The sequence below is a fragment of the Streptomyces sp. NPDC001407 genome (assembly GCF_042895325.1).
Classification (GTDB): Bacteria; Actinomycetota; Actinomycetes; order Streptomycetales; family Streptomycetaceae; genus Streptomyces.
In genome coordinates this window covers 112,753-168,246 of sequence record NZ_JBIAWF010000014.1, presented here as the reverse complement: position 1 = coordinate 168,246, position 55,494 = coordinate 112,753, and the positions used below count along the sequence as shown (strand labels likewise).

The window sequence follows — 55,494 nt, the reverse complement described above, 5'->3', positions numbered from 1 at the left end:
CCTTGGGGACGGCCTGTTACCTTGATCTGCTCATGATCGATGTGGTGGAGGTATGACGTGCGGAAGTCAGCGCGGATCACGGGTATGGCCTTTGCAGCCACGATGCTGACAGCGGGATGCACCAGCGGCTCGCACGACGGCGGAGCCAAGGCGGGCGGCACGAGCACCGATGCGAGCGCCAAGCCCTCGGCGAGCAGCACCTCCGCTAGCAGTGCCAGCCGCGCACCGTACGGTATGTGGTACCACCAGGAGGGCAGCGAGATCTTCCGGGTGAGCTTCTTCTACGACCATGTCATAGCCGACTCACCGAAGGGTGTATGCAGTGGCCAGGGGAAGGCTTCCGGCCCCACCACCACTTTCGCCCTCAAGTGCCCTACCAGTGACAACCCTCGCGCCAAGGGCGCCGCGACACTCGAAGACGACGGCAAGACCCTGACCGTGCGTTGGGACGGCGGCATCACCGAGACGTACGGCAAGAACCTCAAGGTCGAAACACCGAAGATCGATATACCCGAGATCAAGGTCTCGCTGCCGCCGACAGGCTGATGCGCCCGGCGCCGTAGCGCGGCCGAGAGCTCGCCCGAGGTGATGCTCAGGCCGCAGGGCCCGGGTGAGCCCGGTGACGCCGCGGACACCGGGCTCGTTGATCAGCACGGTGCGGAGCCGCCCGTGGGTACGCGGCCACGCACCCCTTGCCGACGCCCGCCTGTTGCGCAGACCCCGCTACCGTCGCGAGCGGCCGCGCTGTGGCGTGTCCTGTCCCAGGGCGGGCAACTGACCTCGCCGACAGGAAGGCCCGTGGGATACCGCATCACCGCGGACACCGTCCGGCTCCACGCAGGCCCGACCGGCGACATACTCGACCGCCAAGCCGCGGGGAGACGGGCGCGGGGCTGAGCGGCCCGACCTCAGAAGCGGGGCCGTATCCCCGCAGAGCGCGAGTACGGACGGCGGGGCTCCATGAGCAACTTGGTGAGTTCGGCCTCCTGGAGAGCACGCGCCTCCTTGAGGACCATCTTGTGGACCATCTGCATTTCGTCCTCAATCACTGGGCTGACCCTGTGGCTCGGGGGCCCCAGCCATTTCGGTGTCCTGCGACGGGGTGCGGTCTGCCTGAGGCATACGACGGTCCTCCTCCAGGGATATGACACGGCCTCGCAAGGGTATCCGGCGACCGGGCCGCCAAAGGGGCGGCTGTGGCGCGCTGCTTCGCTGCGCCGGCTGGGTCGGCGCCGCCGGATGCCGTGCCGCGGGATCAGCGGCCTTCGGTGACGAGGTAGGTGGGCGCTGGGGCGGTCCGGGTGAGTGGTCACCTGCTGCGGGCGGCCAGCAGGTGGGCACGGGTGTACGTGGAGGGCTCGTCCTGGGGGGCGGTCTTGATGAGGTGGAGGAGTCCGGCTGGGGGGTCGGGGTGGTGGTGGTCGACGGCGGGGGCGGTGATGTCGTCGAGGAGGTCGTCGAGGAGCTGGGCGAGGGTGTGGGGGCCGCCGCCGCTGTAGCCGTAGCCGAGTCCTGCGCCGGGGCGGTGGGGGGCGAGCCACAGGCCGGCGGCAAGACCGGACTGCGGGTCGGCGGCGGTGCGGATCCAGACGTTGCCGTCGCTGCAGTGGACGTGCTCGAGGCGGCCGGTGGTGGGCAGGCGTTGCGGGACGAGGGTGTGCAGGGCGTCGGGGTCGGTCTGGTCGCCGTCGGTGCTGGTGTTCAGTACGGCGGGCAGCTGGGTGTCGGGGTCGTGGAAGAGGGTGCGGGTGTTGGTGCTGCGGAGCAGTTCGTGTTCGAGGACGGTGGGGGGCTGGCCGGTGGGTGCGGGCTGAAGGCGGGCGGCCCACTCGGCGGCGACCGGACACAGGGCGGGGCGGACGTGCGCGGTGGCGCCGGCGTGCCAGTCGTCACCGCCGTCCCAGCGCCACACCGTCTGGGCGGCGCGGTAGGCGAGGGTGTCGCGGCGGGCGGTGATGGCCAGCCATCCGGCCCGGCGCACGGCCTCGGACGGTGGGGGTTCGTGCTGTTCGTCGCGCAGGTAGGGGGCGGGGACCGCGCCGAGAACGAGGTGGGCGCTGTCGCCTCCCTCGGCGGCGGCGTGCTGGATGTGGGCGACGGCGCGCAGGGCGGCGGTGTGCTCGCGGCGGCGGATCTCCCGGGCGAGCCACCAGCACACCGCCGCCGCGGGTGAGCCGTCCGGCTCGGCGGCGGCCAGCTCGGTCAACGCCGAGGTGGGGGTGACGGCGTGGCAGGCGGGCACCTGTGCCGGGGCGGCGCCGGGCTGCCAGGCGGTGATGGCGTCGATGTCGCGCAGGGCGCCCGGCCAGTACGGTGCCTTGGTGCCGAGGAGGCGCTCGAGGTCCTGCCAGGTCGGGTGGTAGATCGCGCCGATGTGTCCGTCGGGGGTGATGTCGCATGCGGCGAGCTCCGGGCCGGTCAGCTGCCACGTGTCCCGGCCGGCCACCACCGCGCGGTAGATCTCGCCCAGGTGGTTGCCGTGGCGGGCAGCCAGGGCGCGGGCCGCTGACCGCGGCTGCCCGTTGGCGTCCCGCAGCCAGTACGCCAGCCCGATGCCACCGAGCGAGGTGTCCCATCGCAGGACCGCCCAGTCCCCCTCCCCCACGACCTCCGTCTTCGCGAACTGCCCCCGCTCCCCCGGCGGCAGCGCCGGGCCGATGACGGGCGCCTGCCCGCCGGCGTCGGGCTGCCCGCTGTTCCTGCCGAAGATCCCCACAAGTTCCTCCCCAGACAGCACAGTTGACCTGTCTCCTCCAGTCCACCACACCCCACCGACAACCGCCCCGCCCCCGCCCGCCCCGTATGCCCGGCCCCCGCGCCCCCGGAACACGGGCGCCGGCCGCGAAGCCCGGGGCCGGGAGCACGTACTCGGCCGACTCGGGACGGCCTAGGCTGCCCGAGGGGCCGTAGGGGATATGGGGAGGGGCGGGCGTGCGCAGGGTGCTGCTGGACAAGGCCGTGGTGGTGGGGGACTACCTCGAGGTGGCCGCGGAACGGATGACACCGGACCGGCGCCGCCGCGGGGAGGAGTACGCGCGGGTCGAGCGGGTCGAGCACATCGCACGCCCGGCGTTCCTCGATCCCTCCTCCCGGCACGTGGGCACCCGGCAGGCTGCGCACCGGGGGGTCGTGGCGGTGCTGTGCCAGGGCATGCCGGGCGCGGTCCTGCTGGACGGCGGAGACCACCACGTGGAGACAGCGGTGGAGTCGGCGCGCCGGGCATGGGATCTTCAGAACCCGACCTGGCCCGCCCGGCAGGAGGCCTTGTTCACCGGCGGCCGGATACCCCAGGGGCAGCATGCGGACCGGACACGCCTGGAGACGGACAACGAAGACGACGACCACGACGACGGGCCCGATCGGCGCCCGGGCGTGGTACCGACGGGGCGGCGGCGGGCGGCCGCGTTCAGCAAACCGGCGACCGCGGTGATGGCCGGCGACTATGTACAGATCCATACCGTGCGCTTCCCGGCCCAGGACATGGGGGTGGACGAGGGCTTCCACCGCGTCGAGTGGGCCCGGCACCTGCCGCCGGAGCACGCTGCCGGCCTGCTGACCGACCCCGCCTGGACCGCGGGGACGGTGACCTTGCTGTGCGTGCACGGGCTGCCGGGCACGCTGGTCCTGCCACCCATCGACGTCCGCGTCCTGGTCCAGCCCAACGCCGAGCGGGTCGCCGAGGACCGCAGCGACTGGTGGCACGAGGGGCCGTTCCACGAGCTCACCGGCATGCACGCCCCCGACACCGACAGCCTGCGGCACCAGGACGCCGCGCTGCGCCCCACGCCGCCGGACGACGAGGCCGCCCTCTATCCGAGCAGGTTCACCGACCCCCTCCAGCGCGCGCTGCACCTGGAGGGCGTCACCGCGGTACGGCCGGTGGCGGCATCCGGCCTTCCCTGGCCGCACTTCCTCTTCAAATGCCCCCACGGCGGACGGGCCAAGGACCTTCAGCGCACCTACCCGGAGACGTCCGGTTCACGCCAGGCCGCCCACGCCGAGCTCTTTGCCGCGCTGCGCCCGGAGGAGTTCGCGGCCTGCCCGTACCACCAGGCCGACGACTGGAAGGCGATCGCCCAGGCGGTGCTCGCGCATGCCGAGGCCGAGCAGGCCGGTGATGAAGACGGCGCCGAGGAGCTGTACGCGATGGAGCACCTGAGCGAACGCGACCGGGCATGGGCGCAGGCGATGGTCGCCGACCTGATCTGGTGGGACGAAGGCCAGCGCCAGCTGACCAACGGCCAGCACCGGCTCTGCGCCTTGCGCGCCGCGGGCGTGAACACCGTCCCGGTCTACGGCCGTCACCTCCCCGGCCAACCGCCCACGGACACAACCGAGCCGAAGAGCCACGCGCGCCAGGCGATCGCCGCGTTCTGGACCTCCCACCTCACCGCCCTGTGGGGGCCCGGGTTCCGGGCACGGCGGCTGGGGCCGGTGTTCGCGCGCTACCGCGTCCTGCGCCGCCTGTTGCCAGCGTCCGACCGGCCGTAAGGCGCACCGCGCGGCCGCGTGCGGGACGTCGTCGCGAACGCGCAGCGGAGCACCACGGCCCGTCACGCACACTCCTCCCCCACGACAGCGCTTTCGCCGGGTGGGGCCAGGGCGAGGTCGCCGGTCCACACCGGACGGAAGGGGTCGGAGACGTCCCAGCCGGCCCACCGCGGGTCGACCTCCCCGGTGCGCGGGTCGACGACGTCCTCCGGGACGAGTCGAAGCCGCGGCCGGTCGGGCTGATACCGGCGGGCCGCGCGCTCGGCGCACCATTCCAAGTACCGCTGGTAGGAGGCGCGTTGCTGGACGTGGCGTTGGCGTCTTCGTTCGCCCAGTCCGTCGGTGCCGTGCTCCTGGGCCACCCGCTCGAGCTCCTCCTGGTCCACGCGCAGCCCGGCGTCGTCGGCGAGGTGCCTCGGGAGGTAGTAGAGGTCGTCGGCGACCTCGGCCAGGTGGTCGTCGACGAGCCGGTTCATGCGCCGTTTGACGGTGGTGCGGTGCAGGCCGGTCGCCTCCGCCAGGTCATGCACGCTCATCCCGTCGACGGGGTCAAGGCAGGACAGCAGCCGCGCGCCGTTACCGGAGTGGGCCCAGTGGTGGAACGCGTCGTGGGCCATCACCGCGGCCAGGGCCCGGCTGTCCCGCCGCGCCCGCGGGCCGTGCATCTCCGGGACACCTCCCGCCCCCCACTCCCCCGCAGCTGGCTTGTGTCCCGGCGCTGCACACGCGACAGCACCCTCGCCGGGGTCGGCGGGATGCGGCGGGATACGCAAGCGCCATACCGAGGTGGAGCCCTTGCCGCGTGCGACGCGAACCCACTCCAACCAGCCGGCCGCCTTCAGCCGGAGGTTGCTGTCCTCCACCGTCGACTTCGCGCAGCCCATGTCCTCGGCGAGCTGACGCACCGAAACGTCGTGCTCCAGACCGCCGGCCCGCTCGCACCGGGCCAGACGCGCGGCGAGGTTCTTCTCGTCCACCCCACCTTGCGATCCCGTCCACCGGTGCCCCTCGACCGCCTCCCGCACGGCCGCGACCCCGGCCAGCGCATCGGCCCGGCACCACACCGGCTCCCCCGACGACCCGACGAACCTCCGGGCCCTCTCCAACATGCTGGAGAGCTTGGCCAGCACGTACTCGTCCGACTTCCGGACCCGCAAAGACCTCGCCCACGCCCCGCCCACGGTCGGCCGCAGCACCAGCGCCTCGTAAAACAGATCCGCCGTCCAGGCCCGGCCCGGCTGCGAAGCGGCTGCCGCCAGCGCCATCGTCAGCGCATACCCCGCATCCCCCGCCGACCGCCGCGCATACCGGCCCTCGACATCCCCCTCCAGCAACAACCGCCGCGCCCGCACCGACAGCCCCGGCAACGCCTCCACCCACGCCCTCAGCCGGCTCCGGCCACGCCGCGCCGACGGACCACCGCCTTCCCCACCGTCCTCACCGCACGCGGCCGAAGCCCGGCCCCCATCACCCCTGTTCCGCCGCGCCGCTGACGGACCAGAGCAGTCCGGGTCAGATCGCGAGGGTCCCAGTGCCGTGCGGTTCATGCCAGCACCCCCGCCCGGGGACGGTTGCTGATCGCGGCCCGCACCCGGGCCGCACCCACCCGGTACGGATCCAACTCCCCCGGCGTCGACGCCGGGGCACTACGACGGGCCCGCAGCGCCACGAGCGCCTTCTCGAGCAGGTACTCGGCCGCCCGCTGCCGCGCCCGCTCCCCCGCCACACGGGCCTGCTCCCGCGCGTCCGCCCGGCAGTCGTGACCGTCGTGACAGCGGTGCAGGTGCCACCGGCGCAGCAGCGCCGCGCTCGCCGACTCCGCCTCCGCACCCGCCTGTTCACCCCTCCGGAAGTACTCCAGCACCTCACGCCGGGCCGCGCCGAGTTCCTCCTCGGCGGCCAGCTTGCGCAGCAGCGAGCCGGTCAGCGCCGTCGCCCCCTGCGCCACCACCGCGGCCACCCGCTCCTCGACCCGCGCCTCCAGCCCCGCCCGAACCTCAGCCTCGAACCCGACCGGCTGCCGGTCACCGAAGACGGCCACCGCCAGCTCGACCGCCGCCTCTACCCCGGCCCGGGCCGCACGCTCGTTGCCGCAGACCTCACACAGCCCACCCGAGAAGGCCCGCCCGCACACCCCGCACGGCCGCGCCCGCCGCGCCTCGTCGAGCACCTCCTGCTCCGCCCGCCGCTCAGCCCACGCCGCCGCCTGCCGCGCCTGCTCGAGCGCGGCCTGCTCCCGGCGCTCGGCCCGCCGCTGCTCGTCCCGGCGGGTCACCTCCCGCAGCCGGGTCTCGTACCGCCGCAAGTACTCACCCGCTGGCGCCTTCTCCGCCAGCCCGGAGGCCAGCTGCAAACCCACCTCGCGGCGCCGTGCGACAAGGTCGCCGAGATGCTCGGCGCACCGTTCGCACGGGGCGCCGGTGTCCATCCGCCGCCCGTCGTCACAGCGCACATCCGGGCACACCGCCCGGCGCGGGATCGCCCAGCCGACCAGCCAGCCCACCGGATCCTTCACCGGCCGACGACCCAGCTCCGCAGCGCGCCGACGCAGCCGCGCCCCCAGGATCACCATCCCCCGGCCGGGACCGAACAGGCCATCGAGGAGGCCGAGTTCGCGGCGTACGGCCGCCTGGACCGTCAGCCGCGCGGCCAGCCGGTCCAGGCGGCCCCAGACCATCGCCACCGGCGCCAGCAACGCCTCCCAGCCCTTGGGCACCGAAGCGAACACCCGCGGCGGCCCCCCGGTCGCCTCGGTCCACGCCGCCAGGCCCTCGCGACAGGCATCCCGTGCCCCGCCAGCGGCTGGCCGAAAGGTGTCGGGGAGGGAGGAATCATGGTTTTCCCCGCGCAGCGGGCAACCGTCACCACCCTCAAGCCCGGCGTCGTCCGGCACCTGGGCTGGTGACTGCGGGGGCTCTACGCGCGTACGTGCACGACCCGGCAGACCAGAGCAACCCCCAACGGCTTCGCCGGAAAACCCACCACTTCCCGCACTCTCAAGATCCACCGTAGGAACCCCCGGGTGGTCTGCGTGAAGGGGGCGGGCACCGGGGCGCTCTGCAACCACCGCCTCCCCGGCCTGGCCAAGACCCGACTCCCCAGCAGCCACAAGGGCACCGGACGCCGCGGCCGCACCGCTCTCTCCCCCCACCCCATCGGGGCGCTCGGGAAGCAGGGCCTTCCCCGCCTCCACCGACCCCTCGCAGCCACCTTCCGCGCCGTCAGAAGCAGGGGCAGATACCGGTTCGGCCCCGCGGCAAGCAGCCCCAGCGGTCACCCCACCGCGCCGTCCACCCATCCCAGCGTCAACCGGGCCAGCGGGTTCCACGACAGCACAGGCCGTGGCCTCGGCCGCCGCACGGGCCGCCACGACGGGCGGCAGCACCAGGACCGCCTTGCCCATCAACCCCGAACCCGTACCGCGCCGCTCCGTCGCGGCCACACCATAGGAACGCAGCCGCCGCAGCACCTTCGTCCCGCCGGATACCGAACACCCCAGCAACCGGGCAACCGTCGCCCCCGCACGGCCCCGCCCCTTCGGCAACCGACCGCCGACCAACGGCACGCTGCCGTCCTCACGGGCCTCAAGCACCAGGAGCAATGCCGCCAGCCGGTCCGTCGCCGAACCCTTTCCGTCCCGCCCGGCCAGCAGACCCGCACCCCGCGCCCCCGGACCCCAGCCCGGCGCGAACAACTCCTCCAGCACCCGCAGCAGCACCGCCAGCTCCCTCTGACTCAACGCCAGCGGATGCAACGGATCGCCGGAACGCCGGGCTCGCCACACCGGCATGACCACACAGTCCAGCCCCGTGGGCTGCCCCCACTCCCCCTCCGTCACCCGGTACCGCACCACGTCGGCCTCGACCAGCGGCGGCAGCACGTCCTGACGAACCGTGGACTCCGCCAACCCGAGCCACCGGCCCAGCTCACGCGTCGTGATCGCCGTACGCGACGACCGGAAGCCCGACTTCGCGAACAACACCAACGCACCCAACCGCACCGCATCGGCCACCGACGGACCACCCAGAAACGCCTGCACCGCAGCACGAAGCCGAGCACGCATCGACCGCCCGAGCATCAGCGGGCGGCTCAGCGAAGCAGTCGATCGAGCTGTGGTCGAGTGCTGGGCGGCTACTTGGTGGGGTCGTCCATGAAGGAGACACAGAGGAGACGGGCCTGTGCGACATTGAGCCGCTTCGGGTGATTCTGGCTGATATTTCGTGCCTGATTCAGGCATGACTGAACCAGCCCTCGTGGGGGTAGCTATGATGAGCTCCAGTCAGAGAGGGAGAAGGGTGTTCTCCATCGCCACTCGGCCCGCTTGGGGAAGCTGGGAAGCCGAGCATGCGACGTGATTCAGTTAGGGATCTTGGTAGCTGTCACCTTCTTGGGCTGGTTTGCGTGTGCGGGCCGAGGATTCATTCTTGTCCCGCACACACGCATGTTCGGACGGAGCCCGACACTGTCCAGAGCACTGTGGTCGAACGGGCGCTTGAGCCGATGACGAGCTGCACGGGCCAATCTCTCGTTGCACCGAGGCCCGCAAGCCGCGGCTTCACTGCTTCCACGACCGCACGGCGGCGGGGAGCAGCCTCGCCCTTTGGCATGTACATTGCCTTGCTTGCGCAGGGCGAAGAAGGCTGGCGATTGGCGCGCACGATCCGACGTCTTCAACAGCTGCTGGTGAAACGGACCTACGCATGGCTAGGGTGACTCTGGAAGGTTGTTGAGGGCGCACTCCACTAACCGCATGGCCCAGAATGGGTTTTTGGCCTGCGGCTGACGGTCCAGGGTGCCGTGCTCTACGTTCTCCTTCCTGGGGCTTCGTGCCCCTTTGGTTGAGAGGGCGGGCCTCGGGAGGGCCCGCCCCAACCTGACAACCAACGGCCGGCGACTGCCGACCCGCACGTTCGCCTCGGGAGTAGGCGCGTGACTACGAGGCCCCAGCTGTCAGCGGTCTGTATTAGTGCGCGGCTATCAGTTCCTGTTGGAAGGCGCCAGGTTCTTGGGCTCTGAACTCCGACAACCACGCTCCGACTCCAAGCACCCGGTAGTCGCGCAGATGAGCGGTTGCGTCAAGGAGCTCGCCGAGCGTGTGGGTGAGCCGGGCGAAGTTCGGCGCGATGACCAAGCCCGTGGACTCGCTGACCGCATCCCGGTTGAGCGCTTCGCGAAGGGCATTGACAGCGAGTCGGTCCCTCTTCGCATCAGGCTTTGAGGCCCGTGTGCCGAGGTTCGCGAGCACCTGTGCGATGACTGCTTCTGTCCCCCTATATCGAAGGGTCCGCTCATCGCGTTCCAGGAAGCCCTCCTGGACAAGTTTTCCCAGGGTTGTGCCATGGAGCCCGGTGAGCTCAGTGACGCGCGTTCCCGGTAGTAGACGAACTGCCGATCCGCTCATCTGATTCCTCAACAAGTCCGGTGGTCATCGGTCGAGGCGCAGTCAGCTCACGGGCCCATGCGTCCCCTTTAACTCTGTGACGACCATACACGATGTGTGTGGAACTTGATCTATGTTCTACGCCTCCGGTGTGTCTCCCGAGCCGGTCAGGCGAGACGGATGGTGACAGCCGGTCAGGCTACGCACCGGGTTCACTCAATGACAGTGAGAAACATGCGTGCGATTCATCCGCGGAGCGCTTGGGGTGGGCCCGGCAAGACGCAATAGCGGTCTGATCAGGGTTTTCATGCCAGCGATTGAGATGAAAGTGCCGTGCACATGACAACCTCGTCGCCTTGTTGCGAGAGGAGGTGCGAGGGGATCCGCCCCTATCGGGGATGCCGTCTTGCGTGAGTGCAGTTCCTGGCGTGCTGTCAAGACGATGGGTGTGTCGAGTGCGGCCACCCTTACACGGCGTGTATAAAGCGTGGGTGCCTTCCTCTCCCCAGAGAACCCCTGCCCCCGACAGCCTCTTGGTGGTCGGCGACACCAAGAAGGGGGAGCCGTTCATATGGATGCGGCTTGCACCGGCGAGCCCGGCCCTGGGAACCAACCGTTCGGCATGTGATGCAGAAGGAGACTGCGCGGTGGGGGTGGTTCGGTCGCCTTGCTGGGCTGAGCCCCCTCCGACGCTCTGTCACCCCAGGAGGATGAAGCGGACAAGGGGGACAATGCGCGGCTGTTCGGGTGCTACGGCGAGCACTGCTTCCCGCCTCGCTGATCGGCGGACCGATACGGTGGGCGCAGCCCGCGAGGTGGCAGTTTCAGCGCCGCTCGTTGCTTTAAAGTCACGTACGGCGCGGAACGGCTGCCCGGTGACCGCATTTCTTCGGGCAAGATGGACCCGCTCAGAGTCGACATCGCGTCAAGTGGTGCCGACAAAAAAGCGCCCACCGGGGAGGGGGTCCCCGGCGGGCGCAATCAGCCCCGACCCTCAACCACTGCGAGGAGTAAAAGAGTCGTGAACACCTACGATAGCCATCTTCCCGGGGGTGGCCGCGCATGACGAGCGAAGCGCTTGTCGCACTGGCTGCCAACGTGGCCGCAGCGACGTCTCAGCCCTATGTCCCCCCAGTGCAGGACCCGGACGTCGTTGCCGTGGCCGGCTTCAAGGGCGGAGTGGGTAAGAGCCGCACAGCCAGGGAGCTCGCGGCCCTCCTCAAGGCCGTGCTCACGGACCTCGAGTGGGACTGGGGCGGAGTCACCCGCGGCTGGGGGTACCTGGAAGAGGAGAGGGTCAAGGCTCCTCTGCTCGAAGCATTCCGGACCGGGAAGACCCCGAAGCCGCTTTCAGGTCAGGGGCGGAAGCCAGACCTCATCCCAGGGCACACCGACTTTGAGCGGAACCAGCCGAAGGCTGACATCGTCGCCGAGTCGCTGACGCAATGGGCCCGCGACCTCAAGCGCCGGCTGGTCGTCGACACCCACCCCGGTGGCAGCGAGTCCACCTACGGCGCAATGGCCGCAGCGCGTGTCACGGTAGTCCCGGCTGTGCTGGGAGATGACGAGCTGCGAGCCCTCGAGGGTCTGCTCCGGACACTCCCCGACTACCCGCTTCTGCTGATTCCGTACAAGGTGGGCCGTAGCCCAGCGGCGTGGGCAGTGCGGGAGCTCGAGAGGCTGGCGACGAAGTACAAGGCAGACGTTGGACCGCCGGTGAGTAACTATCAGTGGATCCCCAACCGGCGTGTGAGGGTTCCGATCTGCGCCAGCGCGCCGTCGGCCCGGACCACCCCCTTCATCGAGGAGATGATGGTTGTCGCCGAGGCGGTGGAGAGCTATGGCCGATGAAGCCACGTCGGAGCCCCGCGCAGAGAGCGCTGGTCGGACTGCTCCGGCGTCAGGAATCGCTGCGCTCAAGGCGAAGCGGCAGGCCAACAAGAAGCCTGCCGCCGAGAAGGCAGGGCAGCCGGCGGATGACACCGCGGGCGACGGTGGACCAGGACGAGTTCACCGGCAAGCACCGAAACCGCTTCACCCAAAGTCTGCAGCTGCATCGAAGCCAGCAGAGGCGGGAGCCACGGAACGTGATCCGGGGCCGGAAGACCGTGGCACCGAGATCCCGGCTCAGACAGGTACAAGCCCGGGGGCTGCTGAGCAAGCTGTTCATTCCGTGACGCCCGATGGCAGTGAGATCGCCTCGGTGGTCAGCATCGCTGAAGGATCGGAAGCGGCAGATCGCGGTGCGGTGCAGAGCGCCTCGGCGGCCAGGACGAGCGGCGAGATTGATGATGCGTCGGCCTCGACCTCGCCCGGCACGGGGGTGGACAGGGCCGAGAATGCTGCTCTGGGGACGGCACAGCGCACAGAGGCACGTGCTGAGGCCAGCGCAGGGGAGGGTGAAGCTGCTCAAGGATCGGGAGGTTCCTCGGAAGAAGGAGTTGGGACGCGTGCCTCCTTGGGCACGCTGATGACCACCTCGGCAGCCACGACGGCAGGGAGTTCATCGCCAGCCGTGTCGACCTGGGACCAGTACATGTCGCCCCCCGCGCAAAACCTTGTGCGAGCTGAGGATGTACTCGACCAGCGATACATCACACGCGAGCCTCTGAACGCCTCGATTCCCGTGGTCCTCGACATCCCGCATCGGATGGAGCTGCTGAAGGTCGTTTCGGGGATAAACCAACTCCCTCCGGCGGACCTGGTGGCAGTGGCGATGGACTGGTTTCTCCGTGGTGGCGCAGCATCTCCGGATGCTATGCAGGAGCCGTGGAATACCTACGTCGGGCCCGGGACGCCGGAAGACACCCCCCGTGCGGAGGACGTGCTACAGCGCCGCTTCATCAAGCGTGAAGGCCTGAAGTGGCAGACGCCGGAGGAGCTGAAGCTGAATCAGCGGCTGGCGGTGTACCGGGTAATGAACCGGCTCAAGGTTCCCGCCGCTGACATCGTGGCCGTTGGTATCGACCGATGGCTGCGAGTCATGGGCTTCTGAGTAGAGGAAGTGCCCGCCACTCCATGGGAGTGGCGGGCACTTCTTTCGTTCCTTCGCTAGGATGATGACTAGTCCACTAGTCATCGCACTAGTCATCGCACTGTGCGTTCCAATGTACGTCGTCACATAGATAGAGAGACCGATGCCAAGCAGGGTTGACGCGCTGAAGAGGGCGAAGGATCTCGTCGCCGCCCTTGAGGCGATGGAGGAGTACCAGGACCCTCAGGAATGGTTCACGTTCCACGAGGAGACCACGGACCTGATCTCCAGGCGAGGGAAGGGACGCGAGCAGCTCGCCTACTCCGTACCAGAGGAACTCGCACTGAGGGAGCGAGTCGCCCTTTACTGTGTGGAGAACGAGAACCCGGGAGCTGGCAACCTCGTCGCAGCTGTGCTCGACTCGTTCCTCCGGTCCCACGGCTACCCGCCCCCGGGCAAGGCGAAGAAGAGCTAGGCTCCGACACCTTCTGGACGGGCGAGGCTCAACAGCCTCACCGTGACGATTTCTGCCGAGCTGGTGCTGAGTATCCCCGTGCGGAGGGCACGGCGGGTGGATCGTCTTAGGCCCCACGCCCTCCGCCAGTGTTCTGCCGTCCCGTCATATGCGTCAGACTGCGGGCGAAGGAGGTGGGGCCAACGCGGCTGAACTGGTCGGTGGAGATGATTCGGATCCGGGTCTCAACGGCGTCGGGCCGTGGCAGTATGGACCGCCTATCCGATCACACTGGCGCTCGTTCCGCCGCGGCATGTGCAGGACACACCGTTCCGGCGCCGTACGCAGAGGGTGCTCACCTCGTGGCCGGTGGAGGGCCTGGGCTTCTGGCAAGCCGATCAGCGGGGTGAGCAGGGCGGTCCGCGAGAGAATCAGTTAGCGCCGGGCACAGGACTGCGCCGGAGCACCTCCGTGCCCTCGGGTTCATTGGTCTGTGCTGACGCCGTGTTCGTTATCGCCTCTCCTAACTCCGACAAGACAGCAGAAACTTCGTTGACCGCGCAGATGGTGTGGTGGGGGCAGGGACCCCTCGCCCGAAGGCGTCGTAGTCGGAGCGGTGAGGTGGGCGTCGAGGGCGGCGCACAGGACGTGCACGGCGACCAGTTGGCACTCCTGGACGGTGGCGACCTGCTCGGCGTCGACGCTCACCGCCTTGTCGGATAAGTCGGTGAGCGGGTTCGAGGCCGGTCCGTTCAAGGACCGGACGATCAGGCCGAGTTCGCGGCCCGCGCGGGCGGCGGCGAGCACGTTGGGGCTGGTGCCGGAGGTGGACAGGAGCAGCAGGACGTCGCCGGGCCGGCCGTGCGCGCGGACCTGCCAGGCGAAGAGCTCGTCGGCGCCGTAGTCGTTGGCGACGGCGGTTACCGAGGAGGAGCCGGCGTGCAGCGCGATGGCCGAGAGCAGCTCCCGCTCGGTGCGGTAGCGGCCTACGAGCTCGGAGGTCAGGTGCTGAGTCTCGGCTGCGCTGCCGCCGTTGCCCGCGGCCAGGAGCCGTCCGCCCGCGGGCAGCCGTTCGGCGAGGTGGTGGCCCCATGCCTGGAGACGGTCGGTGGTGAGCAGGGGTAACGCGGTGGCGAGCGCTTGGATGTACGCGCGGCCCGACAGGGGCACGGTCAACACCCTCGGAGAACAGGGCGGGACGGATTGGGCGCCTCTGGTGCTGGCGGCCAGCCGCCAGCACCAGAGGGGTCAGACGGGTGCGGGCCGGTGGCGGGCGAACAGCGGGCCGTACACAGCGAGGGCTTGATCGCGCTCGAGGAGCGGGTAGTCCAGGAGCGCCTCGATGATCCGGTGTTCGGTGAGGAGGTGTTCGGTCTGCTGCAGGAGGATGGTGTCGCCGAGTTCGGTGAGGTGCACGTCGTCGCTCCACACCCCGCCAGTGGCGTCGTCGGCGGGCAGGTGGCGCGCGGCCGCGGTGAACGGGGCCCACACGTCCAGGAACAGCGCGCCATGCGCGGCGGCCGCTGTGCGGGCGGCCTCGTTGTAGCGGGCGAGCTCGGTGTTCATCGCCGCGACGGTCTCCGGGTCCTCGACGGGCCCGAATGGCGTTTCGCCGATGACGATGACCTGGCGGGTGTAGCCGGTCAGCTGTTCCAGCATGGTGTTCATGTGCCGGGTGTACTCGCCGAGGTCGATGGCCTCGGACAGGCGGTTCTGGAAGCGACGCCAGACATCGTTGATGCCGCAGCCGAGGAAGACCAGGTCGTAGTCGACTCCGGTGGTGGCCCGATCGGCCTCGACGATCCCGGCGACGTCCCGGCTGGTGGCGCCGCCCTCGCCGTGGTTGCGCATTTCGAAGGCGACGTGCGCTCGGGCGGCGCGCAGCGACAGCGTGAGCCGGTGCACCCATCCGCGTCGGTGCCAGCCTTCGACGGTGACCTTGGAGCCGACCTCGGGCAGGTCGGCCTGGGTGGTCATCTGTGCGTTGAAAGCCTCGAGGTGCTCCATGATCGACGTGCCGAAGAAGCCGATCGTCAGAGTGCGCCGGTCTTCGTGCGCTGTTGTGGGGACGCCGTCGAAGTGGCGGCGCACGCTCGCCGGGACGCCGGCGGCGACGGTGTCGGGGGCGATGCTGTGGGAGACGACCGCGTTCGCCCCGACCCGCGTGTTGGCTCCGATGCGGACTCCGGCGGTGACGGTGACCTTGTTGGAGAGGATCGCGCCGGGCTCGACGATGATCGGCGCGGCCTCGAAGCCGGACGCCCACAGCACGAGCTTGCTGGTGGGCACGTTCGCAGGGGTGCGGGGGCGGTGGTTGTGGTCGTGGAGGTCGACCATGTTGGACAGGGCGCAGCCGTCGCCGAGGCGGATGCCTGCCATGGCGGAGATGAAGGTGTGCTCTCCTATGGCAACGTCGTTGCCGATGGCGACGGTGGCGCCGCGGTGGACCTGGATGGTGGAGCCGCGGCGGATGGAGACCCGGTCGCCGATCGTCAGGTGCGCGCCGGGGTCGATCTCGATCATGAGGTCGTCGGGCAGCTTGCAGCCGGCGCCGAGGGTGAGCGCCGTCCCGTGATTGGCGCGCAGCCGGTCGGCGACGGCTTGGGTGGGTGTGCTGGTCATCGCGTCGGTTCCTGTTCGAGGGATACGGATGGTGGCCAGGGCCGGACCATGCACGGTGGGATAGGACCCCGCGTTCAGGTGCTCAGGACTACTCGGAGGCGAGGGTGCCCGGGTAGGGGCGCCCCTCCAGGTAGGTCTGTATGTTCGCCGCGATGCCGGCGATGCGGCGCGGTCCCCATGAGGCGACGTCGGCATTGACCGGTGCTGCGCTGGTGACGAAGTTGAGGACGAAGACGTCGCGTAGCAGCAGGTAGGGCTCCAGGAGCCTGCCGGAGTCGGTCGGCAGGGGCCGCACCTGGGCGTAGCCGGCTAGGAAGGCTCGGGCGAACTCCTCGTAGGCGCCCTCTTCCTTCTGTGCGATCCGGTGGACGGACGAGAGCACAGTGGCGATGTCGAGAAGGGGGTGGCCGACGCCGCAGTCATCGAAGTCGATGATGCCGACACGGCCGCCGACCATGGCGATCATGTTCTCTCGGTGCAGGTCGCCGTGGATCCGCCCGCGGTCGTTCGGGTCGCCCTCTTGAAGGGCCGGGGTGATCAGCTCGGCGACCTTGCGGAGCGCGGCGGTGCCTTCGGCGCCCAGCTGTTCCTGGGCGCCCGGATCGGTGAGGGCGTGCCCCTTGAGGAGGATCGTCTCCGCGTCCCAGACCGGCCGGTTGAACTCGGTCAGCGGCACCGTCGCGGCGTGCTCGTGCAGGTGGGCGGTCGCGCGGCCCATCTCCTGCGCCACGCCGGGCTGTTGGTAGGGGGGATCTGCTGTGCCGGGCAGCCAGTGCAGCAGGGCGAGGGTGGACGGCTCGTCGTGGCCGGGGACGTCGACGGGGACCACGTAGTGGCCGCCGGTGGTAGTGACGGGCTCGGGGACAGCGACCGTGCGGGACGCGGCCAGGCTCTCCAGCCACCGCATCTCGCTGCGCTGCTGGTGGGCAGGGCGACCATCGTGGACGGACAGGCGGGCCACGAAGGAACCACGGCCTGGGGGAGTGATGCGCCAGACGGCGTTGTCCTCGTACTGCTGGACCTCCATCCGTACAGCCGCGCCGTCAAGTCCGTAGCGCTCGGTCAGCGCGGCCCGGGTCAGTCGCTCGAGCAGGTCGAGCTGCGCGGCGTGGGGGAGTTGGGAGAACGACGGCACGGGGCACGGGCTCCTTGGCGGTCGGGGTGGGCACGAGCGTAGCGCGGGCCGGCCATGCGGGTCGTGAACTCAGCGAAGAGCGTCACGCAGGGCCTCCTCCATGACAGGTAGCCGGTCCAGCAGCATCAGAGCTGCCTTGTGCCGCACCCGCCCGTAGGCCTCAAGTGGCGCGTCGACGATGTGCGGTCGTTCCACTGGTACCGACAACGGAAAGGCCGAGCAGAGCATGGCTGCACTGCCGACACGAAGCGAGGACAAGAGGTCGTCCGCGGACGCCTTCGGGTTGGCGTCCCGGTAGGCCAGGGTGAGATCGGTGTACCCGGTGAGCCAGCTCTCCGCACTGTTGTCCAGCACGCTCTTGGGGTCACAGCCAAGACGCGCGATCTCCCAGGCGAGGTAGCCGGGTGCGGGCGGTCGGAAGTCCACGATCGCGGCTACCTCGTCGTTCTTGAACAGAACGTTGGGGCCGGCCATGTCGCCGTGCAGGACCTGGACGGTCAGCTGTGGAAGCGAAGCGAGGGCGCGCTCGACGTCCCCCAGGATGGCTCGTCGCTCACGCGCCGCCTGCAGCGCCCACGTCTCGAACTCCCCGAGCCTGGGCATGTGCCGGTACGCATGAATCAGGCGCTCGAAGCGGTCCCGTGAGGCGGCCACGTCGCACACCGCGGCACCAGGTTCCAGGGTGGGTGCGGCGGCGGGGTGAGCGGCGAGCCGGCTGTGGAGGCGGCCCATCGCTGTGCCGACGGCTGCCCACCGTGCACCCCTCAGGCCGCCTTCGGCGGTCGCGGTGTGCGGAATGTACGACCACAGGGACATCGGCAGGCGGCCGTGGGTCTGGAGGAGTTCGTGTTCGCGCGTGCGGGTTGCTCGCGCGGTCGCGACTCCTCCGTCGGCGGCGTACTCGGACAGTTCGACCGACGCTCGCTCCAGATCCAAGTGTTCTCGAGTGCGGTAGACCTTGGCGAAGTGCCGCTGGCCCGCCTGGTCCACGATGGCGTAGTTGTCCGTCGCGGTGCCCTGGGGGATTCGCGTTATTTCTGCCGGGTGCAGTCCGTACGCGAGCACCAGCGTGTCGGCGACCGTCATGATCTGCTCCTGCGCGTCGGCGGAGGTCACGGTGCTGCCACCGGAGGCTGTGAGGAGTCGGACGCGAGCCGGATGGTCATCCACGGAACCGCTTCGTCGCGGAAGCTGAATCCGACGGGGTCGGTGCCAGTGCGGTCGTCGAGGCTGAAGGCGGTCACCATGATCATGTCGGAGCCTTCGGCGACGGAGACGAGCTGGCTTCCGCAGCGTGGGCAGAATCCGCGGCACAAGGTGGGCCAACTCGCGTACCAAGTGGGCTCTCCGCCCGGCCCGACCCACCGCAAGCTCTCCTTGGGGAACCCGACCCACAGGACTGCAGGTCCTCCCGAGATCCGCGTCTCGTGGCGGCATGCGCACAGGTGCGGATCGTCCGGATCACCGGTCACCTCGTACTTGGTGTGGCCGCACACGCAGCTGCCGGTCCGCTTCTTGGGCTCCAGGGCAGCCGTGACGGGGGCAGGCCCCTCCGCGGTGCGGCCGGGTGTGGAAGGCGCGGCGACAGGCTTGGTGGGGCTGCCGGAGCCGGGCTGGTGAGATGCGGTGGACATGGTCTCCTCGTCGAAGCGCACAGCGATAGTGGACAGATGATGAGCGGGCGGCAGGTGGTCGGGTCGATCAGGACGCGGGCACGGGGGTGCCACCCCCACACCTCCGGCGATGAAACGGCGGTCTGGAAGTTCAGCGCAGCGTGCTCGTGCGCGCTGCGCATCCGCTGTCTGTCGTTCTGCTCGGCTGCCACGGCGAACACCGGCTCGCGAACCGCTGGTTCCACGCGTCACACCCCTTCCGGCACAGCGTCGGTCTCACGCTGTGCAACGGCGCCTTCCCGCTGGGCGTCACGTCCGGGCCACCGGATCACCAGGCGGCAGTGCTCCTTGTCCAGGATGTCGCCTGGGGGCACCTGATCGTCGGGCGTGCCGGCCGGATGGACCGTCAGAATCAGATCGATGTGCTGGCGGTTGTCCTCGGCGTGCACGTGACGGTCCCAGGCCCGGACCGTGGCCGCCAGGTGCTCAGCGAGCTGCGGCGGGCCGCGCCGGGTGCATCGGGGCCGCAAGATCGCCGACGGACAACGCTCCGTCAACTCGGCTAATTGATTGCGCCTCCCTCGTTCGGGTTGTGGCAGTACCCGCGCCCGACCCGGCACCGCCACCACCTGCCAGCAGGGGACCGGCCGACCAAGCCGACACCGCGGCGCCCTGCCGCGTGAATCGGCGGACCGAGGCGGTGAACGCGGTAGCCGACACCGGCTTTTCGTGGCGAGGGTGACCAGTTCGGCATCGCACAGGCGGGGGCGTAGGGCCGACCGGCGGGCGACGCGGCACCGGGTAGGGATGCTCGTCGCATAGAGTGCGGGCGCGCGGGTGTTCACGTGGTTCGCCGTAAGGCGATCTTGGACGCCTTCGTTCTCGTCTCCGCAGGCATCCCTCGGGCAGCACCACCAGGAGGAACAGTGTCATCCCCGCAAGTGATCACCCCCGCGGACAAGCTCGCCGAGGCGAAGAAACAGCCGAACTTCCCGCGTATCGTCGCGATCTGCGGCTCCACCCGTTTCATGGCCGAGATGGCCGAGGCCGATCTGCGGGAGACCAAGGCCGGGAGGATCGTCGTCAAGCCGGGCTGCGACCTGAAGTCGCCGCACGAGCTCTGGTCCGATCCTGTCGAGGCCGAAGCGCTGAAGATTCGGCTCGACGAGCTGCACCGGTCGAAGATCCTTCTCGCTGATGAGGTGCTCGTGGTCGGTGACTACATCGGAGACAGCACCCGGTCCGAGATCGCCTACGCCCGGTCGCTGGGCAGGCCCGTGCGGTTCACGCACCCCGAAGTCGACCCCGACGCCTGAGGGCTCGCCCCCGCACCCTCCGCCGGCATCGCGTTGGAGTTGATCGTCTGGCGGGTGACGTGGTGGTGAGAGCGGGCTCAAGGAGCTGCGGAGCGCATCGCGGCCGTGATGGCGGCGGCGAGCGGCTGCTGGTGGTTCATCAGGTAGAAGTGCCCGCCCTCGTACCTCTCGAGTCCGCAGAAGTGCGTCGTGAACGCTCGCCAGGCGTGCAGACGGTCCTCGCCGATCAGCTTGTCGCGGCGGCCTGCGAATACCGAGAGCGGCACGGGCAGCGGCTCGGGGTTGCGGGGAGGAGCCCAGGTGTCCAGGAGTTTGAAGTCGCTGCGGAATATCGGGGCGAACTTGTGCCAGACGTCGTCGTTGTCGAGGAGCTGCGGTGGGCTGCCGCCGCCGCTCCGCAGCCACGCGCGCAGTTCGTCGTCGGCCATCAGGTGAGGACGGCTGTCGGCGTCGCCTCGCGGGGCGCCGTAGGCGGACACCCCCAGCCAGGTGGGGAGCGGTTCCCCTTGGCGAAGGAGTCGGCGAGTGAGCTGGTAGGCGATCAGTGCGCCCATGCTGTGGCCGAAGAACCCGAAGGGCCTATCGAGCAGTAGTGCGATAGCCGTGTGGAAGTAGTCGACCAGCCGGTCGCAGTCGTCGATCAGTGGCAGGGCCTGCAGGTGGCCTCGGCCGGGGGCCTCCAGGAGGCACAGTTCCCAGTCCTCGGGGAGGTGCTCTGTCCAGCCGCGGAAGAGCAGGTGTGAGCCGCCGGCGTGGTGGAGCAGGAACAGACGCGCCGCTGGGTCGCTCAGCGGCCTGGGCCGGATGAGCGGGGAAGCCGGCGTCTCGTTGGTGAGCTTCGAGGTGAGGAAGGCGTGCAGCTCCGTGAGCGTGGTGGCGCCGCTGGCGGCCACGGTGTTCTCCGGGACGCCGTACGCATTCTCCACGCGGGTTGAGATCTCGAGCATCAGCAGCGAGTCGATGTCGAGCTCGTGGGAGAAGTGCGCCTCGTCGGTGACCTCCTCGGGCTCGGTCTCCAGTACGCCGGCTATCAGGGCGCGGAGATCCTCGATGTTCACGGTCGCCGTGGTCATGGGTGTTTTCCTCGTTCCTGGGTGGATGGGCGAGTGGCCGGCGACGGGGTCAGCAGCAGGGCGGCCGTTGCGTCGTGGCGAGGGCCTCCGGCCGTGGCGAGGACGTTCCCGCTGGCGCCGCCCTCCAGATGGGCAGCGGCGGCAGCGCACTGCAGGACGCCGAGCGCCCCGGACAGCGGGCCCAGCTGGGATTCCAGGTCGATCCGGCGAGTGGCTGCGAGCAGATGGCCCGCCCCGGCGCCCGCCTCGTCCACGAGCCACAGTCCGACGGATTCCTCCTCCGCCACACCGGCGGAGGCCAGCGCCGCGGCGAGGTTCCGGGCCCGTGCGTACCCGGTGATCGTGGCGCGGGGCCGTGCGCCACGGGACGCGGCTGCGTCCGCGGGTTCGAGTACGACCGCGACCGCCGCGTCGGTGGACTGCTCGCCGAGGACCTTCGTCACCACGTCGTTGGCTGGTTCGACGCCGACGACGACGGCTGCTTCGGCGCGCCCGGCCAGGATGAGGTTGCGGGCCCAGGCAAGGGCGTCCAGACCGCTGGTGACGCCGTTGCAGACGGTGAGGTTGGGGCCGCGCAGCCGGTAGCGGATGGCCACCCAGCCGGCGATGACATTGCTTGAGGTCTGGGGCAGGCCCAGGGGGCTGAGGCCCATGACGCCTGCTGTGGCGATGGTGTCGGTGGCGTCGCAGACGCTGTCCGCGTTGCCCAGGTTGGTGCTGACCACGACGGCGGTCGAGTCAGCGGCGCCCATGAACGTGGCGTCGGCGTCGGTCAGACCCGCGTCGTGGAGGCCGAACTCGGCGGCGCGCAGGGCGAGCCGGGACGCGCGGTCCTTGTGGCGCAGCTCGCGTCCGCTGAGTCCGGTGGCCGGGTCGAAGCCGCCCTCGCCGGGCAGGGGTCCGAGGAGGTCGCCATACTTCGCGACACCTGGGAGCGCCAGTCCGATGCCCGTGACGACGACCTCCCGGGCGCTCGGGTTACTCATCCGTGCGGTGCTCGTCGCGTTCATCGGGCTGCCTCCACGATCGCGACGGCGTTGATGCCCCCGAAGCCGAACGCGTTGATCTGAGCGATGGTCAGGTCGCTGGCGGCGGGGGCGCCCTGCACCAGGCCCAGTCCTGCGGCCTCGGGGATCGGGTCGGTGAGTCCCAGGACGGGGGGTACGGTCCCTGCCTTCATGGCGAGCACCGCCATCAGGAGGCTGAGGAGTCCCGAGCCGCCCAGGGTGTGGCCGGTCATCGCCTTGATGGCGGTCATCCGCGGACCGGGTCCGGCGTCCTGGAAGATGTGGCGCAGGACGCTCGACTCTGTCTGGTCGTTGCGGGGGGTGCCGCTGCCGTGCAGCATCACCAGGTCGATGTCGCGGGCCCGTACCCCTGCTCTGTTGTAGGCGTCCTGGACCGCGCGGGTGATGCCGTCGGGGTCGGGCGCGGTGGCGTGGTGGGCGTCGCAGTTCATGGACACACCGCGCACCCGGGCGTGCACGGGTCCGTTCCCGGTGCCGGCGCGCTGGACGACGATGGCTGCCGCGCCCTCTCCCATCAGCATGCCCTTGTGGGTGGTGTCGAAGGGGCGCAGCGCGTCGGGGATGTCGTTCTGTACCCGGTCGAGCGTGCCGAAGCCGCTTTCGGTTGCGGCGTCGGTGCCGGCGACGACGACGGTGTGGGCCATGCCGAGGTCGATCAAGTCGGTGGCCAGGCCGAGCGCGTACAGCGTGGCTGAGCAGGCGTTGGCGAAGGTGTACGTGGTGGACGCCCCGAAGGCCGCCTTCAGGGCGGTGCCGAAGTACAGGTCTTCGAGGGCGACTTCCGCGTCGTCGCGCCACCACAGTTCGAGGCTGCGCTGCTCGCGCATGGTGGTCCCGACGAGTACGGGTGTCTGTGACAGGTCCTCGCTCAGGCCCGCGTCGGCGAGGGCCTGGCGGACGACGGTGGTGAGCCAGCGGGTGGCGCGCTGCGGGATGTCGCCGCCGCCCTTGGGCCGGTCGTCGATCTCGTAGGCGTAGGCGGCCCTGTACTTGTCGGGGTCGAACGCCTGCAGGGGCTTGCGGCTCTCCTGGCCCGCGCACAGTGCGGCGAATATCTCCCGGGGGCTGGCGCCGATGTTGGCGACGGCGGCCATGCCCGTGATGTCCCAGGTCACGGTCGGGTGGCCGCCTTCCTCAGCTCGAAGGCGGCCAGCTTGCCGGTCGACGTGGTCGGGAGCTCGGCGAGGAACTCCAGACGGGCGGGCCGCTTGTAGGCGGCGAGGCCGCCACGGATCGCGGCGGTCACCGCGCGCCGCACCACGGCCTGGTTGGATCCCGGCCGGGCCACCAGGTACGCCACGGCCTGCTCCAGGCCGTCGGCGTCGCGGCCGCCGACCACCACGCAGTCCTGGACCCCTTCCACGCCGCGGATGACGCTCTCGATCTCACTGGGCACGACCTTGTAGCCGCCCAGGTTGAGCAGGTCATCGGCGCGGCAGAGATGGGTGAACGTGCCGTCCGGCGCGCGGCGCACCACGTCGCCGGTGTAGGCGCCGCCGTCGGCGAAGGTGACCGCTGCGGCTTCCGGCCGGCCGATGTAGCCGAGGGCGACGGTTGGGCCGGCGATGTGCAGCCGGCCCTCTTCTCCGTCGGCGACGGGCGTGCCGTCCATAGTGCGGACGGTCGCGGTGATCCCGGGCACCGGGACACCGAAGGTCCCCGGACGGTCTTTCCCCGGCGGCGTGCCGACGACGATGTAGAGGACCTCGGTGGCGCCGAGGCCGTTGAGGAGCTCGGCTTGGAAGGCGGTGCGGATCCGCTCGCTGAGCGGACCGGGCAGGTTCTCGCCCGCCGCCACGCACAGCCGCACGGAGTCGGGGGCGAGCGCCAGCCCAGCGTTCAGCAGCGCTGCGTACAGCCGTGGGACGGAGAACAGCACGGTGGGCCGGTGGTGCTGCATCGCGGCGGCGAGGGAATGGACGTCGACCGTGCCGCGGATGAGCGCGACGCGGGAGCCGGCCGCCAGGGGGCACAGGACGGAGCTGCCGAATCCGTAGCCGAAGGACATCCGGGCGCTGGACAGCACGGTGTCCTCGGGAGTCAGCGCCAGGACCGTGCCGATGCCGTCGGCCATGGCCGCGATCGCACCCGCCGAGTGCCGCACCCCCTTGGGCATGCCGGTGCTTCCGGAGGTGTACTGCACGAGCGCCTCACGCCCCGCACTCCACGCGGCCGCGGGACCGGCCTCCTCCGGGCGCCGTGCGGGGTCGGCCTCGGCCGTCGCCAGGCCGGCGCGGACGTCCGCGCCGGCGAACCGGGGTGTCGTCGCGAACAGCTCCTCCAGGGCGCGCTGCCGCGCGGGAGCTGCTGCGTCCAGATGCGCCACCGCGGCGGCGCAGTCTGCGGCGACGTAGCGGACTTCGTCGTCCGTGAGCACCGGGCTGATCACCACGGGGACACAGCCGTGCCACCACAGGCCCAGGACGGCGACCACGGTCGCCACGGAATCGTCGGCGACCAGGAGGCCGCGGGCGCCATCAGGCACGCCCGCTGCCCGCAGGGCACCCGCGTACCCGCGTGCTGCCTCCAGGAGGCCCGCGTAGGTGATCTCCCCGGCCTCGGGGTCGAGGTAGCTGGCCCTTTCGCCCCGGCCGGCTAAGACATGACGGGCCACCAGGAGGTCGATCAGGTCGACACCCTGGGGGCTTGTCGCCCGCCCGCCGAGCACGGCCACCGCGGCGTCCAGGCTGGTGAGGGCTGCCGCCTCCTGGGCGGACAGGGCTCCAAACTCGCGCTCGATCGCGACCACGATCTCGGCCTTCTCCAAGGAGCTCATGCCGAGTTCCTCGTAGAACAGGGCACCGGACTCGATGGCTGCCTCTTCCACCTCAAGGACAGACGCCACGATCTCTCGCAGCCTGTCGGGCACTATGTCCATGGGTTCCACCGGCGAGAGTCCTTTCCGAATCTTCGAAGCCGAGAAGCGGGATCTGGGTGGACAGAGAGGATGGGAGGCCTGCACCCGCGGCTGCTCCGTTCGCCGAACCCCCGATTCGATCCGGCCGGGGAAGCGGGAACGGGGTGCGATCCTGCAGCCCTCAACGGGTGTGCTCAGGAACCCAGGCCCACCTCACAGGGGAACAGGACAGAAACGCCCTGGGGCTCCTCCGTGAAGATGACCCTCTTGGAAAGCGCGGACATGAAGCCGAGCTCGAAGATGGTGCCTTTCCCGACGCGACCGCCGGGGTTGCATACGACAACAGCGTCGGCCTGCCGGAACGCGTCCATGTGCACGTACTTGTGCCGCCACGTGTCGCGTTCGTTCTTCAGCAGGTCCTGGTAGTCGAAGAGGATGAAGTCGGTGCCCTCGGTTTCCGGCTTGATCCTGGTGCTGCGAGGGCTGAGCACCACGGTGCCGCTCTCGCGCAGTCGGGCGATGGTGTCCTCGATGTACCCCAGGGAATTCTGGAAGCTGCCGCAGACAACTGCCGTCCGAAACTCCCGCCGGGTCAGACCTTCCATCATGTCGTTCGAACCGCACGCGGCCATGCCCGTGTCCAGGTAGAACCGCTCCAGCTCGGCCCCTACGATGTTGAAGTAGAGGCCGGTGTCGACGTAGACGCTGTTGACCAGCGCGGCCGCCTCGGGCTGCGGGAGCTGCTGGAAGACCCCCGTGGCGTGCACTCGCGTGCTCTTGTTGTCAACTACCTCGTTGAACTCCTTGAGCCCCGCGCAGAACTCGCCGACGCTGTCCGCCAGCGCCTCGCCGGCGAGGCCGGCTCCGAACGGGAGCCGCTCCCTTTTGAGTAGGCCCAGCTCGCCGCCCTGGAAGCGGTACACGCTGACGTGTTCCGAGTCGAAGTGGACCATGACCCTGCCTTCTGTCACCACTGTGCTGTTCTCCTTCTGCACGATCCGGCACGTTGGGAGCCCTCGGCCTTGGGGGTATCACCGCGAGGTGCGCTGCGAAGGGCGTCACGGCTAATCACCTTCTCCACGCAGAGCGCTGAGGTATTTTTCGGCGAATTCCTCCTTTCTCGCCCCGTTGTATTGCGTGATGAAGCGCGGATGCTCCAAGGGCACGATCTTTTGGAAAAAGCGCTGGCCCTCGTTCACCTTCGAGAGGAACGAGAAGTTCTCGCCGCTGCCGATGCAGTAGCACACCGAGGCGTCGATTCCGAATGCCAGCTGGCGCTCCAGGGCTATCACGAGGAAAGAGTGCAGGAGTTCCAGCAGCTTCTTGTTTTCATAGTAGTTGCAATTTACCTCTCTTCCCTGAGGGTTTGTTCTCACCAGGCCGAGAGGGCAGACAAAGCTCATGACGAAGTCGGCATAGAATCTTGTCCGGCCCCCGTAGCGCCTGATGACGTCGTGCAGGAATCCGGCGGAGGGCCGGCTCACCGCATAGCCGTCGACATCGACTCCCGTTTCGCTTTCGAGGAGCTTGGCATCCTCGAACGGGACCCCGGTCACAGCCGTGCCGCGTCGGGCGGGCGAGCTCCCCAGCACCAGACGGCGCGGCCTGTCGTCGTCGTAGTACTTGTGGTAGAACGCAGTCGTCACCTCGTGGACGCGCTCCTTCTGGGGGCCGCTGAACGGGTTGATGACCGCGAATCCGGGCGGTAGTTCAAGTGTCGTCTGCGCGAGTTCCTCGTTGAACTGCAGGATCCGATCGGCAACGCTCGTTCGCCCGTTCATTGCAGAGTCCTTCCTTCACGCTGGTCACTCCAGACCGACCGGTCGCCAGCCTTCCCGCGGAACTGGTGGGACGTCGCGACCGTGGCCCGGCCGGAGGGCGGTCGCAATGTTAGGCAGCGACCGCCGATAGGTAAATCTCGGTACTTGTTGGGAACATTCGGACATCTTTGAATCCGGCGCCGCCGAGCTCCGCACCAATCAGATTGGCGGTGTCCATCCCCCGATAGAGGTCGACGAATTCAGTGCCAGGGATGATCAGTCCCGGCACGACGCAGCCCTGCTGAGCATACAGAAATCCGTTGGCCACGGAGACGATAATCGCGGCACCGGGCCTCAGTACTCTGTGCGCCTCTGAAGCTGCTGCGGACGTGTCGAAGAATGACGAGTTGTACGTCCTCAATGAGACATACAGATCAAAACTGTTCTCCGGTAGAGCGGACAGGTCTTCGGCGCTGGAGACGACAGTTCTCGATGAGGGAATGCGTCCGCTTATGCTTGCAAGCCCGCTTTCGGCGATGTCGGCAAAGGTGATCTGCGGGCAGTCTGAAAACAAGGCTGCTGCTTCGTGGCCGGAGCCCACGCCGACGTTGAGGATGTTGACGGCGGACAGAGACCGTGTGGACGACTCCCTGTAGACCGACATGAAGTCGTCGGCCCACCTCACGTTGGCGGCACGAGCGTCGTACGCGTAGTCATAGGTGCCATACTTCGCGTCGAACGCTTCGGCCAGTGCGTCGCCTACGGCGCGATCAGCCTCTTGGTACCCGATCCCGTACCTCGTGCAGATGAGAGAGGCGAGCGCAACCCTCCCCCTGTTCGCGTTGACATCACTCCTGGACAGCGCGAACCCCATCGACCTCAGCCCAGTGGACACGGCTTCGCTGATGCGATGCGTGGAGTAGTGGGGGTTGCACTCGATGCTTTGCTCGCTCGCCGCGTAGAGGTCTCGGTTCTGCTCCAGGATTTCGCGCTGCAAATCGTCGGGGAAGCGATGTACATGGCCTCGTGCGGTGACGGGATCGTCGTCGAGGTAACTCGTCAGCGCGGGATCTGGCAGACCGACATAGACCCTGTCGATGCGCACGTCCTTCAAGAGCTCGGCGAGCTCAAATGAGCAGTCCGCTGACAGGGTGTTGATCGTCAGATATGCGCTGTGTGCGCTGGGTGTTCCGAGTTCTTGAATCTTGCTCCGCAGGGTGCGATACCAGGATGCGCCGCGCGCTTCGCCCTCGAAGGCGGAGCAAATCAACTCGTTGTGTCCGGAAACGAGCGCAACGCCGACTCGCCGATCTGGGTATGGCGCCCTTTGTGCGACGCGAATGGCGTAGTTCATCCAGTAGGTACTGTTCGGACTCATATGGGCCTCTGTTGTCCCCCGGCGGCACTGTTCCACCCGTCGTGCGGTCTCCTGCGCAGGCGGGATTGGCCTGGCAGGGTCGTGCCGGGGCCGGGGTGCCGTTGGTCAGTGGCTGGTCTCGGACAGATGCGGCGCCGCGCCATGTGTGAAGACGGTCTCGAGGCGGTCGCGCAGGCCTGTGTTGCGTACGAGGTTCAGTGCCTGGGGGAAGTCCTGGGTGACCGCGGCGAGATGGGCCTGGTGCTGGTGCAGGTGATCGGCCAGCACGGTGTGGGCGGTCCCGGTGGCCGTGGGCAGGGCGCGGGCGGCGTAGATCATGGTCAGGGGGAAGGCGAAGCAGGCGTGGAGGAAGCCGAAGGCGGGCCGGTGGGTGCCTCGCCAGGGTGAGAAGAAGGACTGGTCGCTGGGGATCGTCAGGTCGAGCGCGGCGAGGGCGTCGTTGAGCCAGTTGTGCGCGGCCTCGTGGACCAGTTCGCGTCCCAGGACGGCGGGGTCGCCGAGGTGGTCGGTGAAGAGCGTGGCGGGCAGGTTCGTGATGCTGAAGTTGCGCATGAGCTGCTCGGGGCGCCGCTGCCCGGTCAGGCAGACTACTGCGGCGTGGGCGGCGACCAGCGGTCCCAGCCCGGTCTCGTCGACGTGGGCGAAGGCCCTGGCGACCAGAACGCCCAGGGCTTCGGGGGCGGGGCGGGAGCGGGGCCCGAGAACGTAGTACGGCGTCTCCGAGCGCGGCGAGCGGACCATGTCGTCAGCCGGCGGAGCGATGACGATGCGTGGCCCGACGACGGTGGACCTGGTCAGGTGGGTGCAGCCGTGGGAGAAGCCGGAGCGGTGCCAGGCAAGTGCGTCGGCGTCGCGGCGTTGCGCCGCGTCGTGACCGCCTTCCAGGAAGTGGTGCGCGACGGCGTAGTCCACCGCGATCGGGTGCCCCGACGGCGGTGGGTCGTACGGCCTGTTGGGGTCGAGGGCATGGCGGATGGTGGCGGTCCGGCGGGTTTGGTGGTCGGTGATGGCGCTCAGGTCGAGTGCGGTGGTGACGTCGGGCACGGTGTGCATGCTGTGGCCTCTATCTCTTGGGGCCCGGTGCCGGGTGATGGGGCGTCCCGGCACCGGGCTGATCACCGAGGTGCGGGTGGCGTGGGTCAGTGAGCGGTGCTGGCCGCCTCGTCCTTGGCTGCCGGGTCGTTCCAGGCGTCGGAGGAGACGCTCGAGGTGTGGGCGCTCGCGCGGAGGCTGGCGTCGTCGTCCCGCAGCTTCGCCACGGTGGTGAGGAATTCGGTGAACGGGTCGCTGGTGCTCATGGTTCGCTCTCCTGTTCCTGTGGTTGGGTGCGTTCGTCGGTCGGGTCGGGGGATTTCGGGCGGTCCGCGGGTATGGGGTCGCATGCGGTGTCCCTACGTGCGGTCGCTGATGAGCCAGCTGATGAACTTGCGTTCCCGGCCGGTCCGGACGGGTTCGGTGCCGTGGGCGATCTGGGATCCGTAGAACAGGGCGGTCCCGGGGCACGGGGCGACGTCCCAGCGGGTGCGGGGCATGTCGCAGAACCAGGGGGCGGAGCCGTCGGCGCCGTCGCAGGCGAAGGCCATGGGCTGGTGGTAGCCCGCGGCCGCCTCCGTATCGCTCCACAGGGAGGGTGCGGCGGTGGTCTCGACGAAGAACTGTCCGCCGTCGTCGGCGTGCTGGAGGACGACGCTGATGCCGGCGATCTGCCGCGGCCAGGCGGCGGGGTCAGGGGCGATGCCGTCGAGGTGGGGGGTGATGTGCTGGCCGGGGCCGTATTCGACGTACATCCAGGGCCGGCAGGCCGTCACCGACGGCAGTGCCCGTGTGAGGGCGGGCAGGGCCCTGTCGAAGGCGTCGCGCAGCGTTTTCGCCGCGGCCTCGGGCACGTCGTGGATCTCCAGGCGGCCGGCGGGTTCGTAGACGGCCATGGCCTGGGCGCTGGTGTGGCCGGGGATGGTGTGCAGGGTGCTGGTGCGGTCGGTGTCGAAACGGCGGCGGTCGTCGGAGCTCACGAGCGGGTCCATCACGGCGATGAGGTCCTGGAGTTCACCGGGGGTGAGGAAGGCTTCGATGCTGCCGGTGCTCAGGGTTTCGGCGATGTGGATCACGGTGTCTCCCTTCGGCGGGGCGGGCGCTCGGCGCATCCGCAGGGCCCGGTGGGGTTGGTGTGGCGGGCGACGTGGGTGAGGGTGCGGGCGGCCTGGGCCAGGCCGTTGAAGTAGTCGGCCCAGGTTGCGCCGGGGGCGGGGGTGAGGCTGAGTTCGAGGGCGGGGTGGCGGGTGCCGGTGGTGGTGCTGGTCAGGTCGGTGCGGGCGAGGCGGGCGGTGACGGCGGGGGGCAGGTAGCCGTCGGCGTCGGTGAGGGTGCGGCACAGCCGGGCGGCGAGGCGCGCGTATTCGTCGCGGGTGCGAGGCAGCAGGCCCACGCGGTAGACGGCGGAGGCCAGGCCGGTGCCGGTGTGGGGGTGGCCTTGGCAGCTGTCGTAGGTGACCGCGCCCCAGCTGGTGATCACGTTCAGCAGCGGCCAGACGCCCGGTTCGATGCCCTCGCGCCACTGGGGGTGCCGCGGGTCGAGGTCGTCGGCCTCGTGGACGCCCGGCAGGCCGGTGGAGTTGATGTTGCCGTGGGTGCTGGTGCGCAGCCGGGCCGGTTCGCGCGGGGCGTCGGGGTCGTCCCAGCGGGCAAGGAACGCGGGAACGTCGCGCATCTCGTTGGGGATGCGGGGGCGCCAGCGGGCGCGCAGGCATCGGGCGCCGTCCGGGTCGTCGGGGGCGGCGAGGAGGGCGGCGATGCCGTCGATGATGCGTGCGCGGTGGCGGCAGTAGGCATCGTCGCCTCCGGTGCTTTGCCGCATCCGCCACCGGGTCGCCGTGCAGCCCCCGCCGCACGTGGTGTGGTACGGGCAGGTGCGGCAGGTGTCCATCAGCGCTCGCCCTGATGTCAGCAGGGGGTTGCGGTGCTGGGCACCGACGATGTCCTTCTCGGTCGTGGCGGTGGCCAGGGGGAGGAGGTGGGCCTGGGGCCAGTCGAGCTCGTCGCAGGATCCGAGGCGTCCGCCGGGGTAGGTGGTGAAGACGTGGGAGCACTTGCGGTTCGTGAAGTGGCAGTGGGTGGTGTCCAGCCCCCGCAGGCGGCGGATCGCGGCGACGACCGGGTCGAGTTTGATGCGGCGGAAGTGGCCGGTGCTGATCCAGTGGGCGGCGGCGTCGAGGACGAACTGCGCGTACTGGTCCGGGGTGATGGCCCAGGCCGGAGTGCCGGTGGTGAGGGCCTGCTGCTGCAGGCGGCGGCTTGGGCTCGGCCGGGTGCCGACGGGCGCGGTCGGCTCGGTGACCGAGGTGTCGAAGGCGGGCACGAGGTTGATGGCGCGCACCGCGGTGAAGGCAGCAAGGTGGTCGAGGACTGCGGGGGCCCGGCCGAGGACAGCGGAGGTGACGACGGTGATGACGCCACAGGTGCGGCCGCGCTTGCCCAGCAGGTTCAAGGCGGCGGCGACGCGCGGGTAGAGGGGCGTGCCGTCGTAGCCGACGCGCCAGGAGTTGCCGTCCTCGTCGCCGTCGAGGGATATGCCGATGTGCAGGCGCGGATAGTGGGCGTCGAACAGGTCGAGCCACGTGTCGTCCAGGCGGACGGCGTTGGTCTGGAGGTGGACGCGGCGGACGGTGGGCTGGGCGGCGAGCTCATCGAGCAGGGCGGCCATGGCGGGCTTGCCGATGGTCAGCGGTTCGCCGCCGTGCAGCTCGACCGTCAGGGGACGGCTTCCGAAGAGGCGTCCCAGGTGGGTGATCTGCTCCGGCGTGATCGCGGCACCGCCGGGGGCTTCCTTGCGCTTCTCGAAGCAGTACAGGCAGTCGACGTCGCAGGTCTCACCGCGGAGCTTGCAGATCACGGATACCGCCGTGTGCTCGTCGGTGTCCTCCAGCGGCAGCCACACGCTGCCGTCGGCGACGTCGTCGTCGGGGCCGGGTACAGGGCGAGCTGTCGGCACAATTGCCTCCCTCGCGCAGAGCAGGGTCAGGGGGTCAGGGGCGGGTGTGCTGGGCGACGGCCGTCCGCCAGGCGGGCACCTGCGCGTCGGGCACACAGGTGTGCTGGTCGCCGTTGCGCAGGAACCAGCCGTCGGCGTAGTGCTGCGGGAGCCAGCCGAAGCCGGTCAGCTGCGGATCGACCGGCTCGGCGGGGGCGGTGACGGGCCAGCACGTCAGCAGCGCGTCGGCGAGGCGGACCTGGGCGTGGGCGAAGCACCGGGACGCGCGCTCCGGGTTCGTCCAGTCCACGGCGGGCGGCGCGGTGGCGGCGCCGCCCGCGGGGTGGAGGCTGGGCAGCCACTTCTCGCTGAGCAGCGGGGCCCCAGCGGCGACCGTCTCGGCCTGGGCGAGGGTGATGGCGAGCCGGGCCCAGACCAGATCCGCGTGCGGGCGCAGCCCGGCTTCGACGAGACCGACGAGGTCTTCGGCGAGGCTGGATGCGACCTCGGCGCGGTCGGCCAGCGCCCACCGGCGGTAGCCGTCACGGCCGGCGCTGTCCAGCACCGGTACGAACACCCCGTCGCGCACGGTCCGCGCGGTGCGCAGCAGCGTGAGATCAGCGAGCCGGGCCCGGACGGTGCGGAATTCCTCGAGCGCGCTGCGTGTGACCGAGAACTGGCGAAGGTGAGTGTGCCACTGGTCGGTTTCGCACTGGGCGACGGCGCGGACGTCCACGCGGACGCTGTCGACGATGCGGGAGGCCATCGTGGGGGCGAGGTCGGGGGTGATCAGGAGCAGGTCGATGTCGCTGCGGGCGTGGGCGTGGTGCTCGGCGAGCGCGCTGACCAGCCAGACCTGCGCGGTGGGGTGTTCGGTGAGCAGACAGACGGCCGAGAGGCGGGCGATGGCCAGCCGCTGGGTGGCCCATGGCGTGGCGTTCACGGGTCGGTGTCCTTTGCTGGGGTGAGCAGGTCACGGACGGTGTCGGCGACCCAGGAGTCGAGGACGGTGCGGACGTCGGTGCGCTGTGCGCCGATGTGGGGAGTGAGGAGCAGGTTCATGGGTCTGCCGCCGGTGGGCAGGGGCGGGTCGTGGGCGTCGATGGGGTCGATGGCGAGCCCGGCGAGCTCATCGGCGGCCAGGGCCCGCAGGCAGGCCGGCACGTCGAGCGTGTCCATGCGGCCCACGCAGATCAGGTGGGGCCGCCGGGGCCGGACCGCGTCCAGGAAGGCGGGGCCGAACATGCCATGGGTCTGGCCGTTCAGCGGCAGGGCAACGAGGTGGACGTCGGCCCAACCGGTGAGTTCCCCGGGCGGCAGCTGCCGGTAGTGCGCGGGAAGGCTCGCCCGGGCCGCGTAGGTGATGTCGGCGACGTACGGGGCAAGTGCGCCCGCGCAGGCGTGTCCGATGGGGCCGCCGCCCCAGATCGCCAGCCGCAACGTGCTGGGCGGGGGCGCGAGACAGGCGGTTTTGGTGTGCTCGCCGTGGGCGAGGGCGGCGTGGCCGTAGGGGATGCGGCGGGCGAGCGCGAGGAAGGCGGCCAGGGCCCACTCGGCGACGGCCCCCGCGGACGAGTGGGGGTTGCGGTGGACGCTGACGCCTTGCTCCTGGAGGGCTGTGGTGTCGATGCCGTCGAGGCCGGAGCCGGCCCGGATGACGTGGCGCAGCGCGGGCCAGCGGGCGAGCCGTGCCGCGTCGAGCCTCTGGCCGGAGCGGAGCACCAGCACGTCCGCGGTGCCGGCCAGGTGTGGGTCCGTGGCGTCGAGCGTGGGACTCTCGTGTACCTCGGCCCCGGGCAGCCGCCCGGCTATCAGGGGGATGTCGGCGGCGCCGCGGATGACCACGATGGTGGACATGCGCCTCACCGCCCGGCCGGGCGGTAGTAGCGGCCGAAAGCGAGATCCCCCGTGCCGAAGAGGACCGTCATCGGTGAGGGGGCGCCAAAGTGGTCGTCGCAGGCAGCTTTCACGCCGGGAAGTCCGTTCCACGCCTTTGGGTTGGCTTCGACGTCGGCGTAGTCGTCCACGATGAGGGCCCCGCCCGGTGCCAGGCGCGGCACGGTCGCCGCCAGGCTCAGGCGGATCGAGTCGTAGTAGTCGCCGTCGAGGTAGGCGAAGGCGATCCGGTCGGGGAGCCGGCTGGGCAGGGTGTCGGCGAACCAGCCGCAGTGCACCGCCGGCCGGGCGAGCCCCCACTGGTCGTGCAGGGCGAGGACCTCCTCCTCTGTGGCGCGCAGGAATCCGGTCGGGAACAACTGTGGGTCGTGGGGCCCGCGTTCGGGCAGGCCCTCGAAGGAGTCGTAGACGTGTACCGGCCGGTACTGCTGGCCGGTGGTGTCGAGCACCGTACGCATCCACAGCGCCATGGCGCCCTGGTAGCAGCCGAGTTCGACGACCGCGCCGGGGACCTGGTCGGCGGCGAGGCGTTCGAGCTCGGCGGCGATGGCGGGCAGCCGGTCGGCGTCCAGGGTGTCGCCATGGTGCTCCAGCAGCCAGCCGTGGATCCGGCGTACCGATGGGAGGGCGAGCAGGGACATGCTCACCACCGGTCCACGAGCACGTCGCGGTCGGCGGGCTCGGCCAGCGCGGTGAGCAGCTGCCCGGCCACGCGCGGCAGGAGCTTCTTGCCGGGCAGGTCGTCCAGGGGTACCCATGCGAAGCCGACCTGGTCCGGGTCGGGAGGGTCGGACTTGCGCGGGGCGACGTTCTCGTCGAGGAGCTCGGCCAGGAAGTTGTGCTGGGTCTTGTGGGTGTGGCCGAACTCGTGCGCGTACAGGGCGGGCGCGTACTCGACGACGAACAGCAGCCGCTCGGCACGCACGCGCAGCCCGGTCTCGTCCCAGACCTTGCGGGCGACTGCATCGCGCAGGGGCTCGTTCGTGCGGGCTTTGCCGCCGGGCAGGTTGTAGTGGAAGCCGGAGTGGTCGTCGTAGGAAAGCAGCAGGATGCGGCCGTCGTGGACAATCGCGGCCTTGACCGAGACGCTGATGCGGGGCAGATCGGACATGCGCGGTGCTTCCTTCCCTCGTCGGACCGCCACCCGCGCTCTGGGCGGCGGTGATGGTGTGGGGCGGAGCGGGGGGGCGCAGGGTGGGGCTAGAGGCAGGAGCGGGCGGCCGGGTCGGCGACCTGGAGCAGCTCGCCGACCGCGGCCAGCTCCACGCCGTCGAAGGTGCCGGTGGCGCGGAAGGTCTGGGCAGCGGTACGCATCGCGGCAAGCGCCGCGCGGGAGAGCTGGTTGGCGTAGATGGCCAGGGCGAACCCGGCCTCGGCAAGCCGGTCCGGGCCCAGCTGCGGGAACGCAGTAGGCACGGTCACCAGCGGCACCGGCAGCGTCCACGCGGCGGCGGACCGCAACGCCTGGGTGCCGGTGGTGTCTTTGGAGTGGACGAGGACCGCATCCGCGCCGGCCTGCGCGTAGGTGCGGGCGCGGTCCAGGGCTGCGGACAGGGGCTGGTCGCAGATCAGGGCCTCGGTGCGCGCGATGAGCAGCGTGCCCTCACCAGCGGCGTCGCGCAGGGCGGCGAGCTGGTCGAGCATCAGGTGGGGGTCGGCGAGCTGCTGGCGGCGGTGCACGGCGAAGCTGTTGCACTTGGGGTAGGCGCTGTCCTCCAGGCACAAGGCGGCGGCCCCGGTCCGGGCGAGGTCCTGGCCGAAGCGCCGGGCGGTGGCCGCCGAGCCGCCGGCGTTGTCAATGTCCACGATCACTGGCAGAGGCGTGGTGCGGCCCAGGGCCAGGACGACGTCGGCAAGGTCCCGGGAGGTCAGGACGTTCTCGTCCGGCAGCCCGAGAGCGCAGGAGACTTCGAGCCCGGACACCCACAGGGCGTCGAAGCCCGCCTCGGCGGCGATCCGCGCGGCCGGGGCGTGGGCGGCGCCGACCGCCCGCACCAGGCTGCGGGCGGAGGCGGCGTGTGCCAGCAGCTTTCCTAACGGCGAGGTGCTGGTGTCCGTTGTGTGGGTGGTCATCGTGAGCCCTCCTGGGGAAGGTCGGCGAGCAGGCCGTGCTCGTCCAGGGCGCGCCAGGCATCCCGCAGAACCGTGGCTCGGTCCTGGGCGGCGTCGATCCGCGCGAGGGGGCCGAGCGCGGGGAAGGCCGCCGGGCTGTCGGTGACCGTCCGGTAGACCTCCCGCACCCGGTTTTGCACCTCCAGCACGTCCCAGTCCGGGCGGGTGGCATCTCCCGGCCGTGAGGCGGCGCGCTCCATGGAGGCCTTGGCGCTGATGTCCAGCACCAGGGTCAGGTCCGGCACCACGCCGATGCTGCGGGCCAGGGTGCTGTAGGTGTCCTTGGGTGGCTGGTCGTGTTTGACGGCGAAGAAGCCGAGCTCCGACAGCAGCCATCGGTCCGCGATGACCGGACGCACCGGCAGCGACGGGATGATCAGCCGCGCGGCGGTGGCCTGCTTGTCCGCGGCCAGCGCTGCCAGGTACCGCTCCCGGTTGGCGGCCGCCGGCCGGTATTTGCCGTCCACCAGGTCCTCCGCGACGGCGGCGTTGAGGTAGTTGGTGGTCAGCACGGCGAGCGGTGTCACGCCGTACAGGCCTTCGAAGAGCCGGAACAGGCCCTTGCGCAAGGTGGTCTTGCCGGTGCCGTCCTGGCCCTCGACCGCGATCATGGGGTAGTGCTTCGCCATGGCTACTCCACCTGCCCGGCGCCGGTGCCCCCGGCGTACTTCGTGTACTGCCCACGCCACGGGAGGGAGGTGCTGACCAGGTCGACCAGGCGCAGCTCGCCCAGGTCTTCCAGCAGGGCCGGGATACTGCTCTCCCACACGATGCCCTCGGTGATCACCCGGCAGTAGGCCAGCCGCACGTCCTCCGTGACCGGTTCCGTGTGGAGCTGATGGCGCAGCACGCGCTCCGCGGTGCCCAGCGCCACGGCCCGTGTGGCCCGTTGCAGGGTCGCGACGCTGATCGCGCTGGTGACGGGGTCAAGGGTGAGGTGGTGCACGCCGCGGTGATGGAGGGCCGCGAAGAAGCCGGTCCACCAGGCCGCGGCCGCGGTGACCGCTCGCACCGCATCGCGCACACCGGCGTCGGTGAGCTGGCCGATGATCAGCGCGGCGGTGTCCTCGGCGGCGGGGGCCAGCAGCGTGGACGCGTACTCACTCGTGCCGTACCGCCTGGGCAGGTCGGTCCACGCGGTCAGCCCGGCGGCCTCGACCAGGGCCCGGGACCGCGAGCCGTCGAACTGCGCGGGGCGGGCTCCCAGCGCTGCCGGGGCGGCTTCGGTGAACAGCGCCACGGCCGGAGGGTGGTGAACGACCTCGCGCCACTCCTGAAGGTGCAGGGCCAGGCGCTGGACATGGAGACCGGTGGCGAGCTCTTCCCACGCCTCGCGCAACGGCAAGAAACCGACGGGGGGACCGGCAGGCATGCATCCTCCTTCAAAAGGTGACCGCAAAACAGGAATCAAGCAGCGTATCGATCACGGGCGGACAGGGTCACCGAACGGCGGGAACGCCAGCCGATCGAAGTCCCGGAGGGCGCCCGGCGGTCCGTGACACCGGCTCCCCCAGAGTCCGTCTCCCGGGCACAGGCGGTAAGACGGGAACGGCCATGTCTCAACTGCCTTGAGCAGTCCGCAAGTTCTTTGCGTGCGCCCTGCCGCAGAAGACTCGGCGCGACTACCGTGGACGCGCCCTGTCCGCGAGGAGGCACCGTGAGCGTCAACACCACGACCGCGCCGCCCGCCAGCGACCTCGGCACGCTCATCCGGGGCCGCCGCAACGCCCGCCGTCCGAAGATGACGCAGGCACAGCTCGCGGCGATCGTGGGTTACTCGACGTCGTGGGTCTGCCGGGTGGAGGCCGGTGAGATCGTCCCGCCCTGGGAGGTCCTCGCACGCATCGCGGCCGCGCTCGACATCCCACCCGATGACCTGATCACCGCCGCTCACCCGCCAGGGCGGGACCCGGCACCAGATCCCCGAAGCCCCGGATCCGGGGGCACTATGGCGGCTACGGTGGCCACGGGGGACCACGAGATCCAGGAGGAGGACGCGGTGCGGCGTAGGGGATTCCTCACCGGGGCGGCCGGACTCGGGGCCGCTGTAGTCACCGGCGCCCCCGCCACCGCGACAGGCCGGCCATCGGCCGACGTCGGCACCTGGCTGGAGACCGGGCTCTTCCACCCGCCCGCCACCGGCCCCGTGCCTCTCGGCCAGCTCGACCGGGCGCTGCGCCGGGCCCGCGCGGACTTCCGTCACGCCCGCTACCACACCCTCGGCGCCGAACTCCCGCTGCTGCTCGCCGCCGCCGACGCGACCCGCGACCACCTCACCGGCCACGCCAGGGAACACGCCAGCGCGCTCGCGGCCTACGCCTACAGCCTCACAGGCGAACTGGCCAGCAAAATGCACTCCGAGACCGTGTGGGTCGCAGCCGACCGCGCGATCGCGGCCGCTCGCGCCTCCGGCCGACCCGCACCGCTCGGAGAGGCCACCCGCATGCTGTCCGTCGCCATGCGCCGCGCCGGCCGCCACCACCAAGCCGCCGACCTCCTCGTGCGCACCAGCCACCAGCTCGCCGACGACCCCACCGAGCAGGCCCGAGCCGCCCGAGCCGCCATCGACCTGACGGCCGGGTACACGATGGCGCACTACGGCGACCGCGGAGGCGCGCTCGACATGGTCGACGAAGCCGAAGCCCTCGGACACCGCATCAACTACCGGCAAGGCATGGGCCAGGTCATCATCCGGGCCACCCGTGAGCAGTGCGAGGGCTTCCGCCTGAGCATCTACAACAGGCTGGGCGCCCCGGACGACGCGGTGCCCGTCATCCGCCGCATCAATCCGAACACCTTCCCGACCGCCGAGCGCCGCGCCCGCTACCACACCGACGCAGCCCGTATCTGGCACCAGCTCGGTGACGGCCCCCGTACCTTCGCCGCCCTCCGCGCCATCGAGCACGAAGCGCCCGAAGAAGCCCGACGCCCGTCGGTGAAGGCCCTCACCACGGATCTGCTGTACTCCTCCACCACCCTGCCAGGCCTTCGGGAGTTCGCGACACGTACGGGAGTCCACGGCTGACCTCAACCCCCTTCGGCGATCGGCTGGTCGGGAACCATGACCGATGCCAGCCGGACGGGCGCGGACTGCGGGTCGTGTCCAGCAAGGAGGATTGCGGCAGGAGGGACGAGAGCCCCGATGAGCAGAGCCACCGTGGCGCGGAAGGGGTGCGTCACGTCGATCTTGCTGCCCCGGTATTCGCGGGCATGTAACCCGCTCACTTTGCCCTCATCCCCGGGTGGTTGCGCTCCGCCTTCTCGTAGGTGGTCGCGGGTCCGGGGAACCGGTCGGCGGAGCTCGCGGGCTCCTCGCGCCGCCGGCAGGCGTAGTGCGGATACCAGTGCGTTTCCGGCAGGTCGCAGGGCATGCGCCTGCCGACGAAGCCGACGAGTTCGTGGTGCGTTTCGGTGACGATCGGCATCAGCTGTCCGAGGTGGGCATGCGGGCCGCGGCTGACCGTGGCCCGCCCGTCGGTCATCAGCGGGCGCCCGAGGGGCTTCGTGACGGTCGCCCGGATCGTCTTCACGTCCAGCGGGGCGAGCGCGTTGGACAGACCGAGGGACGACTCGTCCGTGTCGCGGTCCCACGCGGGCAGGTCGCCGTGCGTCCGTGTGGACCGGACGAGCGGGGGCTTCTCCCTCAGCTGCTGCTCAAGGGCCAGCCGCGACGGATGCAGCTTCTCGTGGTCGACCAGGGAGAGCGGGGCAATGGCGGTTCCGGGGAAAGCGGGCATGTGCCAGCTCCGTCACAGGAGGGGTTGGGGTTGACGGCGGGCTGCCGCTGCTCAACGTCGGGGGACGACAGCCCGCCGTGCACTGATCACCGGATGAGCACACAAAGGTGATGCGCATCACCGTGGCTCATGCAGGATGCCGCTCGGTCTTATAGGTGCGCAAGTGCGTCACCTCAATTGGCATGTGCCGAACCGCAGTCCTATCGACCTGCGACACCGGGTGGGGGCACAATGCAACCTGTAAGGCCCAACACGTCACCTTTTCAGAGAAGTTCGTCACCCCGAGAGGGAGAGCGCGAGGCCCATGCCGAACCAACGAGCCCGGCCCACACTCCGCAGGAGACGCCTCGGAGACCTGCTGCGCGAGACCCGGGAAAGCGCCCGACTGTCATCCGATGAAGCCGCACGCCTCATGGGCTGGGACCCGACCAGGCTATCGAAGATCGAAAACGCCAGGGCCCGCATCTCCGCCACGGAGATCTCCGAACTGATGAAGGCCTACGGGGTCGAGGACGAGTCGCTGATAGGGGCACTCGCCGGCCTGGCCAAGGACGCCGGGAAACGCGGCTGGTGGCAGACCTACGGCGATGTCGTGGCCGCCGAGTACAGCGACTACATCAGCCTCGAATCCGACGCCGAAAGCATGAACATCTACGCGCCGAGCCTCATCCCCGGCCTGCTCCAGACCGGCGCCTACGCCCGCGAGGTCATCGCAGCCACCTCGATGATCCGCACACCGGAAGAAGTCACGGCCCTGGCCGAGGTCCGCAAGACCCGGCAGGTTGTCCTCACGCGCACCGAACGTCCCCTGAAGCTGTGGGCCGTGATCGACGAGCGCGCGCTACTCCACCGGTTCGCAGGCCACCCGTCCCTGATGCGCGAACAGCTCCGGCACCTGCTCGACATGGCTGACCTCCCCAACATCACGATTCAGGTCATGGCCATCGGCGCCACCCCGCACCCGGGGATGCTCGGCCTGTTCCACGTCGTGCACTTCCGGCGTCCATGGCCGACCGTCGTCCACCTGGAGAACATCATGGGCAGCACCTTCGTCGAGGGGTCATCCGTCACGAAGGTCTACGAGGACGCCTTTGACCTCGTCGTCGCAGCAGCACTTCCCGTGGACTACTCCCGGGAAAGAATCAAATCGATCATGGAAGGAAACGGTAAGTGACCCATAGCGACAGCACCATCGACCTCTCCACGGCCCGCTGGCGCAAGTCAACACACAGCGACGGCGGCAACGGCTGCGTAGAGGTCGCCGACGGATACGAGGGCATCATGCCCGTCCGCGACAGCAAGAACCCCAACGGCCCGAAGCTGACCTTCAACAACGGAACCTGGTCGTCATTCGTCGGCAGCAGCCTGGCCCGCAAACTCCCCAACTAGCATGACCACATACGAACGCGGATCGCCCCAATGATGGTGGGACGATCCGCGTCCTTGTGCCCAGGCCCCGGCAGTCTAGACATTCGTCCCTCTGCAACGGCAGTACGCCGATACGATCCCGCGCATGCCGATCGTCCGCCGTGCGATACCCGACGATGCCCCCGAGCTCGTCCGCCTACGCCGCATCATGCTGGACGCCACTTCGGACCAGCCCACCCCGGACGGCCCGTGGACAGCCGACTGCGAAAAGACCGTCGCCGCGATGCTGATGACCGACACACGGTTCGCCATGTTCGTCATCGACGCCGCTGAGGGTCGGCTAGCCGCGTGCTCCGCCGCCTCGTATACCCCACGATTCCCCACGCACTATTCGAATGCCCCCTGGCATGGAGAGGTCCACCAGGTCGTCACCGACCCGGCGTACCGGCGCCTGGGGTACGCACGAATCACCACGCAGGCAGCCCGGGACTGGCTCGCCGCCCAGGGCTGCGCGTCTGTCTGGCTCATCGCCACCGCAGATGGGCAGGGTTTGTACGAGGAGCTGGGGTTCCGAACCATCCCGTGGCCCCGCATGGTGTGGCGGCCGTGAACAAGGGATGGACACTTCCTGCGCGGGCATCAGGCGGGTCATCAGTTCGCTGAACGGCCCGCGCTGCCCAATGGCGCGCATGTCGCGATGCGTCGCGGATCCCCGCGGATCACCCCAAGCCGTCGCCCTGCCGCAGGCACCCCCGCTACGTTGAAACAGGACGCCGGAATCACCTGGGAGGCGATCTTGTGACCGAGCCCGGTGCACGCCGCAAGGTGCCCAACGAGGAACTCGCCTACTGGCTCGGGCTCTCCGGCAGGTCCTATCGGCAGCTTTCCCAGGCCATCGGCGTCACGGTGAAGGAACTCGCTGTGTGCGGGACACCGTTGGCCCGCACCTGGATTGGCCACTGGATCCGTGAAGGCGAACGCCCGAATGCCTGTGCACCCACCTCACCGCGCCGCACGCCGCGGCGCCCGGCGTAGAAGGTGATCTTACGAAGCGACGCACCGCCCTGATGCTGCTCACCGGAGCCGCCATCGCCCCCGTCCTTCCGCCCGGCGCGGCCCACGCCTCGACCTTCAAGACGTACGCGGCCAACGCGACTGTCTCCGATCTGGAATCCGAGGACATCGAGAGCCTCGAAGGAGGCATCGCCGAACTGGCCTCCACCTACTCCGCCCGGCCGCCCGCCGAACTGTGGCCGGCGGCCTATCGGCATCGGCGCAGCGCTGACACACTGCTCCACCGCCACCACACCCTCAAGGAAGGCGTGGAACTCGCTCGCCACGCCGCTATGCTCTCGGTGATTTTGGCCTGGGCCGCGCACGACGTCGGCCGCCGCGACCTCGTCAAGGAGCTCTGCGACGACGCATGGGCCCATGCGGAACAGGCCGAGACCCCCGAAATCGGCGCATGGGTGGAAGATGTGCGCTGCACCGATGCCCTGTACAGCGGCAATCCGCTCGATGCCTTGACAGCGGCAACCCGAGGCCTCCAGGTTGCCCCGGCCAACGGCGACGCGGCCGTCCGCCTGACCGCCCAGCTTGCCCGGACCCACGCCCGTCTTGGCAACCGAGACGACTTCGCCGAGGCGGCCGCCAAGGCCCACCACTACCGCGACCACCTACCCCTCTACGACGGGGGCCTCTTCGGCGTCGACGCAGCCCGCATCATCAGCTACGACGCCACATCACACGGCGCCCTTGGGCAGCACGCCCTCGCCCGCAAAGCCGCATCCGAGGCCATCAGCTACTACCAGAAGAGCCCCCAGCAAGCCCCCACACGTCTGGCCATCGCCCGCTTCGACCTGGCTCAAGCCCATGCCGCCCTCGGCGAGCCGGAGGCTGCCCTGTCGGTCGCCCGCCAAGCCCTCGCCACTGACCGCATCGTCAGTTCCATGCGTGGCCGCGCCCGCCAGCTCGACCGCCAACTCCGACGCCGCTACCCCACCCTGCCGGACGCGATCACCTTCAGCCACGAGCTACAAGCTCTCACCTGAGACATACACGCACCAGGCGGACACCGCGAACGGCCGCACAACAAAGGCGTCCATGCCTGCCGCTCGAGCAGCCGCGAGTTCCTCATCAGCGTCATTAACCACCAGGCACCGGGCCGGCGGCACACCAAGTTGCCGCGCCACCTCCATGGACAAATCAGGCCCAGGCTTTTCCCCGTGCGACGTCCTCGCGCGTCACCACCACATCGAAGAGATCGAGCACCTCACCCGTTGCACACGGAGTCCACTGCTCGCGCGGTTGAGCCGAAACCCGGGGCAGGTGCGTAGGCACTCGAGCTCGGTGGGATACACGCCCACGACCACTGAACAGATGCCAACCGGACAGCGCGTGGCCGATCTCCGCCTTTACCCAGCACTCCTCGTCGCCCGGACTGAGAATCAGGGGCGTTGGCACTCGGCACGGGAGGAACCCTTGACCGACCTGCACGAACCCCTGGAACCGCTCGACAGCTACCCCGACGAACTGCCCCCGCCCCGGCAGCGCGGCGACGTCAACCTGGTCGGCCTGCTCAGTGTCGCCGACGACCTTGCCCGAAGCCTGTCGGCACTGAAGATCCGGGTGCAGCCCTACAACCCGAAGGCCGCGATCGTCAGCCCCCAAAAGGCACAGGAGAACCTGGAGAGGGAAGTCGACCGCCTCCTTGAGAAGGCCGTCTACCTCCAGCGCCACGCCCACGCCGCCATGCTCGGGCGGTGCGTCCTGGGCGCGGACTCCAAGGAGGACTGCTCCACGGAGGGCGCCTACCTCCAGCTCAACGTCTGGGACGACCACACCCGGCGGGACATCGTCGAAGACGGCACCACCGGCTGCGTCGCGCACATCGTCGAAGCCGCCCGCCGCACCATGGCCGACCCCGATAGCCGCCGGATCCTCCTCGCCTCCAGCCGCGGCGACGAAGCAGCCACCGTCTGCCGCGCACTCAGGCTCGGGCCGTCCGACACCGAACAGCTCCTGGACCGCGGCCTCACCCTGCGCCCCGAACATCGCACTGCCTGACCCACCGCCATACCCGGACCAGCAGGTCACCCCTGCATTGGAGCGCCACGTTGACCTACGAGCCGCACGACTTGAACCTGACCGATCCGACGAAGGGCTCCCTGGACTTCATCCTCTACACCGAGGCCCGTCTGGGCATCGCCTCGGCATCGCTGAATGCTGAGGTGTCCATCGAGACCCGGACACCTCATGCGGAGGAGTGGCTGAGCAGGCTGGTGCGCTGCGAGCCCAACGCGATGCATTGCACTCTCGTGGAGCAGGAGAAAATCCCGGCCCTCTTCCATCCATGCGTCAAGGAGGACAACAACAGCCCATCGGCCGTCTCCGGCTCGGGCTGCGTGTGCCGGCGGACCCTCTTCGACCCGGAGTTCGGACTGCCCGTCGTGGGCAAGCACTTCAAGCACGTGGGCGAAGGGGGCACGGACCAGTGGACCTACCAGACGTACGCCCCGCTGGATCTGCGCCCTGAGGACACCTTCAGTCGGTTCATCGTCGGCCGCGGCCTGTTCTGGGCCCGGACGGAGAAGGGGCTCCTGTCGATCCTGCCGCAACGAAACGCCCTCGGTTACAACATCGGGTACAGCGGAGGCGGCCCGCACGCCTTGGCCGCCTACCTCACCCAGGTCGCCGACACCGACGGGCAGAACACGGCCGCCGGCACCCTGAACGAGCACGCGCACCCGGCGATCCTTGACTGGACCCAGAGCAGTACGGCAGACCGCGGGGTGAACGAGCTGACGCTGCACGACCTCAAGGCGATGCAGCGGGGCTAACCGCCACTGTGTCCCCGCACACCGCGATCTGCCCAGCGGTCACCTGGAAGCCCACAAGCGGTGTACCCCTTTCCCGCAACCGTCCCAGCCCGCCCTCCAGCGGGCCAGTCACACAAACTGACCCAATCGCCCCGGAGTTGGCCGTGGCAGCCAGCGACAGCCGCTATGGTCCCCTCGTGCATCCACCGAGGGGACATACCGCCGACCGCCCCCACCGCCCAGCACTACGGCAGCTCCTGCTCCTCCTCGACTTGGACAACACCATCGTGGACCGCGGGGCGGGGCTGCTTCGCTGGGCGGAGGAATTCTCTCGGGAGCACAGCCTCGGTGCAGACGCCGTCGAATGGCTCATGACCGCCGACGGCGACGGCCTCAAACCCCGCGACCGCTACTTCGCCGAAGTCCAGCAACGCTTCACGCTGCCAGCCGCCCCGGACGAACTGCATCACGCCTATCAAGCCCGGTATCCCCGGCACATGTACTGCCCTCAGTCCGTCCTCGACCAGCTCGCACGGCTGCGCGACTCCGGCTGGACGATCGGAGTCATCACCAACGGCCTCACCACGACGCAGGAGGCCGTCCTGGAGCACACCGGCTTGATCGCGTACCTCGACGGCTGGAGCATTTCCGAGGCCGAGGGAGTATGCAAACCCGACAAAGCCCACTTTGAACGCGCGGCATCCCGCTGCGGAAGCAGCCTTGACGACGGAGGCTGGATGATCGGGGACTCGATCGACGCAGACGTCTGCGGGGCCAAGGGCGCCGGGCTGAGCACCATCTGGATCAGCCGACAGCGCACGTGGCCCATCGGCCTCCCGCCCCCGGACCATGCCGTCGGAGACATTGCGGAGGCGCTCCAGTTCATGCTCGCGCACACCGCATGGTGATCCCCGGACCGCCACGCCGGACCCGGCCAGCCCGCCCCGCGCGTGCAGCGGTGTTCTCGGCCGGGTCCTGGGGGACGGCGTTCGCCAAGGTGCTGGCCGACGCCGGCAGCGACGTCGTCCTGCATGCCCGCCGGAACGAGATCGCCGATGCGATCAACGCCCGCCGCCGTAACCCCGGCTACTTCCCGGACATTGAGCTGCCACCGAACCTGACGGCGACGACCGACCCGGCCGCCGCGCTGGACGGCGCGGACTACCTCGTTCTCTCGATCCCCGCCCAGTCCTTGCGCGACAACCTCACGGCCTGGTCGCCGTACATCGGCCCACGCATCGTGATCGTCTCCTTGATGAAGGGTATCGAGCAGGGCACCGGGAAGCGCGCGAGCGAGGTCATCGCCGAATCCAGCGGCGTGGCCGCGGACCGCATCGCCGTGCTGTCGGGCCCGAACCTTGCCCGCGAGATCGCCACCTGCCAGCCCGCCGCCGCCACCGTTGCCTGTCCCGACGAGACCACGGCCCGCGTCTTCCAAGCGGCCTGCCGCGCCCCGTACTTTCGGCCCTACACCAGCGCCGACGTCATCGGCTGTGAACTGGGCGGCGCGGTGAAGAACGTCATCGCTCTCGCCGTCGGCATCGCCAACGGCATGGGCCTGGGCCACAACACCGCCGCCATGCTCGTCACCCGCGGCCTGGCCGAGACCACCCGTCTGGCCACCGCCCTGGGCGCCGAACCAGGCACCCTTGCCGGCCTTGCCGGCCTGGGCGACCTGACGGCCACCTGTTCCTCCCCGCTCTCCCGCAACCGTACCTTCGGCACCTACCTCGGCCGCGGCATGACCGTCGCACAGGCCACCGCCGTCACCCGGCAGACCACCGAAGGCGTCAAGAGCGCGCAGGCGATCCTCGGCCTCGCACGCGCTCACCACATCGACATGCCGATCACGAACGTCGTCTCCCAGCTGCTCCGCGAGGAGGTCACCCTCGGCCAGGCTGCCGCCGCGCTGATGCAGCGGCCGGCCAAGACCGAACACTGACCTCGGCGCCCCGGGGCGCGCCTCCTCCGCCCTCCACACCGCATGAAGGGAAACGGACAGCTCAGCCCTGGTGCTCTTCCTGCCCGCCCCGGTAGACGACGTGGAAGTGGAGATGTCGACTTTCCTGATATCGGCCTAGGTTCGTGACCACCGTGGCCGCGCCGTGCTCCTCACACACGCGGGCAGCCACCTTGCGCACCACGGCCATCACCTCGCCGATCACCTTCTCGCCGGGCTCGCCGAGGTCGATGAGCGACGGCACGTGCTCTTTAGGTACTACGACAATATGGACGGGGTGCGAGGGTCGGGTGTGCTCGAACGCGAGCACCGTGTCCGTCTCGGCCACCACCGTCACAGGTGTCCGCCCGCTGAGTGCCTCGTCGCAGTAGAAGTCGCTCACTACGCCTCCTGTTGCTGGGTCAGGGCTTGGCGAAGCCGCGTGGCGAAGGCGCCCATTTCCTGCGGCGTTGCGTTGATGACGCCGTTCTCCGCCATGAGGGCGTGGAACTGCTGCTGCTCGTACGGGACGCCCGGGGGAAGCCCCGCGATGTGCCAGTGCACGTGGGCGTTGCCCTGCTGGCTGCCCAATGAGTACACGTATGTCCGTTCTGGTCGGCAGACCTCTTCCATGGCGAGGGCGATGCGGCGGACGAACAGTATCAGCCGCACGTACGCGGGCTCGTCCAGGTCCCGGACGACGTGCTCGATGTGGGCTCTGGGGGCGACGAGGACCTTCCCGGGAAGGGTCGGCCACCGGTCGAGGAAGGCGACGTGCTCACCGTCCTGTGCGATCACGTGGTGTTCGTAGTCCGGGTGCCCGGAGAGGAAAGCGCAGATGAAGCACGGCCCCGTGCGGGCGCGCTCGGTGTAGGAGCCGAGGTCCATCGGCTTCCGCAGAGGTCCACGACCGGGATGCGGTGAGGGTTCACTCATAGGTGTCGCCCAGGTAGACCGCGCCCCGGTCCGGGCCGGCGGCCAAGGCATCGGTGATGACGGCCGGCAGACACGGCGGCAGCGTGCGCAGCCCGGCGATCTTGTCCAGCGCGACCCACCCGACGCCGAGCTGCACGGAGTCCTGGGCGGGCCCGCCGAGCACCGCCGGCTCCTGGAGGATGCGGCACCGAAACATCGCGTCGACCCGGTGCCCTGCGCCGGACAGCATCTGATGCCCGTCCGGGTGGTTGGCCTGGATGTACTCGCGCACCACCACCAGGCCCTCGGCCTTCGCCCGCACGCCCGTCTCCTCGAACACCTCTCGCTCCACACAGGCCGCCAGGGTTTCCCCGGGCTGCTGGCCGCCGCCGGGCAGCCACCAGGTTCCCGGGCGCGGCCAGTCCCCCCGCACCAGGAGCACGTGCTCGTCCCGTACGACCAGGCCGCTCGCCGCGATCCTGATCCGTCCTTGATCCGTCACTCGTGCTCACTCCTCTCGCTCTTGCCCTCGGTGAATTCGAAGCCCGACCGCCTCGTGTGAACTGGCCGGAGCGCGCCCTGTCCGGTGATCCGTCCGGCGGGCTGCCGCCCTCAGCGGCACGGGGTGTCCAGAGGTCATGTCGGCTCACCGGGGTGGGCCAGCTGGGCCGTGATCGAGGCCTTCAGCTCGGTCATCGTGCGACAAAAGGCGTCAGCCAGATCGACTTCGTATAGGTGGGAGAGGATCACCACCGACCACAGACAGTCCGACAGCTCGTGCTCCAAGGCCGCGCGCCCTCCCGGGTTCTCGCGTGCCCCTTCCTCGGCCATGACCAGCTTGGCTAGATCGCCGACGTCCCCCACGAACCCCAGCATGAACTCGTCCGTCCGCCAGACACGGCGGTCGCGACGGTTCAGCTCGTCGTACAAATCGTGGACCTCCAGTGCGCGCCGTTTCACCTCGTCAAGGTTCACTGCTGCTTCCCCCTGTTCTGTTGGCTGTGGAACCGACGCGAGCCGTGACCGGGCAGTTGCGCGGCACGCCCGCGGCAAGTGCTCGTTCTGGACAACCCTCGCTACCCAGTCAGGGAGCTTCCGGCGGACGGGGAAGGCGGGAGCGCGGCGACCGGCTGCTGTGTGGGAGTCGGCAAGCCGAGCTTCTCCCGGGCGCTATGAACGGCGGCAAGCTGGAAGGCCGCCTCGTCGCCCCAGTCGAAGAGCTGTGCGACCTGCTCGGGCGTGGCCAGGAGCCGGGCGTAGGTCTGGCCAGAGGCCTTGTCGCGGCTGGGCGTTTCCCATCCGGTGATCACGGCCGCGTACCGGGCCCGGGCGCATCGCTGGCTGCTCGTGTCGTCGTAGAGGTAGCCGAGGTAGAGCGGATCGCTGATGCGTACCCGGGCCTCCTCCCACACCTCCCTGCGGAGCGTTCGTGCCGGATCGCCGCGGTCAGCGGGCTCGACCGTGCCTCCGGGCAGGCACGCCGAGCCGGTGTCCTGCCCGATGAGGACGAGGACCCTCCCGTCTGCGGTGAAGAGCCAGCCCCAGGCCTGCCGTACCGGCAGCCCGGCCGGCACGGGGCCGGTGTGCCAGGGCCAGAGCTGGGGTTTGCGTGGGGTGCGCAGCACCTCGAGTTCGTCCAGGGAAGTCGGTGTGAGGGGTCGGCCATCTTCGAGGGCCACGGGGCCGGTGCCGTTGATCCGTGCGCGGACGGCGGCCAGGGCGCGCCGGGCGTTGCCGGGGCCCATGTGGTGGGGGAGGAGGGCGGGTTCGACGCAGCGGATGCCGGTGACTTCCCGTTCCGGGAGGCGGATGCGGGCGATGTCGTTCTCGGTCAGGGTGCCGCCGTCGAAGACGTAGATGATCTCGCCGGGGAATCCCTGCGGGTATCCAGGGGCGTTGGGCGGCACCCAGTCGACGGCCAGGGCGCGGGAGAAGGTGCGGGTGAGGCCCAGTTCCTCGTGGACCTCGCGCGCGACGGCTTGTGAGGGTGCTTCGCCGGCGTCGATGGCGCCGCCGGGAAGCAGGCGGGCGGGACGGTAGTCGACGTCCTCGAGGAGCACGCGGCCGCGGCCGTCGGTGATCAGGGCTGACACGCCGCTCCACAGCACGCTGCGGCTGGCCGCGTACTGAGCCTCGGTCATTCTGGGCGGCCCCGGGCTGGTGTTCTCGTCGGAGTTCCGGTTGAGCAGGGCCATGGGCGACATCCCTTCGATCCGGTGGGTGGTTCGTCCGACAGGGTGGCGCGGTCAGGGGCAGTGGGGGAGGGCGTGAAGGAGCGCGGCCGCGCCGTCGTGCAGGAGCTGCTCGGCGGCGCGGCGGCCCACGGCGTCGGGCTGGTCCACCGTCCCGGTGGCCTGGGTGCGGATGGAGGTGTGGCCGTCCGGGGCGAACACCGCGGCGTGGACGGTCACCGTGTCGCCGGTGAGGGTGGCGTGGACGGAGGCCGCGGTCATGCAGTTGCCGTGAAGCGTGGCCAGGGTGGCCCGTTCGGCGGTGAGCGCGGTGGCGGTGGGCGGGTGCGTGATCGGTGCGAGGAGATCGCGGATCGTGGTGTCGCCGGTGCGGTATTCGGCGACGACCATGCCGGCGCCGGAGGCCGGGAGCCACAGCGTCGGGTCGAGGATCTGTGTCGCACGGTGGGGTTGGCCGAGGCGGTGCAGCCCGGCGTAGGCGACGAGGAGCGCGTCGAGTCCGCTGCTGCCGTCGTCCAGGCGGGCGATGCGGGTGTCGGCGTTGCCGCGGACGAGCACGGGCTCCAGGTGCGGATGGCGCTGGCGGAGCTGGGCGATGCGGCGCGGGGCGCTGGTCCCGATCCGGGCGCCGCGCGGCAGCTCGGCCAGAGCGCAGGGTGGTTGGCCGGCGGGGAGGTCGAGGGCGTCGCGGGCGTCGCCGCGCTCCAGGACGGCGCCGATGCTCACGCCCGGCTGCCGGTCGTGCGGGCTGGGCAGGTCCTTCACACATGAGACGGTGACGTCCAACTCGCCGTCCAGCAAGGCGCAATCCAGGACCTTGACGAACGCGCCCTTCCCGCCGATGCGGGACAGAGGACCGTGGTAGCGGTCGCCCTTCGAGGCCATCGTGATGGTCTCGAAGCGGGTGTCGGGGTGAGCCTTGGACAGCAGCTCGATGCACCAGTCGGTCTGCCACCGGGCCATGGGGCTGTTGCGGCTGCCCACCCGCACGACAGGCGTGGTCTTCACGCGTCCTCCCCGGCGGCAGGAGTCGGCATCGCGGTGGAGGTCGGCAATGAGGGATGGGGCACAGCAGTCTCCTTGGGGTGTGGCGGGTCGGGGTCGAGGGTGAGTGCGCGGAAGTCGGCGCGGCACGGGGGCAGGGCGGCGCACAGCAGCAGGACCACTGCGATCGCCGTGAACGTGGTGGTCAGGCCGAGCCGGGTCGCTGCCTGGCCGGCCAGGAGGTAGGCGGGCGGCAGGAAGATGAGCTGGACGGCCGTGTTCAGGGACAGCACGCGGCCGAGGCGGTGCTGCTCGATGACGCGGGGGAGCAGCGTGTTGAACGAGACGGCCGAGATGTTCAAGGCGGCGCCCGCGATGACGATCGCGGCGAGCAGGACGGGCAGGGGTGCGGCGGTGGCCATGGCGGCCATCGGCAGGGCCATGGCCGCCGAGACGGCCGCGGCGATGGGGCAGAGCCGGCGCGGGGACCAGAGCATGCAGGTGAGGGCGCCGAGCACCAGCCCGCCCGTCCACGCGGCGGCCATCAGCCCGTACCCGGCCGCCCCGCCCAGGTGGGCCTTGGCGTAGGCGGGGCCGAGGAGGACGTAGCCGACCAGCCACAGCGGCACGGTGACGCAGCCCTGCAGCGACCACAGCATCAGCCACCCGCGGGCTCGGAAGGCCCGCCACCCGTCCCTGAACTCGGCCCACACGGTGGACTGTTCGGCCGTGCTCATCGCCGGGATCTCGGGCAGATGGGCTAGGAGCACGGCGGCGACGAGGAACGTCACCGCGTCGAAGGCCACCGCGCATCCCGGGCCGGCAAGCGTGACGAGAGGACCCCCGATGACGGGGACGAGGATCTTGACGCCGTTGAACGCTGTCTGCGCGAGCGCGTTCGCCTGCTGCAGCAGCCCCGGCGCCACCAGAGCGGGCAGGGTCTTCTTCGTGGCCGGGTCGAGGAAGGCGCTGACCATACCGCTCGCCGCGGACAGGCCGGCCAGGGCGGGGACGCCAGCGCGACCGGTCAGGAGCAGCAGGGCGGCGATGCTCTGCAGGGCCGCGAGCGCGAGGTTTCCGCCCGGCAGGATGCGGGCGCGCGGGCAGCGGTCGGTGGCGAGGCCGCCGATCAGCGCGACCAGGAGCTGCGGCAGGCACCCCGCGGCCAGGACCCAGCCCAGCGCCACCGCCGTGCCGCCGACGTCCAGGGCGGCAAACGCCAGGGCGAGTGGCGCGAGGGCGGATCCGGCCGCGGACAGCACCCGCGCGGTCAGGAATGTCCGGTAGTCGCGCTCGCCCCAGACAGCCGCGGCGGCGCTGACGCGGGCACGCCACCCGCCCGCGACCGTGGGCGAGACGGCCGTCACTTATCCCCCTCTCCCGGCGCGGCCGCTGCCTGGTAGGCGGAGGCCTGAAGGGTGAACATCTCGCGATATTCCCCGGGTTGACCTGCGGCGGTTGTGCGGTTCATCAGGTCCTGGTGTGTGCCGGATTCGACGATGCGCCCGTCGCGGAAAACGTAGATCATGTCGCAGCTGGTGACGCTGCTGAGGCGGTGGGAGATCAGGATCGTGATGCGGTCCCGGCGGCGCTCGCCGCCGCCATGAAGGACGGCCTCGTAGACGGCGTGCTCAGCCCGGGCATCCATGCTGGCCGTTGGCTCGTCCAGAAGCAGCACGGCGGCTTCCTGGTACAGGCCCCGGGCCACGGCCACCTTGGCCCAGTTCCCGCCGGACAGTTCCTGGCCGTGCTTGAAGCGCTTGGACAGCGGGGTCGCCCACTGCTGGGGCAGTCCGGCGATGACATGGTCCGCGCCGGACTCGCGCACGGCCGCGAGGGCCCGCTGCGGGTCGGCCTCGGTGATGGTGCCCGCGCCGATCGTGACATTGGCCAGCGCCGACAGCGGCCAGGCGACCGGGTCCTGGAGCACCATGGCGACCTGGGCCTGGATGCTCTCGGCGTCGACCTCCCGCACCTCCACCCCGTCCCAGCTGATACTGCCCTGGCTCGGCGTGTACAGCCCGGCCAGGAGCTTGGCCATGGTCGACTTGCCCGACCCGTTCGCCCCGACGAACGCCACCGTGGAACCGGCCGCCAGCGTCATCGACACCCCGCGCAGCGCGTCCCGGCCGGCCTCCGGGTAGGTGTAGTGGACGTCGGTGACGGTGATGGTCTTCACCCCGTCCGCGAGCCGCCGGCCCGTACGGTGCGGCTGCAGGGCACGGCAGCGCTCCAGGTGCCGCTCGAGATCGTCGATCCACAAGGCGTGCTCGTAGACCTGGTGCATGGCCAGCACGACGCTCACCAGCGTGCCCCGGCTGGAGCGGATCGCCAGAAACGCGCCACCGCCCGCCGCCAGCGGCAGCCACCCCGTCGCCGTCATCCACCCCAGCACCGCATACGTGGCACCCACCGCCAGACCACCCACCGCCCGCCCCCACAACGCGACGCCCGCCTCCTGCCGCCCCAGCCGCGCATCCTCCGCCTCGATCCGCCGCGCGAAACGCTCATGCTCCTCCAGCAACGCCCGCTGCGCCGTCGAGGAACGGACCTCCGCCGCGGAGTCCCGGTCAAGAAGGAGCCAGGTCAGGAGGCGGATGCGTCGCTGGAGGGTGCTGTATCGGCTGTGGGAGAGGAACTGCGCCCGTGCCGAGCGCACCGCCGCGTACCCCTGCGGAATCACCGAGAGCACCAGCAGGGGGAGCAGCAGCGGGTGCAGGACGGCCAGGACGCCGGCGGCTCCGATCAGGCCGAGGACGGCGTGCGCGAGCTGGACCATCTGAGGCACGGACTGGCGCATGTAGTACAGGCCGCGATCGTTGGCCTTGTTCGCCTCGTCGGCGAAGACGTGGTCGTCCACCGCCTCCAGGCGCACGTGGCAGTTCAGCCGCAAGAACTCCTGCTCCACCGCGCGCCGGACCTTCGGCGTGAGTGCCGCCTGCCCGCGGGCGACACCGAAGTCGAGCAGACCCTGCGCCGCCATCAGACCGGCGACCAGCGCGAGGGAGGGGAGCGCGTGGTGGATGCGTTCGGAGGTCGCGCCCTGGGCGAAGAGGGCCGAGAGCACGCGCACCGAGGCCAGCAGCCCGAGCGCGCTCATCAGCGAGGAGGCGATCTGGCACACCACGACCGTGACCGCGGCCCGCGCATCGGCCCGGTACGCCAGAGCGAGCACCCTGCGGCTGATCCCCGGCAACCGGCCGAGAATCCGCCACACGTTGGTTCGAGCGGCCTCCCCATCCCACTGCATCCAGTACGCGCTCTTCAGCTCGTCGCCGACCTCCTCGCCCTCCGGCGCCGCCGCAGCCCTCGCCGGAGGCGGCAACAGCACACCCCGACGGGGACCGGGGACTTGCTCCCCACGACGAACCTCCGACCCGCTGCCGTCCGCCCCGCTCACCGCGTTCCCCCTTCACTGCCGTCGACGGATCCAGCCGGCGTGGGCAACTCCCACGCGAGCACGGCCGCGCCCGCACCGGCGGTGACGTACTGCCGCCCGTCAGCGGCCACCTCCAGCCGGTACTCCTGCGGCCGCCCGGCACGCTCCCAGCGCGCGTACACCTCGCACACCTCGTCCCACACCGGCCGCGCGCCTACTTCCTCGACGTCTCCGTCGGGGCCGACGACGGCCCAGGAGTCCTCCCGGGGCGCGATCAGAGTCAGGCGCTCGGCGGAAAAGTCCCGGACCAGCCCCGGGGCCATGTGTGCCACCGCCGTCCAGAACCCGCGCGCCTCATCCGGCGGCGGAGCGAGGGGACCGGACCAGTGACGGCCGGGCTCGGCGCCGACGCGGTCCTTGTGCTGGTGCAGCGACACCCAGTTGTAGCCGTGCACCGGCACGTGCCCCAGCCGTGAGCCGCGCACTGTCGCCTTCAGACGGCCGCCGTCCTTCCGAATGGTCACCAGGCCAGGCCAGGCCAGCTGGGCGAGTCGGCGGTCAAGTGTGCGAGCATCAGCCCGCCCTCGGCCAGCTGCTCCACGACCTTCACCGGCAGGCACGGCACCGAGAACGTGAAGCCGATCCGCTCGTACGGTGCCCGCTCCCGGTGGCCGTCGAGCCCGTCCCCGGCAACGACCTCCACCTCCAGGCCGAGCGCGGCGAGGCGGCGCGCTGCCGCGGTCGCCATCTCGGCGTCGCGCTCGACGGCCGTGACCCGGCTGGCCCCGACAACGCGGGCGGTCACGGCCGCGGAGTACCCCGGGCCCGCCCCCAGCTCGAGGTAGGACTGGCCGGGCCGCAGCCGCAGGTCCTGCAGCATCCGCACCGTCATGGCCACCACGCTCGCCGCCGACGTGATGTGCCCGCCCTGCACCCGCCCGCGTACCTGGCCGTCGAGCGCCTCGCCATTGCGCTGGGCGAGCACGGAGGCGCCGCTGTAGATGAGCTCGAGCCACTCCTGCCGGTCGTCCGGGTGCGCGCCGTCCAGCAGCTGCCGCACCACGGGCTCGGGATACCCGGCGTCGCGCCGGACGTAGGCGCGCGGC

The 55,494-nt window shown here is 70.1% G+C and carries 58 protein-coding genes and 1 pseudogene (2 of these 59 cut by a window edge); 17 read left to right on the top strand and 42 right to left on the bottom strand.

Annotation, left to right across the window (positions count from 1 at the left end; translation table 11 throughout):
- Together ACFY1P_RS20655 and ACFY1P_RS20650 are read left to right on the top strand one after the other, a co-directional pair.
- On the top strand, positions 1–36 hold the 3' end of the coding sequence (locus ACFY1P_RS20655; protein WP_390751465.1) for a DciA family protein. Its footprint begins 360 nt before the window's first position; the window shows 36 of its 396 coding nt (coding positions 361–396); the start codon falls outside the window, past its left edge; the stop codon is at positions 34–36.
- Positions 37–102: 66 nt separating this feature from the next.
- Complete coding sequence (locus ACFY1P_RS20650; protein WP_390751464.1) at positions 103–546, top strand: hypothetical protein; 444 nt, start codon at positions 103–105, stop codon at positions 544–546.
- Between the two features lie 362 nt (positions 547–908).
- Here ACFY1P_RS20650 and ACFY1P_RS20645 read toward each other — a convergent pair whose 3' ends face one another.
- Positions 909–1,049, bottom strand: a complete 141-nt coding sequence (locus ACFY1P_RS20645; protein ID WP_390751463.1) for a hypothetical protein — start codon at positions 1,047–1,049, stop codon at positions 909–911.
- A 260-nt stretch (positions 1,050–1,309) separates the two neighbouring features.
- Positions 1,310–2,737: a hypothetical protein gene (locus ACFY1P_RS20640; protein ID WP_390751462.1), complete on the bottom strand. Its 1,428-nt coding sequence runs from the start codon at positions 2,735–2,737 to the stop codon at positions 1,310–1,312.
- Positions 2,738–2,931: 194 nt separating this feature from the next.
- On the opposite strand from ACFY1P_RS20640, the gene ACFY1P_RS20635 reads away from it, so the two are divergent.
- Positions 2,932–4,491, top strand: coding sequence for a hypothetical protein (locus ACFY1P_RS20635; protein ID WP_390751461.1), 1,560 nt, complete (start codon positions 2,932–2,934; stop codon positions 4,489–4,491).
- A 62-nt stretch (positions 4,492–4,553) separates the two neighbouring features.
- Here the strand turns inward: ACFY1P_RS20635 and ACFY1P_RS20630 are convergent, their stop codons facing one another.
- The 3 genes from ACFY1P_RS20630 to ACFY1P_RS20620 form a co-directional block, all read right to left on the bottom strand.
- Positions 4,554–5,867, bottom strand: coding sequence for a winged helix-turn-helix domain-containing protein (locus ACFY1P_RS20630; protein WP_390751460.1), 1,314 nt, complete (start codon positions 5,865–5,867; stop codon positions 4,554–4,556).
- 167 nt (positions 5,868–6,034) lie between these two features.
- A complete protein-coding gene (locus ACFY1P_RS20625) occupies positions 6,035–7,219 on the bottom strand; it encodes a hypothetical protein (RefSeq protein ID WP_390751459.1) in 1,185 nt (394 codons plus the stop codon).
- 2,235 nt (positions 7,220–9,454) lie between these two features.
- Positions 9,455–9,892, bottom strand: coding sequence for a hypothetical protein (locus ACFY1P_RS20620; RefSeq protein ID WP_390751458.1), 438 nt, complete (start codon positions 9,890–9,892; stop codon positions 9,455–9,457).
- Between the two features lie 1,041 nt (positions 9,893–10,933).
- Here ACFY1P_RS20620 and ACFY1P_RS20615 point away from each other — a divergent pair.
- The 3 genes from ACFY1P_RS20615 to ACFY1P_RS20605 all read left to right on the top strand — a co-directional run bounded on the left by ACFY1P_RS20615 (position 10,934) and on the right by ACFY1P_RS20605 (position 13,320).
- Complete coding sequence (locus tag ACFY1P_RS20615) at positions 10,934–11,722, top strand: ParA family protein (RefSeq protein WP_390751457.1); 789 nt, start codon at positions 10,934–10,936, stop codon at positions 11,720–11,722.
- A 322-nt stretch (positions 11,723–12,044) separates the two neighbouring features.
- Positions 12,045–12,866, top strand: a complete 822-nt coding sequence (locus ACFY1P_RS20610; protein ID WP_390751456.1) for a hypothetical protein — start codon at positions 12,045–12,047, stop codon at positions 12,864–12,866.
- Positions 12,867–13,008: 142 nt separating this feature from the next.
- Complete coding sequence (locus ACFY1P_RS20605; RefSeq protein WP_390751455.1) at positions 13,009–13,320, top strand: hypothetical protein; 312 nt, start codon at positions 13,009–13,011, stop codon at positions 13,318–13,320.
- Positions 13,321–13,782: 462 nt separating this feature from the next.
- On the opposite strand, the gene ACFY1P_RS20600 is transcribed toward ACFY1P_RS20605, so the two are convergent.
- The 6 genes from ACFY1P_RS20600 to ACFY1P_RS20575 form a co-directional block, all read right to left on the bottom strand.
- Positions 13,783–14,478 carry an SIS domain-containing protein gene (locus ACFY1P_RS20600; RefSeq protein ID WP_390751454.1) on the bottom strand — a complete coding sequence of 232 codons (696 nt, stop codon included), beginning with the start codon at positions 14,476–14,478 and terminating at the stop codon, positions 13,783–13,785.
- Positions 14,479–14,547: 69 nt separating this feature from the next.
- Positions 14,548–15,921 carry a GDSL-type esterase/lipase family protein gene (locus tag ACFY1P_RS20595; RefSeq protein WP_390751453.1) on the bottom strand — a complete coding sequence of 458 codons (1,374 nt, stop codon included), beginning with the start codon at positions 15,919–15,921 and terminating at the stop codon, positions 14,548–14,550.
- 88 nt (positions 15,922–16,009) lie between these two features.
- Positions 16,010–17,056: a phosphotransferase enzyme family protein gene (locus ACFY1P_RS20590; protein ID WP_390751452.1), complete on the bottom strand. Its 1,047-nt coding sequence runs from the start codon at positions 17,054–17,056 to the stop codon at positions 16,010–16,012.
- Positions 17,057–17,125: 69 nt separating this feature from the next.
- Positions 17,126–18,172: a phosphotransferase enzyme family protein gene (locus ACFY1P_RS20585; protein WP_390751451.1), complete on the bottom strand. Its 1,047-nt coding sequence runs from the start codon at positions 18,170–18,172 to the stop codon at positions 17,126–17,128.
- Positions 18,169–18,690: a GFA family protein gene (locus ACFY1P_RS20580; RefSeq protein WP_390751450.1), complete on the bottom strand. Its 522-nt coding sequence runs from the start codon at positions 18,688–18,690 to the stop codon at positions 18,169–18,171. Before ACFY1P_RS20580 ends, ACFY1P_RS20585 begins: the two co-directional genes overlap by 4 nt.
- Positions 18,691–18,917: 227 nt before the next feature.
- Entirely contained in the window at positions 18,918–19,118 is a 201-nt protein-coding gene (locus ACFY1P_RS20575) for a hypothetical protein (RefSeq protein WP_390751449.1), read from the bottom strand.
- Between the two features lie 477 nt (positions 19,119–19,595).
- Here ACFY1P_RS20575 and ACFY1P_RS20570 point away from each other — a divergent pair, with 477 nt between their 5' ends.
- Positions 19,596–19,985 carry a hypothetical protein gene (locus tag ACFY1P_RS20570; protein ID WP_390751448.1) on the top strand — a complete coding sequence of 130 codons (390 nt, stop codon included), beginning with the start codon at positions 19,596–19,598 and terminating at the stop codon, positions 19,983–19,985.
- 77 nt (positions 19,986–20,062) lie between these two features.
- On the opposite strand, the gene ACFY1P_RS20565 is transcribed toward ACFY1P_RS20570, so the two are convergent.
- From ACFY1P_RS20565 to ACFY1P_RS20480, 18 genes are all read right to left on the bottom strand, one after another.
- A complete protein-coding gene (locus ACFY1P_RS20565; protein WP_390751447.1) occupies positions 20,063–21,058 on the bottom strand; it encodes an alpha/beta fold hydrolase in 996 nt (331 codons plus the stop codon).
- On the bottom strand, positions 21,055–22,068 hold the full coding sequence (locus ACFY1P_RS20560; RefSeq protein ID WP_390751446.1) for a beta-ketoacyl synthase N-terminal-like domain-containing protein: 1,014 nt from the start codon (positions 22,066–22,068) through the stop codon (positions 21,055–21,057). The genes ACFY1P_RS20565 and ACFY1P_RS20560 overlap by 4 nt, the downstream gene beginning before the upstream one ends.
- The gene (locus ACFY1P_RS20555; protein WP_390751445.1) at positions 22,065–23,201 is read right to left on the bottom strand and encodes a beta-ketoacyl synthase N-terminal-like domain-containing protein; all 1,137 of its coding nucleotides are present in this window, start codon (positions 23,199–23,201) and stop codon (positions 22,065–22,067) included. The genes ACFY1P_RS20560 and ACFY1P_RS20555 overlap by 4 nt, the downstream gene beginning before the upstream one ends.
- Positions 23,198–24,964, bottom strand: coding sequence for an AMP-binding protein (locus ACFY1P_RS20550; RefSeq protein ID WP_390751508.1), 1,767 nt, complete (start codon positions 24,962–24,964; stop codon positions 23,198–23,200). The genes ACFY1P_RS20555 and ACFY1P_RS20550 overlap by 4 nt, the downstream gene beginning before the upstream one ends.
- Before the next feature lie 173 nt (positions 24,965–25,137).
- Positions 25,138–25,938 (bottom strand): nucleoside 2-deoxyribosyltransferase, encoded by an 801-nt coding sequence (locus ACFY1P_RS20545; protein WP_390751444.1) that lies wholly within the window; start codon positions 25,936–25,938, stop codon positions 25,138–25,140.
- Between the two features lie 69 nt (positions 25,939–26,007).
- Positions 26,008–26,724 carry a uracil-DNA glycosylase family protein gene (locus ACFY1P_RS20540; RefSeq protein WP_390751443.1) on the bottom strand — a complete coding sequence of 239 codons (717 nt, stop codon included), beginning with the start codon at positions 26,722–26,724 and terminating at the stop codon, positions 26,008–26,010.
- A 109-nt stretch (positions 26,725–26,833) separates the two neighbouring features.
- The gene (locus ACFY1P_RS20535; RefSeq protein ID WP_390751442.1) at positions 26,834–28,057 is read right to left on the bottom strand and encodes a class I SAM-dependent methyltransferase; all 1,224 of its coding nucleotides are present in this window, start codon (positions 28,055–28,057) and stop codon (positions 26,834–26,836) included.
- 129 nt (positions 28,058–28,186) lie between these two features.
- Positions 28,187–29,134 carry an aKG-HExxH-type peptide beta-hydroxylase gene (locus ACFY1P_RS20530; RefSeq protein WP_390751441.1) on the bottom strand — a complete coding sequence of 316 codons (948 nt, stop codon included), beginning with the start codon at positions 29,132–29,134 and terminating at the stop codon, positions 28,187–28,189.
- A gap of 86 nt (positions 29,135–29,220) precedes the next feature.
- Entirely contained in the window at positions 29,221–29,379 is a 159-nt protein-coding gene (locus ACFY1P_RS20525; RefSeq protein ID WP_390751440.1) for a hypothetical protein, read from the bottom strand.
- Positions 29,380–29,472: 93 nt separating this feature from the next.
- A complete protein-coding gene (locus ACFY1P_RS20520) occupies positions 29,473–30,189 on the bottom strand; it encodes a 2OG-Fe(II) oxygenase (protein WP_390751439.1) in 717 nt (238 codons plus the stop codon).
- Positions 30,186–32,069, bottom strand: a complete 1,884-nt coding sequence (locus tag ACFY1P_RS20515; protein ID WP_390751438.1) for a radical SAM protein — start codon at positions 32,067–32,069, stop codon at positions 30,186–30,188. Before ACFY1P_RS20515 ends, ACFY1P_RS20520 begins: the two co-directional genes overlap by 4 nt.
- 34 nt (positions 32,070–32,103) lie before the next feature.
- The gene (locus ACFY1P_RS20510; protein ID WP_390751437.1) at positions 32,104–32,991 is read right to left on the bottom strand and encodes a hypothetical protein; all 888 of its coding nucleotides are present in this window, start codon (positions 32,989–32,991) and stop codon (positions 32,104–32,106) included.
- A complete protein-coding gene (locus ACFY1P_RS20505; protein WP_390751436.1) occupies positions 32,988–33,905 on the bottom strand; it encodes an NAD(P)-dependent oxidoreductase in 918 nt (305 codons plus the stop codon). Before ACFY1P_RS20505 ends, ACFY1P_RS20510 begins: the two co-directional genes overlap by 4 nt.
- 5 nt (positions 33,906–33,910) lie before the next feature.
- Positions 33,911–34,585: a TylF/MycF/NovP-related O-methyltransferase gene (locus ACFY1P_RS20500; protein ID WP_390751507.1), complete on the bottom strand. Its 675-nt coding sequence runs from the start codon at positions 34,583–34,585 to the stop codon at positions 33,911–33,913.
- A 2-nt stretch (positions 34,586–34,587) separates the two neighbouring features.
- Complete coding sequence (locus tag ACFY1P_RS20495; protein ID WP_390751435.1) at positions 34,588–35,055, bottom strand: NUDIX domain-containing protein; 468 nt, start codon at positions 35,053–35,055, stop codon at positions 34,588–34,590.
- Positions 35,056–35,144: 89 nt separating this feature from the next.
- Positions 35,145–36,017 (bottom strand): isocitrate lyase/phosphoenolpyruvate mutase family protein, encoded by an 873-nt coding sequence (locus ACFY1P_RS20490; RefSeq protein WP_390751434.1) that lies wholly within the window; start codon positions 36,015–36,017, stop codon positions 35,145–35,147.
- Entirely contained in the window at positions 36,014–36,685 is a 672-nt protein-coding gene (locus ACFY1P_RS20485; RefSeq protein ID WP_390751433.1) for a thymidylate kinase, read from the bottom strand. The genes ACFY1P_RS20490 and ACFY1P_RS20485 overlap by 4 nt, the downstream gene beginning before the upstream one ends.
- 2 nt (positions 36,686–36,687) lie before the next feature.
- Complete coding sequence (locus tag ACFY1P_RS20480; RefSeq protein WP_390751432.1) at positions 36,688–37,428, bottom strand: hypothetical protein; 741 nt, start codon at positions 37,426–37,428, stop codon at positions 36,688–36,690.
- Positions 37,429–37,713: 285 nt separating this feature from the next.
- Between ACFY1P_RS20480 and ACFY1P_RS20475 the strand changes: the two genes are divergently transcribed.
- Entirely contained in the window at positions 37,714–39,081 is a 1,368-nt protein-coding gene (locus ACFY1P_RS20475) for a helix-turn-helix domain-containing protein (protein ID WP_390751431.1), read from the top strand.
- Positions 39,082–39,083: 2 nt separating this feature from the next.
- On the opposite strand, the gene ACFY1P_RS20470 is transcribed toward ACFY1P_RS20475, so the two are convergent.
- Together ACFY1P_RS20470 and ACFY1P_RS20465 are read right to left on the bottom strand one after the other, a co-directional pair.
- On the bottom strand, positions 39,084–39,281 hold the full coding sequence (locus ACFY1P_RS20470) for a hypothetical protein (protein WP_390751430.1): 198 nt from the start codon (positions 39,279–39,281) through the stop codon (positions 39,084–39,086).
- Complete coding sequence (locus tag ACFY1P_RS20465; protein ID WP_390751429.1) at positions 39,278–39,793, bottom strand: hypothetical protein; 516 nt, start codon at positions 39,791–39,793, stop codon at positions 39,278–39,280. Before ACFY1P_RS20465 ends, ACFY1P_RS20470 begins: the two co-directional genes overlap by 4 nt.
- A gap of 304 nt (positions 39,794–40,097) precedes the next feature.
- Here ACFY1P_RS20465 and ACFY1P_RS20460 point away from each other — a divergent pair, with 304 nt between their 5' ends.
- The 5 genes from ACFY1P_RS20460 (at position 40,098) to ACFY1P_RS20440 (ending at position 43,212) form a co-directional block, all read left to right on the top strand.
- Positions 40,098–40,967, top strand: coding sequence for a helix-turn-helix domain-containing protein (locus ACFY1P_RS20460; RefSeq protein WP_390751428.1), 870 nt, complete (start codon positions 40,098–40,100; stop codon positions 40,965–40,967).
- The gene (locus tag ACFY1P_RS20455; RefSeq protein WP_390751427.1) at positions 40,964–41,182 is read left to right on the top strand and encodes a DUF397 domain-containing protein; all 219 of its coding nucleotides are present in this window, start codon (positions 40,964–40,966) and stop codon (positions 41,180–41,182) included. The genes ACFY1P_RS20460 and ACFY1P_RS20455 overlap by 4 nt, the downstream gene beginning before the upstream one ends.
- A gap of 124 nt (positions 41,183–41,306) precedes the next feature.
- Positions 41,307–41,771 carry a GNAT family N-acetyltransferase gene (locus ACFY1P_RS20450; protein ID WP_390751426.1) on the top strand — a complete coding sequence of 155 codons (465 nt, stop codon included), beginning with the start codon at positions 41,307–41,309 and terminating at the stop codon, positions 41,769–41,771.
- 188 nt (positions 41,772–41,959) lie between these two features.
- On the top strand, positions 41,960–42,196 hold the full coding sequence (locus ACFY1P_RS20445) for a hypothetical protein (protein WP_390751425.1): 237 nt from the start codon (positions 41,960–41,962) through the stop codon (positions 42,194–42,196).
- Between the two features lie 32 nt (positions 42,197–42,228).
- A complete protein-coding gene (locus tag ACFY1P_RS20440) occupies positions 42,229–43,212 on the top strand; it encodes a hypothetical protein (RefSeq protein ID WP_390751424.1) in 984 nt (327 codons plus the stop codon).
- Here the strand turns inward: ACFY1P_RS20440 and ACFY1P_RS20435 are convergent.
- A pseudogene (locus tag ACFY1P_RS20435) lies at positions 43,195–43,380 on the bottom strand (HAD-IA family hydrolase); the annotation flags it as partial. The gene ACFY1P_RS20440 and the pseudogene ACFY1P_RS20435 overlap by 18 nt on opposite strands.
- A 262-nt stretch (positions 43,381–43,642) precedes the next feature.
- Here ACFY1P_RS20435 and ACFY1P_RS20430 point away from each other — a divergent pair.
- The 4 genes from ACFY1P_RS20430 (at position 43,643) to ACFY1P_RS20415 (ending at position 46,921) form a co-directional block, all read left to right on the top strand.
- The gene (locus ACFY1P_RS20430) at positions 43,643–44,227 is read left to right on the top strand and encodes a hypothetical protein (RefSeq protein ID WP_390751423.1); all 585 of its coding nucleotides are present in this window, start codon (positions 43,643–43,645) and stop codon (positions 44,225–44,227) included.
- Positions 44,228–44,277: 50 nt separating this feature from the next.
- Positions 44,278–45,000 carry a hypothetical protein gene (locus ACFY1P_RS20425; RefSeq protein WP_390751422.1) on the top strand — a complete coding sequence of 241 codons (723 nt, stop codon included), beginning with the start codon at positions 44,278–44,280 and terminating at the stop codon, positions 44,998–45,000.
- 176 nt (positions 45,001–45,176) lie between these two features.
- Positions 45,177–45,887 carry an HAD family hydrolase gene (locus ACFY1P_RS20420; RefSeq protein WP_390751421.1) on the top strand — a complete coding sequence of 237 codons (711 nt, stop codon included), beginning with the start codon at positions 45,177–45,179 and terminating at the stop codon, positions 45,885–45,887.
- Positions 45,881–46,921, top strand: coding sequence for an NAD(P)H-dependent glycerol-3-phosphate dehydrogenase (locus ACFY1P_RS20415; protein WP_390751420.1), 1,041 nt, complete (start codon positions 45,881–45,883; stop codon positions 46,919–46,921). Before ACFY1P_RS20420 ends, ACFY1P_RS20415 begins: the two co-directional genes overlap by 7 nt.
- 61 nt (positions 46,922–46,982) lie before the next feature.
- Here ACFY1P_RS20415 and ACFY1P_RS20410 read toward each other — a convergent pair whose 3' ends face one another.
- The 10 genes from ACFY1P_RS20410 to ACFY1P_RS20365 all read right to left on the bottom strand — a co-directional run.
- Positions 46,983–47,321, bottom strand: coding sequence for an HIT family protein (locus ACFY1P_RS20410; RefSeq protein ID WP_390751419.1), 339 nt, complete (start codon positions 47,319–47,321; stop codon positions 46,983–46,985).
- A complete protein-coding gene (locus ACFY1P_RS20405) occupies positions 47,321–47,806 on the bottom strand; it encodes an HIT family protein (protein ID WP_390751418.1) in 486 nt (161 codons plus the stop codon). Before ACFY1P_RS20405 ends, ACFY1P_RS20410 begins: the two co-directional genes overlap by 1 nt.
- Before the next feature lie 40 nt (positions 47,807–47,846).
- Positions 47,847–48,335: an NUDIX domain-containing protein gene (locus ACFY1P_RS20400; protein WP_390751417.1), complete on the bottom strand. Its 489-nt coding sequence runs from the start codon at positions 48,333–48,335 to the stop codon at positions 47,847–47,849.
- A 134-nt stretch (positions 48,336–48,469) separates the two neighbouring features.
- The gene (locus ACFY1P_RS20395) at positions 48,470–48,808 is read right to left on the bottom strand and encodes a nucleotide pyrophosphohydrolase (RefSeq protein WP_390751416.1); all 339 of its coding nucleotides are present in this window, start codon (positions 48,806–48,808) and stop codon (positions 48,470–48,472) included.
- A 101-nt stretch (positions 48,809–48,909) separates the two neighbouring features.
- Positions 48,910–50,028, bottom strand: coding sequence for an NUDIX domain-containing protein (locus ACFY1P_RS20390; RefSeq protein WP_390751415.1), 1,119 nt, complete (start codon positions 50,026–50,028; stop codon positions 48,910–48,912).
- Between the two features lie 51 nt (positions 50,029–50,079).
- Complete coding sequence (hemC, locus tag ACFY1P_RS20385) at positions 50,080–51,033, bottom strand: hydroxymethylbilane synthase (RefSeq protein ID WP_390751414.1); 954 nt, start codon at positions 51,031–51,033, stop codon at positions 50,080–50,082.
- Positions 51,030–52,376: an MFS transporter gene (locus ACFY1P_RS20380; protein WP_390751413.1), complete on the bottom strand. Its 1,347-nt coding sequence runs from the start codon at positions 52,374–52,376 to the stop codon at positions 51,030–51,032. The genes hemC and ACFY1P_RS20380 overlap by 4 nt, the downstream gene beginning before the upstream one ends.
- The gene (locus ACFY1P_RS20375; RefSeq protein ID WP_390751412.1) at positions 52,373–54,340 is read right to left on the bottom strand and encodes an ATP-binding cassette domain-containing protein; all 1,968 of its coding nucleotides are present in this window, start codon (positions 54,338–54,340) and stop codon (positions 52,373–52,375) included. Before ACFY1P_RS20375 ends, ACFY1P_RS20380 begins: the two co-directional genes overlap by 4 nt.
- A 65-nt stretch (positions 54,341–54,405) precedes the next feature.
- Positions 54,406–54,912, bottom strand: a complete 507-nt coding sequence (locus ACFY1P_RS20370) for a hypothetical protein (RefSeq protein ID WP_390751411.1) — start codon at positions 54,910–54,912, stop codon at positions 54,406–54,408.
- Positions 54,909–55,494, bottom strand: the 3' portion of a protein-coding gene (locus ACFY1P_RS20365; protein ID WP_390751410.1) for a protein-L-isoaspartate O-methyltransferase. 158 nt of this gene lie beyond the right edge of the window; 586 of the gene's 744 nt are visible here — the last part of the coding sequence; its start codon lies off the right edge, out of view — the gene reads right to left on this strand; its stop codon occupies positions 54,909–54,911. Before ACFY1P_RS20365 ends, ACFY1P_RS20370 begins: the two co-directional genes overlap by 4 nt.

Bases quoted from the DNA above. Each gene is read 5' to 3' on its own strand.
- ACFY1P_RS20535 (WP_390751442.1), bottom strand. From the start codon at position 28,057: ATGAACTACGCCATTCGCGTCGCACAAAGGGCGCCATACCCAGATCGG.
- ACFY1P_RS20615 (WP_390751457.1), top strand. From the start codon at position 10,934: ATGACGAGCGAAGCGCTTGTCGCACTGGCTGCCAACGTGGCCGCAGCG.
- ACFY1P_RS20540 (WP_390751443.1), bottom strand. From the start codon at position 26,724: ATGAACGGGCGAACGAGCGTTGCCGATCGGATCCTGCAGTTCAACGAG.
- ACFY1P_RS20390 (WP_390751415.1), bottom strand. From the start codon at position 50,028: ATGGCCCTGCTCAACCGGAACTCCGACGAGAACACCAGCCCGGGGCCG.
- ACFY1P_RS20525 (WP_390751440.1), bottom strand. From the start codon at position 29,379: ATGAGCACCAGCGACCCGTTCACCGAATTCCTCACCACCGTGGCGAAG.
- ACFY1P_RS20505 (WP_390751436.1), bottom strand. From the start codon at position 33,905: ATGTCCACCATCGTGGTCATCCGCGGCGCCGCCGACATCCCCCTGATA.
- ACFY1P_RS20605 (WP_390751455.1), top strand. From the start codon at position 13,009: ATGCCAAGCAGGGTTGACGCGCTGAAGAGGGCGAAGGATCTCGTCGCC.
- ACFY1P_RS20550 (WP_390751508.1), bottom strand. From the start codon at position 24,964: ATGGACATAGTGCCCGACAGGCTGCGAGAGATCGTGGCGTCTGTCCTT.
- ACFY1P_RS20450 (WP_390751426.1), top strand. From the start codon at position 41,307: ATGCCGATCGTCCGCCGTGCGATACCCGACGATGCCCCCGAGCTCGTC.
- ACFY1P_RS20530 (WP_390751441.1), bottom strand. From the start codon at position 29,134: ATGCACACCGTGCCCGACGTCACCACCGCACTCGACCTGAGCGCCATC.
- ACFY1P_RS20620 (WP_390751458.1), bottom strand. From the start codon at position 9,892: ATGAGCGGATCGGCAGTTCGTCTACTACCGGGAACGCGCGTCACTGAG.
- ACFY1P_RS20560 (WP_390751446.1), bottom strand. From the start codon at position 22,068: ATGAACGCGACGAGCACCGCACGGATGAGTAACCCGAGCGCCCGGGAG.
- ACFY1P_RS20580 (WP_390751450.1), bottom strand. From the start codon at position 18,690: ATGTCCACCGCATCTCACCAGCCCGGCTCCGGCAGCCCCACCAAGCCT.
- ACFY1P_RS20565 (WP_390751447.1), bottom strand. From the start codon at position 21,058: ATGACCACGGCGACCGTGAACATCGAGGATCTCCGCGCCCTGATAGCC.
- ACFY1P_RS20465 (WP_390751429.1), bottom strand. From the start codon at position 39,793: ATGCCCGCTTTCCCCGGAACCGCCATTGCCCCGCTCTCCCTGGTCGAC.
- ACFY1P_RS20460 (WP_390751428.1), top strand. From the start codon at position 40,098: ATGCCGAACCAACGAGCCCGGCCCACACTCCGCAGGAGACGCCTCGGA.
- ACFY1P_RS20480 (WP_390751432.1), bottom strand. From the start codon at position 37,428: ATGCCTGCCGGTCCCCCCGTCGGTTTCTTGCCGTTGCGCGAGGCGTGG.
- ACFY1P_RS20405 (WP_390751418.1), bottom strand. From the start codon at position 47,806: ATGGACCTCGGCTCCTACACCGAGCGCGCCCGCACGGGGCCGTGCTTC.
- ACFY1P_RS20495 (WP_390751435.1), bottom strand. From the start codon at position 35,055: ATGTCCGATCTGCCCCGCATCAGCGTCTCGGTCAAGGCCGCGATTGTC.
- ACFY1P_RS20500 (WP_390751507.1), bottom strand. From the start codon at position 34,585: ATGTCCCTGCTCGCCCTCCCATCGGTACGCCGGATCCACGGCTGGCTG.
- ACFY1P_RS20650 (WP_390751464.1), top strand. From the start codon at position 103: ATGCTGACAGCGGGATGCACCAGCGGCTCGCACGACGGCGGAGCCAAG.
- ACFY1P_RS20595 (WP_390751453.1), bottom strand. From the start codon at position 15,921: ATGACCAGCACACCCACCCAAGCCGTCGCCGACCGGCTGCGCGCCAAT.
- ACFY1P_RS20440 (WP_390751424.1), top strand. From the start codon at position 42,229: ATGCTGCTCACCGGAGCCGCCATCGCCCCCGTCCTTCCGCCCGGCGCG.
- ACFY1P_RS20490 (WP_390751434.1), bottom strand. From the start codon at position 36,017: ATGACCACCCACACAACGGACACCAGCACCTCGCCGTTAGGAAAGCTG.
- ACFY1P_RS20415 (WP_390751420.1), top strand. From the start codon at position 45,881: ATGGTGATCCCCGGACCGCCACGCCGGACCCGGCCAGCCCGCCCCGCG.
- ACFY1P_RS20485 (WP_390751433.1), bottom strand. From the start codon at position 36,685: ATGGCGAAGCACTACCCCATGATCGCGGTCGAGGGCCAGGACGGCACC.